General features: G+C 32.4%; 59 protein-coding genes. 37 read left to right on the top strand and 22 right to left on the bottom strand.

What is annotated here, in order from left to right; genetic code table 11:
* Positions 1-371: 371 nt before the first annotated feature.
* From IW20_RS13110 to dnaK, 9 genes are all read right to left on the bottom strand, one after another.
* Positions 372-785 (bottom strand): response regulator, encoded by a 414-nt coding sequence (locus tag IW20_RS13110; RefSeq protein ID WP_035623014.1) that lies wholly within the window; start codon positions 783-785, stop codon positions 372-374.
* A 138-nt stretch (positions 786-923) separates the two neighbouring features.
* On the bottom strand, positions 924-3956 hold the full coding sequence (locus IW20_RS13105) for a PAS domain S-box protein (protein WP_051885749.1): 3033 nt from the start codon (positions 3954-3956) through the stop codon (positions 924-926).
* Between the two features lie 2 nt (positions 3957-3958).
* Positions 3959-5101 (bottom strand): FIST signal transduction protein, encoded by a 1143-nt coding sequence (locus IW20_RS13100; RefSeq protein WP_035623011.1) that lies wholly within the window; start codon positions 5099-5101, stop codon positions 3959-3961.
* A complete protein-coding gene (locus tag IW20_RS13095) occupies positions 5076-6458 on the bottom strand; it encodes a sigma-54-dependent transcriptional regulator (RefSeq protein WP_035623008.1) in 1383 nt (460 codons plus the stop codon). The genes IW20_RS13100 and IW20_RS13095 overlap by 26 nt, the downstream gene beginning before the upstream one ends.
* Positions 6459-7463: 1005 nt before the next feature.
* Positions 7464-7805 carry a helix-turn-helix domain-containing protein gene (locus IW20_RS13090; RefSeq protein WP_035623006.1) on the bottom strand — a complete coding sequence of 114 codons (342 nt, stop codon included), beginning with the start codon at positions 7803-7805 and terminating at the stop codon, positions 7464-7466.
* 106 nt (positions 7806-7911) lie between these two features.
* Positions 7912-8661 carry a hypothetical protein gene (locus IW20_RS13085; RefSeq protein WP_035623002.1) on the bottom strand — a complete coding sequence of 250 codons (750 nt, stop codon included), beginning with the start codon at positions 8659-8661 and terminating at the stop codon, positions 7912-7914.
* A complete protein-coding gene (locus IW20_RS13080; RefSeq protein ID WP_035623000.1) occupies positions 8661-9917 on the bottom strand; it encodes a site-specific integrase in 1257 nt (418 codons plus the stop codon). The genes IW20_RS13085 and IW20_RS13080 overlap by 1 nt, the downstream gene beginning before the upstream one ends.
* Positions 9914-10624 carry a DNA-binding protein gene (locus IW20_RS13075; protein ID WP_240478487.1) on the bottom strand — a complete coding sequence of 237 codons (711 nt, stop codon included), beginning with the start codon at positions 10622-10624 and terminating at the stop codon, positions 9914-9916. The genes IW20_RS13080 and IW20_RS13075 overlap by 4 nt, the downstream gene beginning before the upstream one ends.
* 49 nt (positions 10625-10673) lie before the next feature.
* Positions 10674-12557 (bottom strand): molecular chaperone DnaK, encoded by a 1884-nt coding sequence (dnaK, locus tag IW20_RS13070; protein ID WP_035622997.1) that lies wholly within the window; start codon positions 12555-12557, stop codon positions 10674-10676.
* 593 nt (positions 12558-13150) lie between these two features.
* On the opposite strand from dnaK, the gene IW20_RS13065 reads away from it, so the two are divergent.
* The 12 genes from IW20_RS13065 (at position 13151) to IW20_RS13010 (ending at position 22448) form a co-directional block, all read left to right on the top strand.
* The gene (locus IW20_RS13065; RefSeq protein ID WP_035622994.1) at positions 13151-13888 is read left to right on the top strand and encodes an ATP-grasp domain-containing protein; all 738 of its coding nucleotides are present in this window, start codon (positions 13151-13153) and stop codon (positions 13886-13888) included.
* 113 nt (positions 13889-14001) lie between these two features.
* A complete protein-coding gene (locus IW20_RS13060; protein ID WP_035622992.1) occupies positions 14002-14565 on the top strand; it encodes a hypothetical protein in 564 nt (187 codons plus the stop codon).
* A 37-nt stretch (positions 14566-14602) separates the two neighbouring features.
* Entirely contained in the window at positions 14603-15862 is a 1260-nt protein-coding gene (locus tag IW20_RS13055; protein ID WP_035622989.1) for a Na+/H+ antiporter, read from the top strand.
* A gap of 128 nt (positions 15863-15990) precedes the next feature.
* Entirely contained in the window at positions 15991-16632 is a 642-nt protein-coding gene (locus tag IW20_RS13050) for a hypothetical protein (RefSeq protein ID WP_035622987.1), read from the top strand.
* Positions 16633-16655: 23 nt separating this feature from the next.
* The gene (locus IW20_RS13045; RefSeq protein WP_123869552.1) at positions 16656-17066 is read left to right on the top strand and encodes a DUF5958 family protein; all 411 of its coding nucleotides are present in this window, start codon (positions 16656-16658) and stop codon (positions 17064-17066) included.
* A gap of 23 nt (positions 17067-17089) precedes the next feature.
* Positions 17090-17797, top strand: coding sequence for a hypothetical protein (locus tag IW20_RS13040; protein WP_035622983.1), 708 nt, complete (start codon positions 17090-17092; stop codon positions 17795-17797).
* A 62-nt stretch (positions 17798-17859) separates the two neighbouring features.
* Complete coding sequence (locus IW20_RS25360; protein WP_051885748.1) at positions 17860-18654, top strand: hypothetical protein; 795 nt, start codon at positions 17860-17862, stop codon at positions 18652-18654.
* A 240-nt stretch (positions 18655-18894) separates the two neighbouring features.
* Complete coding sequence (locus tag IW20_RS13030) at positions 18895-19497, top strand: hypothetical protein (protein WP_123869554.1); 603 nt, start codon at positions 18895-18897, stop codon at positions 19495-19497.
* 257 nt (positions 19498-19754) lie between these two features.
* Entirely contained in the window at positions 19755-20192 is a 438-nt protein-coding gene (locus IW20_RS13025) for an acyl-CoA thioesterase (protein ID WP_035623073.1), read from the top strand.
* 102 nt (positions 20193-20294) lie between these two features.
* On the top strand, positions 20295-20744 hold the full coding sequence (locus tag IW20_RS13020) for a nuclear transport factor 2 family protein (protein ID WP_035622981.1): 450 nt from the start codon (positions 20295-20297) through the stop codon (positions 20742-20744).
* Between the two features lie 165 nt (positions 20745-20909).
* Positions 20910-21503 carry a GNAT family N-acetyltransferase gene (locus tag IW20_RS13015; RefSeq protein ID WP_035622980.1) on the top strand — a complete coding sequence of 198 codons (594 nt, stop codon included), beginning with the start codon at positions 20910-20912 and terminating at the stop codon, positions 21501-21503.
* A 102-nt stretch (positions 21504-21605) separates the two neighbouring features.
* A complete protein-coding gene (locus IW20_RS13010) occupies positions 21606-22448 on the top strand; it encodes a mechanosensitive ion channel family protein (protein WP_035622978.1) in 843 nt (280 codons plus the stop codon).
* A 3-nt stretch (positions 22449-22451) separates the two neighbouring features.
* On the opposite strand, the gene IW20_RS13005 is transcribed toward IW20_RS13010, so the two are convergent.
* On the bottom strand, positions 22452-23144 hold the full coding sequence (locus IW20_RS13005) for a hypothetical protein (RefSeq protein ID WP_035622976.1): 693 nt from the start codon (positions 23142-23144) through the stop codon (positions 22452-22454).
* Between the two features lie 322 nt (positions 23145-23466).
* Between IW20_RS13005 and IW20_RS13000 the strand changes: the two genes are divergently transcribed.
* From IW20_RS13000 to IW20_RS12990, 3 genes are read left to right on the top strand one after another with little or no spacing between them, the layout of a single operon-like run.
* Positions 23467-23856, top strand: a complete 390-nt coding sequence (locus IW20_RS13000; protein WP_035622973.1) for a DUF1398 domain-containing protein — start codon at positions 23467-23469, stop codon at positions 23854-23856.
* Positions 23857-23889: 33 nt separating this feature from the next.
* Entirely contained in the window at positions 23890-24750 is an 861-nt protein-coding gene (locus IW20_RS12995) for a ThuA domain-containing protein (protein ID WP_081912484.1), read from the top strand.
* 32 nt (positions 24751-24782) lie between these two features.
* Positions 24783-25634, top strand: coding sequence for a sulfurtransferase (locus IW20_RS12990; RefSeq protein ID WP_035622970.1), 852 nt, complete (start codon positions 24783-24785; stop codon positions 25632-25634).
* Between the two features lie 86 nt (positions 25635-25720).
* Here IW20_RS12990 and IW20_RS12985 read toward each other — a convergent pair whose 3' ends face one another.
* Entirely contained in the window at positions 25721-27265 is a 1545-nt protein-coding gene (locus IW20_RS12985; protein ID WP_081912483.1) for an arylsulfatase, read from the bottom strand.
* 308 nt (positions 27266-27573) lie between these two features.
* Here IW20_RS12985 and IW20_RS12980 point away from each other — a divergent pair, with 308 nt between their 5' ends.
* Positions 27574-28815, top strand: a complete 1242-nt coding sequence (locus IW20_RS12980) for an ATP-binding cassette domain-containing protein (RefSeq protein WP_035622967.1) — start codon at positions 27574-27576, stop codon at positions 28813-28815.
* Between the two features lie 42 nt (positions 28816-28857).
* Here IW20_RS12980 and IW20_RS12975 read toward each other — a convergent pair whose 3' ends face one another.
* The gene (locus tag IW20_RS12975) at positions 28858-30384 is read right to left on the bottom strand and encodes a SulP family inorganic anion transporter (RefSeq protein ID WP_035622965.1); all 1527 of its coding nucleotides are present in this window, start codon (positions 30382-30384) and stop codon (positions 28858-28860) included.
* A gap of 231 nt (positions 30385-30615) precedes the next feature.
* Between IW20_RS12975 and IW20_RS12970 the strand changes: the two genes are divergently transcribed.
* Positions 30616-31230, top strand: coding sequence for a LamG domain-containing protein (locus IW20_RS12970; protein WP_035622962.1), 615 nt, complete (start codon positions 30616-30618; stop codon positions 31228-31230).
* A 133-nt stretch (positions 31231-31363) separates the two neighbouring features.
* On the opposite strand, the gene IW20_RS12965 is transcribed toward IW20_RS12970, so the two are convergent.
* Both IW20_RS12965 and IW20_RS12960 read right to left on the bottom strand, forming a co-directional pair.
* A complete protein-coding gene (locus tag IW20_RS12965) occupies positions 31364-32410 on the bottom strand; it encodes an RluA family pseudouridine synthase (RefSeq protein ID WP_035622960.1) in 1047 nt (348 codons plus the stop codon).
* Positions 32400-33023 (bottom strand): PASTA domain-containing protein, encoded by a 624-nt coding sequence (locus IW20_RS12960; protein WP_035622958.1) that lies wholly within the window; start codon positions 33021-33023, stop codon positions 32400-32402. Before IW20_RS12960 ends, IW20_RS12965 begins: the two co-directional genes overlap by 11 nt.
* 318 nt (positions 33024-33341) lie before the next feature.
* Between IW20_RS12960 and IW20_RS12955 the strand changes: the two genes are divergently transcribed.
* The 4 genes from IW20_RS12955 (at position 33342) to IW20_RS12940 (ending at position 36351) form a co-directional block, all read left to right on the top strand.
* Complete coding sequence (locus tag IW20_RS12955; protein WP_035622955.1) at positions 33342-34313, top strand: D-alanine--D-alanine ligase; 972 nt, start codon at positions 33342-33344, stop codon at positions 34311-34313.
* 114 nt (positions 34314-34427) lie between these two features.
* Positions 34428-34886, top strand: a complete 459-nt coding sequence (gene coaD, locus IW20_RS12950; protein WP_035622952.1) for a pantetheine-phosphate adenylyltransferase — start codon at positions 34428-34430, stop codon at positions 34884-34886.
* A 49-nt stretch (positions 34887-34935) separates the two neighbouring features.
* A complete protein-coding gene (locus IW20_RS12945) occupies positions 34936-35586 on the top strand; it encodes a hypothetical protein (protein WP_035622949.1) in 651 nt (216 codons plus the stop codon).
* A 186-nt stretch (positions 35587-35772) separates the two neighbouring features.
* Positions 35773-36351 (top strand): PhnA domain-containing protein, encoded by a 579-nt coding sequence (locus IW20_RS12940; RefSeq protein WP_035622946.1) that lies wholly within the window; start codon positions 35773-35775, stop codon positions 36349-36351.
* Positions 36352-36480: 129 nt separating this feature from the next.
* Here IW20_RS12940 and IW20_RS12935 read toward each other — a convergent pair whose 3' ends face one another.
* The 4 genes from IW20_RS12935 to IW20_RS12920 all read right to left on the bottom strand — a co-directional run bounded on the left by IW20_RS12935 (position 36481) and on the right by IW20_RS12920 (position 40057).
* Positions 36481-36915 carry a hypothetical protein gene (locus tag IW20_RS12935; protein WP_035622943.1) on the bottom strand — a complete coding sequence of 145 codons (435 nt, stop codon included), beginning with the start codon at positions 36913-36915 and terminating at the stop codon, positions 36481-36483.
* Between the two features lie 161 nt (positions 36916-37076).
* Complete coding sequence (locus tag IW20_RS12930) at positions 37077-38423, bottom strand: DEAD/DEAH box helicase (RefSeq protein ID WP_035622940.1); 1347 nt, start codon at positions 38421-38423, stop codon at positions 37077-37079.
* 275 nt (positions 38424-38698) lie between these two features.
* Complete coding sequence (locus IW20_RS12925; RefSeq protein WP_035622938.1) at positions 38699-39580, bottom strand: dihydrodipicolinate synthase family protein; 882 nt, start codon at positions 39578-39580, stop codon at positions 38699-38701.
* Between the two features lie 18 nt (positions 39581-39598).
* Positions 39599-40057, bottom strand: coding sequence for a cupin domain-containing protein (locus IW20_RS12920; protein WP_240478486.1), 459 nt, complete (start codon positions 40055-40057; stop codon positions 39599-39601).
* A 99-nt stretch (positions 40058-40156) separates the two neighbouring features.
* Here IW20_RS12920 and pdxR point away from each other — a divergent pair, with 99 nt between their 5' ends.
* Complete coding sequence (pdxR, locus tag IW20_RS12915; protein WP_035622935.1) at positions 40157-41569, top strand: MocR-like pyridoxine biosynthesis transcription factor PdxR; 1413 nt, start codon at positions 40157-40159, stop codon at positions 41567-41569.
* 203 nt (positions 41570-41772) lie between these two features.
* On the opposite strand, the gene IW20_RS12910 is transcribed toward pdxR, so the two are convergent.
* Complete coding sequence (locus IW20_RS12910) at positions 41773-42999, bottom strand: PQQ-dependent sugar dehydrogenase (RefSeq protein ID WP_035622932.1); 1227 nt, start codon at positions 42997-42999, stop codon at positions 41773-41775.
* 538 nt (positions 43000-43537) lie between these two features.
* On the opposite strand from IW20_RS12910, the gene IW20_RS12905 reads away from it, so the two are divergent.
* The 6 genes from IW20_RS12905 (at position 43538) to IW20_RS12885 (ending at position 47883) form a co-directional block, all read left to right on the top strand.
* Positions 43538-45265 carry a M14 family metallopeptidase gene (locus IW20_RS12905; RefSeq protein WP_035623066.1) on the top strand — a complete coding sequence of 576 codons (1728 nt, stop codon included), beginning with the start codon at positions 43538-43540 and terminating at the stop codon, positions 45263-45265.
* Between the two features lie 144 nt (positions 45266-45409).
* On the top strand, positions 45410-45748 hold the full coding sequence (locus IW20_RS12900) for a cyclic-phosphate processing receiver domain-containing protein (protein ID WP_035622930.1): 339 nt from the start codon (positions 45410-45412) through the stop codon (positions 45746-45748).
* 23 nt (positions 45749-45771) lie between these two features.
* Complete coding sequence (locus IW20_RS12895) at positions 45772-46185, top strand: hypothetical protein (protein ID WP_035622928.1); 414 nt, start codon at positions 45772-45774, stop codon at positions 46183-46185.
* Positions 46186-46268: 83 nt separating this feature from the next.
* On the top strand, positions 46269-46439 hold the full coding sequence (locus tag IW20_RS26325) for a hypothetical protein (RefSeq protein ID WP_165571443.1): 171 nt from the start codon (positions 46269-46271) through the stop codon (positions 46437-46439).
* Positions 46440-46452: 13 nt separating this feature from the next.
* A complete protein-coding gene (locus IW20_RS25355; protein WP_051885745.1) occupies positions 46453-47130 on the top strand; it encodes a toxin-antitoxin system YwqK family antitoxin in 678 nt (225 codons plus the stop codon).
* A 159-nt stretch (positions 47131-47289) separates the two neighbouring features.
* A complete protein-coding gene (locus tag IW20_RS12885; RefSeq protein WP_035622926.1) occupies positions 47290-47883 on the top strand; it encodes a hypothetical protein in 594 nt (197 codons plus the stop codon).
* A 216-nt stretch (positions 47884-48099) separates the two neighbouring features.
* On the opposite strand, the gene IW20_RS12880 is transcribed toward IW20_RS12885, so the two are convergent.
* Entirely contained in the window at positions 48100-48504 is a 405-nt protein-coding gene (locus IW20_RS12880; protein WP_035622923.1) for a helix-turn-helix domain-containing protein, read from the bottom strand.
* A gap of 421 nt (positions 48505-48925) precedes the next feature.
* Complete coding sequence (locus IW20_RS12875) at positions 48926-49537, bottom strand: NUDIX hydrolase (RefSeq protein WP_035622920.1); 612 nt, start codon at positions 49535-49537, stop codon at positions 48926-48928.
* Positions 49538-49544: 7 nt separating this feature from the next.
* Between IW20_RS12875 and pyrE the strand changes: the two genes are divergently transcribed.
* Positions 49545-50192 (top strand): orotate phosphoribosyltransferase, encoded by a 648-nt coding sequence (gene pyrE / locus IW20_RS12870; RefSeq protein WP_035622917.1) that lies wholly within the window; start codon positions 49545-49547, stop codon positions 50190-50192.
* Positions 50193-50263: 71 nt separating this feature from the next.
* Positions 50264-50656, top strand: coding sequence for an SRPBCC family protein (locus IW20_RS12865; protein ID WP_035622914.1), 393 nt, complete (start codon positions 50264-50266; stop codon positions 50654-50656).
* Between the two features lie 196 nt (positions 50657-50852).
* Here IW20_RS12865 and IW20_RS12860 read toward each other — a convergent pair whose 3' ends face one another.
* On the bottom strand, positions 50853-51581 hold the full coding sequence (locus tag IW20_RS12860; RefSeq protein ID WP_035622911.1) for a biotin--[acetyl-CoA-carboxylase] ligase: 729 nt from the start codon (positions 51579-51581) through the stop codon (positions 50853-50855).
* A gap of 93 nt (positions 51582-51674) precedes the next feature.
* Between IW20_RS12860 and rsfS the strand changes: the two genes are divergently transcribed.
* The 7 genes from rsfS (at position 51675) to IW20_RS12825 (ending at position 57303) form a co-directional block, all read left to right on the top strand.
* Entirely contained in the window at positions 51675-52046 is a 372-nt protein-coding gene (gene rsfS / locus IW20_RS12855) for a ribosome silencing factor (RefSeq protein ID WP_035622908.1), read from the top strand.
* Positions 52047-52061: 15 nt separating this feature from the next.
* Complete coding sequence (gene ftsH / locus IW20_RS12850; protein WP_035622906.1) at positions 52062-53987, top strand: ATP-dependent zinc metalloprotease FtsH; 1926 nt, start codon at positions 52062-52064, stop codon at positions 53985-53987.
* 113 nt (positions 53988-54100) lie between these two features.
* Entirely contained in the window at positions 54101-54703 is a 603-nt protein-coding gene (locus tag IW20_RS12845) for a lactate utilization protein B/C (RefSeq protein ID WP_035622903.1), read from the top strand.
* A gap of 1 nt (position 54704) precedes the next feature.
* Positions 54705-55592 carry a phosphatidate cytidylyltransferase gene (locus IW20_RS12840; RefSeq protein ID WP_035622901.1) on the top strand — a complete coding sequence of 296 codons (888 nt, stop codon included), beginning with the start codon at positions 54705-54707 and terminating at the stop codon, positions 55590-55592.
* On the top strand, positions 55582-56235 hold the full coding sequence (locus tag IW20_RS12835) for a phosphatidylserine decarboxylase family protein (protein ID WP_035622898.1): 654 nt from the start codon (positions 55582-55584) through the stop codon (positions 56233-56235). Before IW20_RS12840 ends, IW20_RS12835 begins: the two co-directional genes overlap by 11 nt.
* A complete protein-coding gene (locus tag IW20_RS12830) occupies positions 56235-56504 on the top strand; it encodes an acyl-CoA-binding protein (protein ID WP_035622896.1) in 270 nt (89 codons plus the stop codon). The genes IW20_RS12835 and IW20_RS12830 overlap by 1 nt, the downstream gene beginning before the upstream one ends.
* A 7-nt stretch (positions 56505-56511) precedes the next feature.
* Positions 56512-57303, top strand: a complete 792-nt coding sequence (locus IW20_RS12825; protein WP_035622894.1) for a superoxide dismutase — start codon at positions 56512-56514, stop codon at positions 57301-57303.
* Positions 57304-57671: the final 368 nt, after the last annotated feature.

The following is a 57671-nucleotide window of genomic DNA, read 5'->3' as shown; positions in this document are numbered from 1 at the left end:
TATTATTTAAAATCAAGATTAAACATGAAAAATAAATTGTACTGGTGACAGCTCACTTTTTAATTCATTTAAAAATACTATACAGTACTTTTAAACCAAAAATAATTATATTATTTATTTTTTAAATAGGTAGAAATACCTGTTTTCAAGTCTATTTTTTCAATACTAGCTTCTATTTAAGATTTTAAAATGCAGAAACAAATCATTTTACTGACTTGGATTCTGCATATTGCTCAGTTACTTTCATTTATAATTATAATAGTAATTAGCAAATACCTAACTTAAAAAACATTACAAACTATTTCTTTGTCATTTTCAAGTCAAAACTTTTCATCGTAAGCATGTTTGATTAAAAAAAGCATAGTAAACGTTTAATTGAACCCGAACATATTTTTTTTTAATTGCTCTCTAATAGTAATTATTTTAGTAATAATCATAGTCATTTTTTCATTAACATCATTTCCTTTTATTAGATAATCAAAAGCACCAAACTTTAAAGCATCAACTACTGTTTTGATGCTTTCTTGTCTCAAAACCATAATCACATATATATTAGGATTGTAACTTTTAATTTTTTTCAATACCTCAAGTCCTACAATATCTTCCATATTGTGATCTAAAAAAATAATATCTGGATTTTGATCCAGGTTATCAATACAGTCTCTACTATTAGCAAAGAGCGTTATGTCATTATAATTCATATTGGTGAGATATTGCTTGTGCAAATTGGCGCAAAAGAAATTATCATCTATTATAAAGAATTTAAACTGAACTTTAGTTTCCATGTTATCCTAACTTTTATATTGATAACAAATAAGCGATAGTCAAGCCAAAGTTATAATACATTAATAATAAGCTACTTATTTTTAAACTTTCTTAAAACAATTTCCATTTTTTGGAAAACATTCCAAGGAACAGAAAAACTAATTTTCAATTTCTTCTTGCAACTGTTCTATAGCAGTAAGTAATATATTTTTTATTTGAAAGAATAGGTTGCTAATTTTTTCTTTGTTTTTCCCCTCTTTAGTTATTTTTTCTAAAGTTTTGATTCTATCTCCAATGCTAGTAATTCCCATCCCTTCAATACTTGGTCTAATTTTATGTATGAGTCTGCTCATTGTGAAAAAATCCCCCGAAACCAAAGCCTCTTCTGTAATTGGAATAACTTCATTTATTTGCTCTATAAAAATTACAATCATTTTTGTAATAAACTCCGAATTGCCTCTACTAATACTATCTAATGATTTCAAATTGTAGAGTTTTTCATTTTTTTCTTTGTAAGAACTATTTGTCCCATCAGATTTTTTATTTGTAAATCGTGAAATTATTTCTATTAAATCAAACTCTTCAAAAGGCTTAGTGATATAATCATCCATGCCTGCATTTTTACATTTGTCAACCTCACTTTTAAAAGCATTAGCACTGAAAGCAATAATTGGTGTTTGCAATTGTAATTCTTCTCTAATCTTTACAGTTGTTTCAATACCATCCATTTCAGGCATTTGTACATCCATCAATATAATATCAAAGCTTTGATTTTTTAAAATTTCAATCGCTTCAACACCGTTGGTTGCCTCAGTAACAACACAATCAAAATAATTCAAAGAATTAATAGCAACCATTCTATTGATAATATTATCTTCAACTAATAAAACATTTATGCCTGAAATGTCTATATTAATCTCATTTTGAATCTTTTTAATATCATCAATACTTCCTTTTTCCAAATCAATTATAAAACTAACTGTAGTACCTAAGTCTTTTTCGCTTTTCACATTAATTTCACCATTCATCAGCAGGATTAACTCTTTAGTAATGGTCATACCTAATCCCGTACCACCAAATTGGCGGGTAATTGCTTTATCTTCTTGCGAAAATTTATTAAAAATATTTTCTGCGTAGCTCTGTTCCATTCCAATACCAGTATCTATTACTGAAATCTGTAATCTTTGTAAAACTTTAGTTTCTTTTAATACTTCACATTTTAAAACTATTTTCCCCTTTCTGGTAAACTTCAAGGAATTTCCAATTAAATTAAATAATACCTGCTCTAGTCTTAAAATATCTCCTTTTAAGACACCATAAATATCTTTAGATATCAGCGAAATCAGTTTTAATCCTTTTTTCTTTGCTAATGGTTCAAGTACATTAACAACGTTAGCAATTATATTATCAAAAATAAAATCTTCCACTTCAAGGGACATCTCTCCTGCTTCTATTTTAGAAATATCCAATATGTTATTTATAATAGATAACAAATGTTTTGAAGCTACGGTACTATTCTCCACGTATTTCCTTTGTAAATCAGTTAATTGCTGTCGTTCTAATTCTCTTAAAAAGCCAATTATACCATTTAGTGGTGTCCTTATTTCATGACTCATATTGGCTAAAAAAACTTCTTTTGCTTTAGAAGCTTGTTCTGCCTTGATTTTTTGCTTTTCAAGTTCAATTTCCATTTGTTTTTGCTCAGTAATATCTAAGTGGATTCCTATAGACCCTACTAATTCGCCCTTATCATCATAATTGGGAGCTCCCCCAATGGCCCACCATCTTAATTCACCTCTTTTATTCTTTATTGGCATTTGATAAACATCTGATAAACCCTTTTCCCGTAATCTATTTTTACTAGCCATCATTTCGAGATTTTTCCCTAGAACAAATGTTTTTGAAGGATTCAAACCAATAAGTTCTTCAACTTCAAATCCTGAGATAGTAGCAAAACTTTGATTGGCATATTGAATTATTTCATTGGTATCAACTTCAATCAGACCTAAGTTCATATTAGCAATAATGTTTCGATACTTCTCTTCTTGAACTTTTAGCCTAGTTTCTGTTTTTTTTCGCTCTGAAATATCTTGCATAAAAGAACAGAAAAATACTTCTCCATTTTGCTCTAGAGGTATAATAGAAATTTCTACAGGGAATTCATGCCCACCATTATTTATTGCTGGTAACTCTATTTGCTTATTCAAAATAGGTCCCATGCCTGTTGCTTCATAATGTTTAAGCCCTAGTGAATGACTATCTTTATGACGTTTCGGAATTATGGTTTCGTTTAATGTTTTTCCTAAGACTTCTTCTTTTTTCCATCCAAAAATAATTTCGGCTTGATTATTCCAAAAAGTTATTTTCCCATTACTATCTATTGTTACTATTGCATTAAGTGACGAGTTCATTATAATACGATTACGTTCTTCACTTTGCTTTAGTAAATTTTTACTTTTAATTCTTTGGGTTACATCTATTGATTTCCAAAGGTGTCCAATACATTCATTGTCAACGATAATTGGTATATAGTCTCTTTCAAAAAAACGATTATCTAATGTTTCAAGTATTTCACCTGTTACAATTTCTTTATTAGATAAAATTTCATTGATCCTGTTTCTATAAGCTTCACTATCTTTAAATAATGATTGGGCATCATTTAAATATTTCGTTGTTTTTTTTCCTATCATTTCCTCAGGTGAAGCTTTGATATTACGTATTTCACATAAATACTGATTAACAAATAATATAGTTTCATTATTATCTACAACTAAGATACCTGATTGTAAACTCTCCAGTAATATTTTAAAAAATTGTACCGTTTCAAATAATTTTTTTTCAGTTTCTTTTCTTTTAATTATCTGTTCACTTAAATATTTTGAAATAAAAAGTAGATTATTTTTTTCATTTTCATTTATTAATCGATACCCTTCATCCAATTCTGTAAGGCTCTCATGCAACTTTAAAATAGACTCTTGTTTTAATTCGTATTCTTTTTTTAAATTCTGATTCACTTCATTGTATTCCTTTTCACTCACTTTAAAAGAGTGATCCATTAAATCTTTATCTCTCTCAAATGATAAATACGAATCATTAACTACTTTTATAAAAGACTGAAAATCTGGATGATATTTCAAATCATCATTTATATTTTTATTAATTTGTCTTTGTAAGAGCTTATGAATATCCATAACTAGTCCATTTCATTAATACAAGTAATAGTCATTGTTTGGTTATGAAGTATACATTCTCCAAATGGTTTTAATGGAGAAATCTCTCCATAGGAATAAAAACCTGCAAGAATAGTATCACTTCCGAAAATATCAGAAACAGCCTCAACTTCTTCATCAATGCGGGTTCCTAGAATTAATTTTCTTCCTACACAACTTATCAAGAGAGCTAATTTGGGGGTGAAACTACTTACTTCTAAGCAAGATGACGCTGCATCACTTGCTGCATCAATTAATCTGTCAAAGTTTGCTTTCATAAAACGTACTTTACTTCCCTCAGGAACATCCCCTGCAAAAGTCATAGTCTGATTGGTTTCATCTATAGATAAAATAGTTCTGACAATGGGTTCATCTACTTCTTCAATCTTAATTGATAGTGGAAAAAGCAGTGCAGAGCCAGGTAATTCATCAGCATATTTCCCTAAGTAACTTTTATACAGATCTAATACATTTTTACCATCAATTTCATAAAGAACATTACTCTCCGATTTTGTAACTATCCTTTCTAATCCAAAACTTTCCCAACCTCCTAAAGAACCATGAGATACCAATAACTTCTGTCCATAAAAACCAATAGCAATAATTTTACCTTGAGTTGGACAGGCATTCAATCCTACAACAGTTTTTTTAAAATTTGCTGCATCACCAGCAAGGCCACCTATTATTAATACTTTCTCTTTTTTTATAGCATTCATGCCATTTACCAACTCACTCCCATTTACTTTTCCTCCATCAGAAAGTACAATAACTAAATTTAAGTTCTCCTGAACAAATTTCTCAATTAGGGAAGAACCAGCCTCAAAACTATTTTTAAAATCTGTTATATTTACTTCATAAGCCTTAATCACTGTCGAAGAAAATTTAATTGCAGTAAGGGATATTGTATCATCAAGAACCTCATTATCGTAAATTTCCCCAGCGGAAGAACATAATATTAATTGTGAAGATGGAAATTTATTTCTCAATTGATGAAAAATTGAATCATCAGAGACTAAATCTCTTGCCCCAAAACCTAAAACTAAGTCAGAGTCAGTAAGATCCAAATTATCATTATTTAACTCTTTTACAAAAGAATTGTTTTTAAATAATACTGTGGCTACTTTCATTTAAATCATTTTTTTTAGTTTGACCTGCTTGAATTAAATTATAAATCGTAGATTTTCCTATATCTAATTGTTTCGCTGTTTTTAATACATGATCATTATTCTTCTTTAAGTAATGCAAAATAATTTCAGAAGTAAACTCTTTTAATGTCTTATCTTCAGACAAGAAAAAATTGGTATCATTTATTGTGTCAAAAGTTAAATCTTCTACACAAATCTCATTGCTCTCACACATAACACAAGCAAGATCAATTATAGATTTGAGTTGTCTTATATTTCCTGGAAATTTATGTTTGAGAAGTTTTTCTTTAGCTTCTTTAGTAATAGTAATTGTTTCCAATTTATTCTCTTTAACAAACAAATCGATAAAATGTTTTGATAAAAGTAAAATATCGTTACCTCTCTCTCTTAAAGGAGGCAATTCTATTGGTAAGCCAATAATTCTATAATAAAGATCTTCTCTAAATGCTCCTTTTTTAACCTCTTCTTTTAAATCTTTATGAGTAGCAATAATTAACCTAGCGTTAAACTTAATAACTGTCTTTCCGCCTAGTCTTGTCACTTCACGTTCTTGAAGTACCCGCAATAATTTACTTTGAAGATTTAAATCTAGCTCAGCTATTTCATCAAGAAAAATGGTTCCACCATCAGCTTGTTCAAATTTCCCAATCGATTTTTGATCCGCTCCTGTAAAAGTTCCTTTTTCATGTCCAAAGAACACACTTTCAACCAATTCCTTTGGAATAGCTGCCATATTTAGTGCTATAAACGGCTTATTTTTTCTCTCTGAATTGTAATGAATTGCTTTCGCAACAATCTCTTTACCTGTTCCAGTCTCTCCTGTTATAGAAACATTTATATTAGTACTTAAAGATTTATTTATTTTATTAAAAACTGCTTTTATTCCTTGACTTTGTCCTATTATAGTATTTTCTAAATTAAACTTTTGTTCAAGTTTTACCTTTAGGTCTTGCACTTCATTTATGAGATTCAAGTTTTCTCTGATTTTAATAATTGAATTCCAGAGCAACTCTTTTGTGTAATTGCTTTTTACAATATAATCCTTTGCACCTGATTTTAAAAAATCAACTGCTACTTCGATTTCTTCTTGACCACTTATAATGATAATAGGAATTTTATCATTTATTTGTTGAATTTTTTTAAGAAGTAAATCACCTGTTATATCTGGTAATCCAAAATCCAAACAAATTATATTAGGGCTCTGAAATAAATTATCCAAACATTCTTTTCCCGTTTTAAATAAAAAAACTTCAAAATCAGGATTTAACATAAGGTGATACCTTAGGGTTTCTCCAAAAAAAAGATCATCTTCGACTAAAAAAATTTTGAATAATTTCATAAGTATCTTTCTATTAAAATTAAATCTATTTCATACCAAATTACAAAAAAACTCTTTATCTTTAATCTACAACCATGTGATTATTTCTGTTTTTTGTAAGAAATAAGCTTTTAAGACTAAAAAAATGTTTGATTAACAATGCATTTGTAAAATTCATTTATTAAGTTTCACAGTCTACCCCATCTGTTTCATTAAAACATTATAGACATAATAATACTCAATTATCTTACATAAAGAACCGTAGGGTCTACATAATTATTCCAAGTATACTCATTAAACATTCAAATTTATATTGTATTTATTCCTCAAAACTCACCTTTCAAGATTAATTATTAAGCCAACTTTTTTTTGCAAATTCTACAGAGAATGATATGAAAAAGGTATCTTAACTGGTATCTAAAATGAAAATACGTAACCTTTGTGTCAAATAAATTTTATACACTTTACCTAATCTCTAGACTAATGAACTATTATAAAACACATTAGCACAAATCATCAAATACCTTTCCAACTATATCAAAGAATTTCATTCAGGCTATGACTACAATCTTGAAAAAGCTGTGCAACAATTATCATTAAAAGAATTATCAAATAAAAAGATGCCTTGCAATAAAGAAATGGACAATCCGTAACTCTAATTAAAAACAGAAATGAACATAGATTTTATATTAATGTCAATCCTCAGTTTAAATAGGTAAGTATCTATATTGAACATTCCAGAAAAATGACGATCGCTACAGCATTGGGAGATAAAACAATGGAAACTGCAAAACAGATATAAAAAATAATGAGAATCAACAGGTATACCATTGCATTCCAAACAAAATAACAACTTAAAATTAGATACCTAATTTGAGACCTCTTTGTTTAAAAAAAACATAAATACCTGACTCAAAACAAATTAACATCATTAAATTTTTATCCGTAGATAACATATCGCTTTGTATTAAATGCTTTTGATGATCTAATGGAGTAATATAAGTATTCCTGCTGACTATTAACCATCTATTTATTTCGATTATGATTATATTTGGATACTTCTGATTCGATTTCCTGTATTGTTCTCTTTTTACCTTTAGAAATCCATTCTAAAAGTTCTTCTTCAAAAAAATACAGCTTTTTACCATATTTATAGCACGGAATTTTTCTCTGCCTTACAAGAGCGTAAATTGTAGGCTTTGCTTTTCCTATGAGCCGGCTTGCTTGTTCGACACCAATAGGAATACTTTTGTCTTTAGATTCATATACCTGCACATTCTGAATCATAAGTTTAATCTCGGCAATTTCTTTCACTAAGTGTGCTACTGCTTTGGGCAGGTTCTCAAAAGAGATTTCATTTACATCCATACCAATTGTTTTTAATAGTTATGGTGCAAATGAAAAAAGTGTTTTTGCTGTGTCTTTCTTCACAGCAAAAACACTTGACAAACACAGTGCTTTATACCATTGGCATTTAAAAATCTGTAAAATCTTCCATAATCCTTATAAGACCTTTCTGTTCATCATCTTTAAGATGCGTTTTAATACTGTTCTCTTCAACATCTTTTAAAGCGTCAGCAAAAGTTAGCTTTAAAAATTGTGCAGTTCTGTCCTGCCTGCTGACTTTAAAGCAATTCCAGATATTCCAACCAAAATGATACAAATCGAGATTAGACAAATCCTTTACTTTTACCGGTTTAATCTTTTCGAAATTTATGCCTTCAACATATATGATTATATTCTTACCCAATTGTTTTAAATCATCGTCCGACGTATACATCACAAACTCTTGCTGTGCATAACGGATGGCTATATCAATTCTGGCTTGTTTTTGATTTTTGATTGCATTTTGCTGCTGCTCCCTTATCTGTTGAATATCTCTGGCTGAATTTTTATTTTCAGACAATTCGGGCTTAATTAAAACATCCTGCTGCTCCTCTTCTATTTTTTCAAGGTCTTCACTTGGAATCCGGTTTTCAGGCGACTCATTTTTTTTTGCCTTCAAAAAACGATTCAGTAATCTCTCAGCCAAATCGTTAAGAAATAAACTTAGAATTGCAAACATTAAAATTCCAAATCCCGTGCTGATCCAGAAAAAAACGCCGGCCGTATATTCATCAGCACCCATTTCTATCAGCACAAATCTTGCGATTGCACCTATAAAAATACAGACTAAAAAAACAGACAGGTACACTGCGATATATTCAAAGTATTTTGTTTTCATTACGGCTTGTTTTTTAAAGATTCCAATTGTATTACCTGCGAAGCTCTGTTTTTTTTCTCATCTACTACTTTGGCGTAGATTTCAGTAGTTTTTACGTTGGTATGCCCCAGCATTTTGCTGACCGTATAAATGTCTGTACCGCTCGATAGTTGCAGTGTTGCAAATGTATGGCGGAAGCAGTGGAAGGTAATGTTTTTTTTAATGCCTGCCGATTCGACCCATTTTTTCAGAGGGCGTGAAATCCACGACGAATCCGGCAGACCCTCAAATACAAGCTGCTCGGGAAGCCTCTGTTCTCCACAGAGCTGTAAAGCCTGCTGGGAAATAGGCATGTATTCAACACCCTTTGTCTTTTTCTGCGTGAAATGCAGTTTGGCCCTGCCGTCTTCCAGACTTATTTCTTTCCATCGGAGCTTCTGAATGTCGGAATGCCTAAGACCTGTAAGCGCTGAGAAAAGCGCAGCTCTTTTAAGGACGTCTTTTTCGCAGGACGTTTCAGCCAGTGCATTTAATTCTTCAATGGTAAGATATTCCCGTCTTGACTCCTGCTCAGGTATGCCTTTTATTTTCGAAGATAAATCAACGGTTAAATATCCATCGACAAAGGCCTGTTTCAGAGCCGCTTTAAATATGGAAAAATACGTTCCCGCAGTGTTGCGGGAAATGATTCCTTTTTTGCCTCCTCCGAGCGGCGCAGCCAGCAGAAACAGTTTAAAATCTTCCGCCATTCTGGTGTCAATCTGAGAAAACATCAGGCTGCCTTTGGAATAGCTTTTTAAAAACTCTTTGGTCCTCTCCCAATTGATCTGAATGGATTTTGAACCTCGGGCGTGTCTTTTAGCCGCCACAGCAGCAATGTATTTAATAAAATCCTCTTTTGCTTTTTCTTTCTGTTCAGCCAATAGGTTATCAGCATCACTGTACAGATCTATATTATCATATTCTTTCTGCCGGATTTTACGCACTCCGTCAGCATAAAGCATTATCTCACGGTCACTTTCGCTTCTGCAGATTATTATTCCGTTATCGCTGCGTCTGGGTTTGTAGGATTTTATACCTTCTGTATCTGTACGGGCAGTTCTTTTCTTGTCCCATTCCACTGTTGTTATGGATCTGTTTAAATATTCACGGATTCTCTGAGGCGTTTTCTTTCCGGAAACCTCTACAGGATAGCTTTCTAGGTAAACATACCATTCTTTTCGGTCTTCTGCCTTACGAAGACGTACAGTCACCTTGGTTTTTGCTAATTGTTTCATATAAAATCATTTCCGTTATACAAATTATCAATTTCCATTTTTGGCGCATATACGTACTTTCCAATCTGTCTGGTCGGGATGGAATATTTCCTGATATGGCTGTAGACAGAACCTTCAGATATTTGAAATCTCTGAGCTATTTCGCCAATGGAATAGCAGTCTTCTTTTTCAAGGCTGTATAATTTTTTCTTGGGTGCGCTTTCTGGCTGCGGCAGGCTGCGGGCAGGGCCAAACATCTCTTCCATGACGCTGCGGTCTATCCTTACAAGGCGGGTTCCAAGATTAACCGATTGAATTTTCCCCTGGCCGACAAGCCGGTAAAGAGTCTTTTTGGCAATGCCAAAAAGCATGCCAGCTTCAGGAACAGAAATAAATGCCCTGTTTTCCGGTATTTTATCTATAAGAGCTTTGACCTCGCCTTCAATTTTAAGCTGTTTTATCTTCTCTTTGTATGCTTTTTTACTGCATATATGTGAGCAGTAAACAGAAGCTACGGTTTTAGGCAGAAATTCTTCCCCACAGTTAAGACATTGTTTATTTATTCTTTTCATCACCTTTGTCGCCTCTTTAAGGTACCATAAGTAGACATAAGGGACACTTTGTCGCCTTTTAAGTGCCGGTACAAATACGGTACAAATATATGATAAAAAACGATTAAAAAACAGCAGAAACAAAAATGCATAAAAAAGAAAAACCGCCGTAAACATCTCGTTTACAACGGTTTAACACTTATTATTAACCGATATTAATCAGCCCTTATTTGACTTCTTCGAATTCAACATCTTCAACATTGTCTCCTTGAGCTTGCTCTTGTTGTGGAGCAGCTTGTTGACCTTGTTCTCCTTGAGCATACATTGCTTCTGTAGCTGTTTTCCAAGCTGCATTAATGTTGTCAAGAGCAGTTTGAATAGCTGGAATGTCTTGAGATTGGTGAGCCATTCTCAATTCAGTTAAAGCGTACTCAACAGCAACTTTATGATCGTCAGCTAATTTGCTTCCTAACTCTTTTAATTGAGTTTCAGTTTGGAAAATCATGCTGTCAGCTTCGTTTAATTTCTCAGCTCTTTCTTTTGCTATTTTATCAGCATCAGCGTTAGCTTCAGCATCTTTTTTCATTTTTTCGATTTCTTCAGCTGTTAAACCAGAAGAAGCTTCGATACGGATATCGTGAGATTTTCCAGTTCCTTTATCAGTTGCAGAAACTTTGATGATACCATTAGCATCGATATCAAAAGTAACCTCGATTTGAGGAACTCCTCTTGGTGCTGGTGGAATACCATCTAAGTGGAAACGACCGATAGTTTTGTTATCAGCAGCCATCGCTCTTTCTCCTTGCAATACGTGAATTTCAACAGATGGTTGAGAATCAGCAGCAGTAGAGAATACTTGAGATTTTTTAGTTGGAATAGTAGTATTAGACTCAATTAATTTAGTCAATACACCACCCATAGTTTCGATACCTAAAGATAAAGGTGTAACGTCTAGTAACAATACATCTTTTACATCTCCAGATAAAACTCCACCTTGAATAGCTGCTCCAATAGCAACAACCTCATCAGGGTTAACACCTTTAGATGCTTTTTTACCAAAGAATTTTTCAACTTCGTCAGCGATTCTTGGCATACGAGTAGAACCTCCTACAAGAATAACTTCGTCGATATCAGATGTAGTTAAACCTGCATCTTTTAATGCTTTAGCAACTGGCTCCATAGAACGTTTTACTAAAGAATCAGTTAATTTTTCGAACTGAGCTCTAGATAATTTTTTCACTAAGTGTTTTGGTCCAGAAGCCGTAGCAGTTACGTATGGCAAGTTGATTTCAGTTTCTGAAGAAGAAGACAATTCAATTTTTGCTTTCTCAGCAGCTTCTTTCAAACGCTGTAATGACATTGGGTCAAGACGTAAGTCAATACCTTCTTCAGCTTTAAATTCGTCAGCTAACCAGTCAATAATTTCGTGGTCAAAATCATCTCCACCTAAGTGAGTATCACCGTTTGTAGATAATACTTCAAATACACCGTCTCCTAATTCAAGAACAGAGATATCAAAAGTACCTCCACCTAAATCGTAAACAGCAATTTTTTGATCAGTTCCTTTTTTGTCTAATCCGTAAGCAAGTGCAGCAGCAGTTGGCTCATTGATTATACGCATAACTTTAAGACCAGCAATTTCTCCAGCTTCTTTTGTAGCTTGACGTTGCGCATCATTAAAGTAAGCAGGAACAGTAATAACTGCTTCAGTTACAGTTTGACCTAAATAGTCTTCAGCAGTTTTTTTCATTTTTTGAAGAGTCATTGCAGACAATTCTTGAGCAGTATATAAACGACCATCAATATCCACACGTGGAGTATTGTTGTCACCTTTTACTACTTTGTAAGATACTCTTTTTGCTTCGTTTGTAGTCTCAGCAAAAGTGTGTCCCATAAAACGTTTAATAGAAGCAATCGTTTTTGTAGGATTCGTTACCGCTTGTCTTTTTGCAGGATCACCCACTTTAATTTCTCCACCTTCAACAAAAGCGATGATAGATGGCGTTGTTCTTTTTCCTTCTGCGTTAGGAATAACAACTGCTTCGTTACCTTCCATTACAGAAACACAAGAGTTCGTAGTCCCTAAATCAATTCCGATTATTTTACCCATTTTTTTATATATTTAATTTTGATGTATACTTATTTTAACAACTCATGGTGCATAAGTCAATCTTTGTGCCAATACAAAAAAACCATATAAATTGTCAGTTTTCCATACTGGCATACCAAATATTATATGACAACATGACATTTTTTCCTACTGACATTTACGTCATAACCCAATATACAATGTCATCATAAGGAGCTATTCCTGCTGTACACTATATCTTTTTCTGTCTAAAGAAGCCAGAAAAAGGATGCCGTTCCCATCAGGGCTACAGCAACCATTACGTTACTTTATTTTTATACCTTCTGAAAACATAAAATTACAAATCTTATATAAGATACTATATTTCAAAAAGTTATTAAAAACATAAATTTAAACATAAATATCCAAAATACAGCAACCTCAAGGTCACAATAAAAAAAACATAACCGATCCGAAACTTAATCTTAACTTTAATTCTCAAAAAAAATAGCATCAACTAATGATATAAAACTCCACAGGATTCCAAATAATTTTAAGGAAATAACTAGATTAGCACCATTATTAAATTCTAGATTAAAAATATTTTCCAAGATATTAACCCATAAGAACATTCAATGAAAGCTTACATCCAAACAGACAAATCCGGAAACTATTACAACGTAAACGCCTATGTTGCAAACGAAGGCTTTCAAACTTTAGGTTGGGAAACAGAAAAATACTTTACAATAGACGACATCACAGACAACAATCCAGAAAACTTAGTTGTAGGTGGTATTGGAAACGTGAGAAAACAATTGGAAAAATTTGGAATACAGCGACCTTCAAATGAAATAGACTATCCTAAAGAATTAGAAAAATATTTAGGCCGAAAGGTTTGGGTTTCTACAATTGAAGAAATATTTAAAGATGAACAAAATTGGAATATTTTTATAAAACCTAAAAACGACACAAAAAAATTCGCAGGAAAAGTCGTTAAGGATTATAAAGACTTCATCGGAATTGTTGACCATGACGATCCAACGCAAATTTGGTGTTCAGAAATAGTGAATTTTAAAACCGAATGGAGATGTTTTATAAGATATGGCGAAATTTTAGACATCAGGCAGTACAAAGGTGCTTGGGATTCTAAACTTGACTTATCTATAATTAAAAATGCAGTAAAAGATTTTAAAAGTTCTCCAGCCTCATACGCCTTAGACTTTGGTATAGATGAAAATGACACTATGAAATTAGTAGAAATAAACGATGGGCATTCGTTAGGTACTTACGGAATAAGTGCAACAAATTATGCTAAGTTTTTGTCTGCAAGATGGTCAGAATTGACAAAAACAAAAGATTATGCTCGCTTTTAGAAATACGAATACCTACAAATAGATTAGAAATATTAACCCATAAAAAAATGAAACTAAAATTTAACATAAAATAAAAACACCAAATCTTAAATTGACGTTTCACAATTAAACAAATGATAGAAAAACTAAAAAACGATATTGGAGATTATCAAATGAGAAGGATCACAAGGGAAGAACTAATTAAAAAACTTCCTTTTCCTAAAGAATCTCAATATCATGAGGGACGAAAAATAGTAGAAAATATAATAGCTTCAAAAAATAGCAAAGATGTTAATTTTTGTATTTGGTTGCTTTGGATTTTGGAAGAAAATGATGAACACATCGACTTATTTCACAAATTACTATTAGAGCCTTGGCATTCAGAATACAATGATATTATTCACGATCTGCAAAGAAGAGAACATCCATCCAGCGTCCCTGTAATTAAAATTGCAATGCAACAAAAGTATGATTCCCTGGAAGCTTATTGCACTGGAACAGGGCAATTTATTAATCAGTGCGGACACGCTCTAAGATGCATAGGAACTAAAGAAGCTATTGATGTAATAAAAGATTTAGCCGAAAATTCAGAAGATCCTATTATCAAAGTAGAAATGATTTATCGCCTTAGTAAAATATTCCCAACAAATGACCTTTCAGAAAATGAAGATCTCCCAAGATGGTATGACTTCGACTAATAAAAATTAACTATAATATCATTTAGTAAAAACAAAAATGGAAAACTACAGCATCATCATAATTATACTAGCAATAGTAATAGGGCTTTCTGTTCTTGCCGAGCAAATAAAACTCCCCTATCCTATTTTATTAGTTATTGTGGGCATAGCCATAGGATTCATTCCCGGAATTCCTGAGATAGAAATTAATCCCGAGATCATTTTCCTACTCTTCCTGCCACCATTATTATACGATGCCTCATTTAATATATCACCAAAAGATTTTAAGACCAATCTTCATACAATAGGTACGCTCGCAATACCCTTAGTATTTCTTACCACGTTTTGGATAGCCGTAGTAGCCCGTTATATGATACCAGGAATGACATGGCCACTAGCATTTGTACTAGGCTCTATACTCTCTGCAACCGATGCAGTTGCTGCCATGAGTATTACCAAAGGGTTAGGACTATCACACAAAACCATAACAATTCTTGAGGGCGAAAGCCTTATCAACGATGCTTCGGCTTTAGTAGCTTATCGCTTTGCGGTTGCAGCAGCATTAGGATATTCATTTATAATATGGGAAGCAACATTACAATTTATACTATTATTAGGTGGCGGATTTCTAGTAGGTTTTACGATGGGAAAAATACTGGCATTTGTACTCAAGCGAGTACATAAAAACCCAATAGTCACTATAAGCTTCATGCTATTAATGCCCTTTGTTACCTATCTGATTGCCGAGCACCTGCATGTTTCAGGAGTTATCGCCGTAGTAATATTAGGACTTGCAATAGCACGTTTTAGCAACAAAATCTTCCCCGAAAGTCTAAAAAACCAATCCAAAGGATTATGGGATATTATAATTTTCCTCCTAAACGGATTAATCTTTATCCTAATCGGACTCAACTTTCCGTATATTCTAAAAAACATCGATAATGGACTTATATTACCCTACATAGGTTATGCCGTAATCATAACAATCGTAGCATTATTGATACGAATGACAAGGATATTTCTGCAAAAAATAAACCTGCAGAAAGCATTTCAGAACAACGGCAAAAAAAGAAGAAAAGTTAGCGAACAAGCCCTACTCGATTCTAAGAATAGCTTTATTATAAGTTGGTCAGGAATGCGCGGCATCGTTTCGCTAGCCATCGCAATGGGATTACCCAAAACCCTCGAAGACGGAAGTCCGTTTCCTGAGCGAAGCGCCATAATATTTATATCAGTAGCCGTAGTATTATTAACCCTTATTGGGCAAGGACTTACATTACCGTGGATAGTTAAAAAAGTAAACTTAAAAGGAGAATAATCATTTCTAAGAGATAATCTTACTATTTTATATGAATCGATAGATTTTTTATTACAGCCCATATATTTTAATTCATTTATATTAAGCATTTAAAACAGTAATAAACTACCTTAGCAATAAAATAATAAATGGTAAAACTTAACTATAATAATTATCAAATTGAAGTCATAAACGACATCAATTACACGATAAACTCGGCTGATAATTTAAAAGTTTACGATAAAGTTTTCTTTCAGGGAAAAAGTAGCGAAGATAAATTTTACCCAACCAGCAAATGCGGAATTATTATCAAAGAATCAGGTAATACAATTGCAAGTGCCATAATTTGCGAAAGCGGCGGTACAACTGCAATAACCGAAAAATCATTTATAATCGAAGATGATAAAATCTGGATTTGCGTTACCAATAAAGTATATTGCCTAGAAATACCAAGCCTAAATTTAATATGGCGAAAAGAAATAGATTTTATAACCAATTTTTCCATTCATAAAGTCGAAGAAGATTTTATTATCCACGGAGAACTCGATATTAAAAGAATAACCAAAAGTGGAGAGACAATATGGAGTTTTGGAGGAAGAAATATTTGGGTAAACCCAGAAGGAAAAACAGAATTTAAGATAGAAAATAATCAAATTCATTTATTCGACTTTGAATCTAATGAATACATTTTGAACTTTAACGGAGAAACGATTTTAGACAATCCAAAACCAAGTTCCGAGAAAAAATGGTGGGATATCCTTAAAATAGCCCAAGAAATCAAGAAAAAATAGAACATATTCTTAAAAAAATAAGTTTGCTTACAGTAAAAGACATAATGATTAATAAGTTTGCTCAAGAAAGAATCAATCTTGAGCAAATTTTGGATTGGTTTAATGATTTTGATACTCAAATTCAAAGAAAAATTATTAGATGGACAAGCCAGTGTCTAATACAATCTCATCCTAACGAAGAAACATTCAATAAGGCAATTCAATTAATACCTTTAAAACCAACGGCAACAGCTATTGTTCTTTTAAAAACACATAAGAACCTAAAAGTTGCTTTGGATAAGATTGAGTTACTCCCTGATTATGAAATAAAAAAGACCTTTATTACATTAATTTCGATATTTAAAATCTCGGACACCGAAAGAAGAAATACATATTGTCAAGGTAACTGTTATCATGACTGGCATAATTTAGACAGTCTCTTAAACTTTTCTTAGAATTAAAAACATTGATAAAACCAATGAAAAATACTGCATTCCTCCTACTAGCATCATTAATACTTTTTTCTTGCAATCATACTACAAAAGAAAAAGCAATCGATAAATTAGAGTCTAAAACCGACTCTATTCAAAAAGAAGAAATTAAAACCGATTCGATAGAGAAACATCAAACCTTTAATGACTCCATTGATAGTTTAGACCAAGACTTAAAAGCGTTTGTTCCAAAAGGATATAGCGTTATAAGCATCGAGTCAGGAAACCTTAATCTTGATGAATATACTGATGCTATTTTGGTTCTTCGCAAAAGCAGCGAAGCATCAACATCTAACTTTGCCGAAAACAAACCTGATAAAAGACCACTACTTATCCTGTTAGGACAAAAAGACGGCACTTACAAACTGGCGTATCAAAATAATGATGCTGTATATTGTATAGATTGCGGCGGACTTTTTGGAGATCCGTTTACAGGAATAACAATAAAAAATGGTTATTTCTCTATAGAACACGGCGTTTCAGGAGGACATCATTGGGAACATATTACTACATTTAAATATAACAAAGCCAAAAATAATTGGTTCCTATACAAAGACCATCTCGTAAACTACAAACTTAATGACGGCAATGATAAAAATGCCGAAGCCTTAGTTGTTGATTATGAGAAACTAAAAACAGTAAAGGACTTTGGAGAAATTTCGTTTGAAAAATTCAACATCTATAATAACAAATGATATTAAAAATAGTATTAAATTCGAATTATTAAAAGCTAAGTTTTATATTTAATTATTACCCAATGAAACAAACCCTATTAGTATTCTTAAGTACAATACTCTTATTATCTTGCTCAGATAAACAAAAAAAACAAACAGACGAAAAAGAAGAAACCACAACCTCTACTACAGAAAACAGTACCACAAGCGGTAAAACTGCCATTTTTAAATGGGACACTGAGCTATGTGCAAATACAGGAACATATGACTCCGAAAAATACACCGAAGAAGAATTAAAAAATACCTACGCTTTATGGTTTACTCACTCAGGCGGTAATTTAAGCACCAATTCAAGCCCGAGTTCTCAAGACGAAATCGATAAACTAAGTCTTTCTGATTTAACAGCAGAATACAACGAAATAAAAGCTTCTTATGACAAAAAAATAGTTTCATCACCGTATTGGGAAAAACTAAAAGCAGAGAAGTTACATGAATTGAAGGATACCTACGAACTAAAAAAAATAGCTATCGAGGCCTATTCCAATCCTTCAGTTTTACTTAACAACCGATTCTCTAAAAATTGTACAGAATATACAAAAGCATTAACATCTAATGATTCCATTTTAATGCTGAAAACCTGGAATAATTTGGCTGAAAAGCAAAAAAAGAATAATGGTAGTCCGCAAGAATTCATGAAAAGGCATCTGGAAAAATATAATTCTAAAGACAGAGTCCTAAATGCTAAACTAGAATTAATGACGTATGGTTGGTGGAATTGTGCTAATGCGGCAGCATTCAAGATAAATGATGATGGTACTATGGCAAAAGAATTTGCCAAACTGTTTATAAAAGTAACTTCAGAGTGCGACGAACCATAATAACATAGAACATTTTACAGTAATCCGTTGATTATAATTCGTAAAAACCTATCTAACACATAGAAACATAGTTATTAGGCATAAAAGAATTCATAAAGAAATACATTCTTTTACATAGTTAGTTTTGTGTATTTTAATAAGTGAAACGTCTTTTTTAGAGAATAAAAACCTATGTCTCTATGTGTTTAAATTAATTATATCCCACATATAATTACGATGAAATCTTTCTACAAAAACACCATGAACAAAATAATAATACTTCTTTTTATTCTTATTTCATCAACATTGGTGGCTCAAAAAAGCATCTCAAAAGATAAATTTATAGTTCAGATCAAAAAAGTAAAAGGAGATTTAAACAAAGATAATTTAGCCGATTTAGTTGTAGTAACTCAAGATACTATAAACTCAAAAGCACCTTATAAACTAGACGTATTCTTTGCGCAACCAAACGGAACTTTTAAGTTAATCGTTTCAACAACAAAAGCCATTGATCCACAATATCCCGACGGAAGAAACGGTTATTACAACGGAAATTCCTTTTATGATATCACCATCGAAAAAGGAATCCTTACTATTAAAAACGAACTAACAAGAGGTAATTTCGAACATAAATTTCGCTATCAGAATAATAACTTTGAATTAATCGGTTTTTCACAAACATATTCAGATGGACAGGGAACAATGGGAATGGTCGATTTTAATTTATCAACCGGAATACGAGTAACTACCACCGAACGTTACGATGATAGCGACGAAAAACCTACCAAAAAACAAAAGAAAGTTCTAATACGACCATTACCAAAACTACAGGATTTTACCCCATTTACAACTGAGTTTTACTAATATCAGAATTCCCTCCAATTTAAATTAATTCACGGAAATTCGTGTAGTTTGTGACAAAAAACTATTCAACATTAGTTGCAATAATCTCTTCAAAATAATATCACAAAATCATTTTCTACTAATTATACTTTAACTACTGCAACTAACACTTTTAAAATTTTATTCGTATTTTCGATGCTCACAAAAAATGTATTTCTTCAAATAATCGATTGATTATTGGCAATACATCGAAAATAACTATAAAAAATAGAATTAAAATGGTTTCATTTAGTAAAGAATTGTCTTTCCGTTGGTCTGATCTAGACCCTAATTTTCACTTACGTCATAGTGCTTATTATGATTTTGGCGCACAACATCGTATCGAAATCTTAGAACAACTAGGCTTGACTTTAAAAGTAATGCAAGAACAAAGCTTTGGACCAGTACTTTTTAGAGAAGAATGTGTTTTTAGAAAAGAAATAAAACTTTCTGATAAAATTTCAATCCATACCAAAACATCAAAGATGAAACCGGATGCATCACGTTGGTCTATAGTGCATGAATTTATTAATGAAGAAGGTAAACTTTGTGCAACCATTACTGTTGATGGTGCATGGATGGATACAAAACTAAGAAAACTGGCTTCTCCTACTCCATCAATAGCTATAGAAGCATTGAGTATATTCCCAAAAAGTGAAGACTTCGTAGGGCTTTAAAACTCTGTTAATACCTCATCAATACGCATAGGTAACTCCATATTTTGTGTGGATTTATTATAAGGTTCTTTGTAAAATAGTATCAATTTAAAAAACATAATTATGAAAAAAGTAATAGTAGTGCTTATAACAATTGTATCATTAATATCATGTAATAACCCAAACCCACAAAATATGGATTCTAAAAACACCGAATTAGTCAAACAGTATTTTACTCATTTCAACAATCACGATTGGAAAAAAATGTCCGAAATGTATACTCCAACAGCCGATTTTAAAGACCCTTCTTTAGGAATCGGAATTGTAAAACAAACTCGTGCCGAAATAGAAAAAAAATACAGTGAGTTAAACCAAATCTTCCCCGATTTAAAGGACAAAGTAGTTCAAGTATATCCATCAGGAGAAAAACATGTAATTGTAGAGTTTGTCTCTAGCGGAACTGCCGAAGATGGTTCGACTTTCGAATTACCTATTTGTACCATCTTTACAATCGAAAACGGATTGATAACAAAAGATTTTACGTACTACGACAACTTCGAAGATCAAGAATAAAATTATTCCAAATTATTGTATAAGAAAAAAGCAATTTTCAGCTTTGTTTCTAAATTTTCTCGCAAAGACGCAAAGACGCAGTTTTTCTTAAAAATCATTTTCTTCGTGTCTCTGCGCCTTTGCGAGAATAGCAATAACTTAACCAGACAAACCATTAAACCAAAAATGAATACCTCAATTTTAAAAACCAATATTACACTCGAGAACGAAAGAGTCCTTCTTATTCCCTTTGAAAACATTCGAAACACAGAACTTAAAGAAATCATTTATAATGACGAAGTTTGGAAATACATGGGAATGTATATAAAAGACGAAACTGATTTTGAGAATTATATCACAAATACCATCAAACAAAAAGAAGCAGGAATTTGTTATCCCTTTCTTATTATTGATAAACTTACCAATAAAATTGCAGGAAGTACGCGTTATGGATATCTTAATACTGCAAGTCAGAAATGTGAAATTGGATGGACGTGGTATGGAACAGAATTTCAGGGAACTGGATTAAATAAAGCTTGTAAACACGAACTTTTGAATTTTGGTTTTGAAAATATTGGCTTTCGCCGAATCCAGTTTAGTGCCGATTTAGAGAATTTAAAATCCCAAAGAGCAATCGAAAAACTCGGAGCAAAAAAAGAAGGCATTTTTAGAAATAATTATATCGATGCCGACGGAAAAAGTAAAGACGATGTTTATTATAGCATTATAAAAGAAGATTGGAACGAATTAAAAGCCTCTAATTTCTCTGAATTTAATTAAATTTGTGTTTCCATTAAAAAAATTTAACTATTAAGACATTAAGAAAATTAAGCTTTTGTTGCTTAATGTAACTTAATATCTAAATGGTAAAAAAATCAACCAATGATAAACCTCTTAAAAGACTTTAGATTAATTGTTGCTATAGTAATAATACTGATTATAACAATCATATTAGCCACTATAATCGATAAGCTTTTTATGCGCTTTATTCGTCACCGATTAGGTGTAAATGATTTTGATAGCACAGGATATAAATTCTTAAAACATTTAATAATTACTGTAGTTTATATTCTAGGAATTGCATTCGCGTTAATACAAATTCCGGAATTTAAACTCATAGGACATTCATTGCTTGCAGGTGCGGGAGTAATTTCGGTCATTGCAGGACTTGCTTCGCAACAAGCTTTAAGCAATATTATGAGCGGGATATTTTTGGTTATTTTTAAACCCTTTAAAATAAACGATAAAATTACAATCAACACTTTTAGCGGTGTAGTCGAAGATATTAATTTAAGACAAGTTGTTTTAAAAGACATGGAGAACAACCGTATTATAATTCCAAACTCTGTAATAAGCAATCAGATTATTCTAAACACAAATATGAATGATTCTAAATGCTGTAAAATAATCGAAATTGGGATTGGTTATGATTCTGATATAGATAAAGCATTGGCGATAATGAAAGATGAAGTTGCCAAACATCCTCTTTTTATAGATACACGAACTGCTGCAAACAAAAAAAATAACGCGCCACTTGTTGTTGCCAGAGTTGTAGCGCTTAAAGATTCGAGCGTAAACTTAAAAGTTTGGGCTTGGGCCAAAGATGCAACGGATGGATTTATTCTTTATTGTGATTTATTACACAGTATAAAAAATCGTTTTGATGCCGAGAAAATAGAAATTCCGTTCCCCCAACAAGTCGTTACGGTAAAGAAAGAACTCTAGTTATTACTGAAACTTCAGACCGAAATTTACTTTTTCAAATGTAGTACTGCAAGAAAAAGCAAATCTACCAATATTGAGAGTTCCAAAAATACCCTCAACTCCATGTCCTGAGTAAAACCCTCCAACTGAAAAACGGTCAATCTGGTATTTTAAAGCAATATCATTCACCCTACTGCTCAATTGCCCAAAAACTATTATACGAGGAACAATTTCGTAGCTGGCAAATACTTTTGGAGCCATTTTTTGATAGTAATCAAAACTTTCATCTGTTTCATAATCCATACTTGTAGAATGCAAATTCTCTAAACTTCCACCAATAAAAGTATTGTTTTTAGGATGCCAGGAAATGCTAAGACCAGTAAATGTTCCATCATAGCCACTCCGTGATTCTACGTAACCAACACCAATTGTTGCTCTGAAATTCTCAAATATTTTACCTACATACCCAATATAAGTGCGGTCGATTTCAGATTTATTAATGCCAGCACCAAGAATAATATCATCCGAACGCATTCCAAAAGCATACTGAAAATAGGTCGAATATTCATCATTATTCCCCGCAACAACACTTCGTCCTTTATCAAGATCGATGTTTGGTGATATTAAAGTTGAGTTTATAACAGCAAAATCAAATGTATTGACTTCTTGAGCAAATGTGGGGATAACAAATAAGAGTAAAAGTATATTTATTTTCATAATACCTGTTTTAGCTTATAGCATTCTGTATCTAATTTACATATATTTTTCTTGTTAATAAAAGAACTCCCCTTAAGTGCATCAATATTCGTCTAAATGCAATATTTTTTAAAATATATCTTACAAAACAGTAATAATCAAACACATAAACATATACTTACTTTTTTTATAAGTCATTACAAAAGTAGATTTTACGTAAAATTTCATAAGACATTAATTTTCTTTTTCTCAATTACACATTTTGTTTTCGCAAAAAGAAAACATATTGTCATTAATCGTATTTTTGAGACAATAAATAATTTTAACATCAATACAAATTAATATGTTTACAATAAAGCAAATTAAAGAAGCACACTCGAAAGTGAAAACTGGAGCCGATTTCCCAAACTATATCCAAGACTTAATTATTTTGGGTGTAAAAGGTTATGACACCAATGTAAATGATGGTACTGTAGAATATTATGGTGTAAACAATTATAGAGTTGCCACTGATGATAAATACGATGAAATTAAAGTAACTTCAAATGTAAATAAAGAACGTTTCCTAGAGTTTTTATTACAACACCAAGACGGGCAAACTGATTATATGACATTTTGTAAGCAAGCTGGAGAATGTGGTATTGCTAAATGGAGAGTAGACATTATCGAAATGACGTGTACATACTATGATAAATCTGGAAACGAAATATTGATAGAAAAGATTTCTGATTAATTAAACAAAATCATCAATTCATAAAGCTATCCAATGCAATTTTCTGGTAAAAAGATCAATTCGATTGCTCAAAAAAGTATCCTGTTATTACTATTCATAACAACATTCTCAGGATTCTCTCAGCATAACAAAAGCAATTCTAAATTTAAAGTAATTGCATTTTATACCGCCAAAAATGACCAAGCACATATAAGCTTTGTACATGAAGCCAATAAATGGTTTCCTAAAATGGCAGAGAAATATAATTTTGAATACGATTCGACCAATAATTGGGATAATCTTAATGCTAAATTTTTGGCAAAATATCAGGTCGTTATCTTCTTAGATACACGCCCCGAAAAAACCAATCAGCGAGAAGCTTTTAAGAAATATATGGAAAATGGAGGCGCTTGGATTGGGTTTCACTTTGCTGCATTTTCTTTAAACGATTCTCAATATCCACAAAACTGGGATTGGTATCACAATCAATTCTTAGGATCTGGAGAATATGGTAGTAATACATGGAAACCAACATCGGCAACACTACGAGTGGAAAGCAAATTTATTATAACCAAAGATGTGCCTCAAACATTTAAATCATCACCAAATGAATGGTACAGATGGCAAAATGACCTTAGAGATAATCCGGATATCAATATTCTTTTGGCAATAGATGATACAAGTTTTCCTCTTGGAACTGGACCAAAACCAAGCGAGATATGGCATAGCGATTATTATCCCGTGGTTTGGACAAATAAAAAATATAAGATGGTCTATTTTAATATGGGACATAATGATATTGATTATGAAAATAAGACCAATAAAACACTTTCGTATACGTTCGAAAACGAACCACAAAGTCAATTGGTCATAAACACGCTAATGTGGTTAAAAAGTAATACAGGAAAACTTTAATTTTTTTTTAATTTTTAATTCATAAATAAAAAATGTCAAAGCAAATATCACCTATCATAAATCCGGAAGAATTAATAACATTACAAAAATCGGATATTATAATTATCGATGCGAGAGCAGGAATCAATGCCAAGGAAAATTATACAGCAAACCATTTACAAGGCGCACGTTATGTTGACTTAAATCTTGATTTAGCGACTGTTCCCGATGATGCCGCAAATGGAGGAAGACATCCCTTACCATCATTATCAAAACTTTCGGAAGTAGTATCAAAACTCGGAATAGCACCATCAAGCCATGTGATTATCTATGATGATAAAAATGGTTCAAATGCTGCTGCACGTTTCTGGTGGATGTTAAGAGCAGTTGGACATGAAAAAGTTCAGGTAGTAAATGGTGGTTTACAAGCGGCTATAAAGACAGGTTATCCTGTAAGTACTGGCATTGAAACTTTTGCGGAAGCAGGATTATACCCAATCGCTAAATGGAAATTATCTCAGGCAGATATTACCGAAGTTGATAATGCAAGTAATAATCCTGATATTATTATCATCGATGTAAGAGATAAAGACCGTTTTGATGGTTTGACCGAACCTATTGATTTAATTGCAGGACATATTCCTGGTGCTACAAATATTCCTTTTACGAGCAATTTAAATCAAGATGGTACATATTTATCCTCTGCCCTTTTAAAAACCAAATATCTAGATATATTAGCCAATACAAAACCCGAAAACGTGATTGTACATTGCGGCTCTGGTGTAACTGCTTGTCATACTTTACTCGCTATGGATTATGCAGGATTACCAATCCCAAAACTTTATGTAGGTTCCTGGAGCGAATGGTCTAGAAATAACCGACCAATGATTACAAACAACATCTAACAAATTGTTAGATTTTCATTAATTAAAAATCAAAAAGCCTTGAAAATAATTAATTTTCAAGGCTTTTTAAATATAATAGAAAATTTTTAACGTTCCATTTGTGGTTTAGGTAATTTGGCAATTACGTCATCAATAGAAAAAGTTGCTGGTGCCTGACGTGGTGGAAAAGCACGATAGGTTTCTAAATATTTCGAAACTTTCTCTACAGCTGGCAAAATAAGAAATGCTCTGTCAATCATCCATTTTTCATACCCAATAGAACCATCTACAGAATATTCGAATGGATCTGATAATAAATCAATAATAAACGGCCCTCTTAATTTCATCATAGGATTACGCCATATCTCCATTCCTTTTGCATATTGCGCCTGAAAAGTATATTTAAAACGCTCATCACGATATGCTACTAAATTACCATCATCATCAAAGTAAATAAACTCATGACGAGCTGTTCCGCTCTGACCTTTTAGATATGGCAATTGGTTATAACCATCTAAATGAACTTTAAAGTTTTTGCTTCCTTCCTGAGCTCCTTTTTGTACACTTGCAGTTAAATTAGCATCACCTCCAGCAGCTGCAACTAATGTAGGCAACCAATCCTCTGCCGAAAACAATCCTGTTAAATTACTACCAGGTTTAATAACTCCAGGCCAACGAACAACTGCTGGAGCACGATAAGCACCCTCCCAGTTTGTATCTTTTTCTGAACGGAAAGGAGACGAACCTCCATCTGGCCATTGATTTTTCATAGCTCCATTATCCGTAGTCCAGATAACTATTGTATTATCAGCAATTTTTAATTCATCTAAAAGTTTTAAAAGCTCGCCAACCATTGCATCATGTTCTACCATTCCGTCAGCTTGTGTACCAAGACCTGTTTTACCTAAAGAAGACGGTTTTAAATGAGTAAAAACGTGCATACGAGTACTATTAAACCAAGTAAAGAAAGGCTTTCCTGATTTTACAGATGTTGTCATAAAATCTTTGGCTGCAGCCAAAAATTCTTCATCAATAGTTTCCATTCTTTTCTTTGTTAATGGGCCAGTATCTTCAATTTTTCCGCCTGCTGTAGCTTTTAAAACTCCACGAGGTCCAAATGCTTTCTTAAACTCAGCTCCTTTTGGGTAATCTGGATTTTCTGGCTCTTCCTCGGCATTTAAGTGATACAAGTTCCCAAAAAACTCATCAAAACCATGAGCTGTTGGCAAATATTTATCCTGATCTCCAAGGTGGTTTTTACCAAACTGACCACATACATAACCCAATGGTTTTAAGAACTCGGCTATTGTAGGATCTTCCTTTTGCAAACCTATTGGTGATCCTGGTAAACCTACTTTAGTTAAACCAGTACGGTACGGCGATTGTCCTGTAATAAATGCTGCACGACCCGCAGTACAACTTTGCTGCGCATAATACTGTATAAAAACCGCACCATCATTACCAATCTTGTCAATATTAGGTGTCTCAAAACCCATTAATCCACGGCTGTAAGCACTCACATTGGTTACTCCCACATCATCCCCAAAAATAACAAGGATGTTAGGTTTTTTCTGAGCATTTACATGAAAGCACGTTATTAAAAACAATAAAATAGTTGAAGTTGGTTTTAACAAACTAAACTTAATTTTCATATTAAATAATTTAAATTATCAAGGATACTACTCTAATATCCATTGCAGATAGTTGTATTTTAAGTCTCAAAATTTATGGATACTTAAAACGTTGATAAAATTAGGTGCAACTAATGTTAAATTTGAAAAATAACAATTCGACTATGTTTCATTTTGCAATATGAAACATAAATAAGATGTTTTCGACATTTAAAAAACCATTCAGGAGCTAGCTAGAATTCCGTTAATTATAAAAATCAGGTTTTTGTATTTAAAAAGTTAATCCTTATTTTTACAAGATTCCTTTTTATAAATTCATTCTGCGTAAAATGTACAAAACAGAACATTGGGACATTCTTTTATCCAATACAGTTAATAAAAAAGCTTTTATCGAAACGGTACTCGACGGAAACGCCGAAGGAGAATTAGCAGCTTTTAATTCCCTAAACGGAATTCTATTCTCGGACATTGCTATTGATAAGTTTATTGAAAAAGAACATCAATATGATTTAATTGAAGCCGCAGCAGAATCAAATCGGAAACTACGAACATTTTCATCGGGCGAACGCAAAAAAGAGTTTTTGAATTATTGTGTAAAACAAAATCCAGATTATATTATTTTTGATAATCCGCTAGATCATTTGGATCATGCTTCACGTATTACATTGGCAAACTCATTAGAACAATTGGCACAATCTGTTCGAATTATTCAATTGGTAAATCGTGCTGCCGATTTGTTTCCTTTTATACAGAACAAAGCTCAGATTACAGATAATTCTTTTGTTTTAAACGAAATAAAAACTACCGAAAACAATCCTAATTCAGTAAAAGTCTCTATTCCTAAACCGGCAGAACCTACAGATTATAACGAAGATGTGTTAATACACATGAACGAAGTTTCTGTAAGTTACGACGAAAGAAAAATTGTTGATGCAATTACATGGACAATTAAAAAGAATGAATTCTGGCAACTTATCGGACCTAATGGTTCCGGAAAAAGTACTATCCTATCGTTAATATCCGGAGATAACCCAAAAGGTTATGGACAAGATTTATTCCTTTTCGGAAAGAAAAAAGGAAGCGGAGAAAGCATTTGGGATATTAAGAAAAGAATTGGTTATTTCTCGACTTCCATGACCGATTTGTTTCAGAAAAAACATAGTTTAGAGTATATGATTCTTTCAGGTTTTTTTGATTCAATTGGCTTATATACTGAACCAACTTCGTTACAAAAACAAATTGTATCGCAATGGCTTGATGTGATTAAAATGAGCCATTTAAAGAATAAAACTTTTACACAACTCTCTATCGGACAACAACGAGTAGCATTAATAGTTAGAGCCGTTTTAAAACATCCACCTTTGGTAATTTTAGACGAACCTGTAGAAGGTCTTGATGATGAAAATGTAGCTTTGGTTATCGAACTTGTGAATCTTTTAGTCAAAGAAACAAGTATGACAATCTTATATGTTTCTCATCGTATAGAATCAAACCTTACTCCTACCTCAATATTCGAATTAATCCCATCAGAAACAGGATCAATCGGAAATATAAAATCAAAATCCTTATAATTAAAAAGAGCTTGAAAATAATTTCAAGCTCTTTTTATATTCTTAATCCGCAGTAACTTTATAAGTAGGATCTTCGAGAATATCTACAATAATATTTGCATTTTTAAGCAACAATCGGCAATCATCACTTAAATGATATAACCGAACTGTTTTATTGATTTTAGCATACCGTTCCGTAATCTTATTTACAGCATCAATAGCACTCATATCTACAATTTTACTTTCTTTAAAATCGATTATTATTTCTTTCGGATCATCCAGAACATCAAATTTCTCCATAAAACCCATTGTAGAACCAAAAAAGAGCGGTCCAAATATCTCGTAATGTTTTACTCCGTTATCATCAATATATTTTCGGGCACGAATGCGTTTAGCACTTTCCCAAGCAAAAACTAATGCCGAAATAATAACACCTATTAAAACTGCCAAAGCCAGATTATGCATAAAAATAGTAATCACAGCAACGGTAATTCCAACAAAAATATCATGTTTGGGCATTTTATTAATAATCCTGAAACTAGCCCATTCAAACGTTCCTATTGCAACCATAAACATAACGCCAACCAAAGCTGCCATTGGTAATTTTTCTATCACAGGTGCTCCAAACAAGATAATAACAAGAATAGTTAATGATGCAATAATACCCGATAAACGCGCTCTAGAACCTGCCGAGATATTTACCAGCGTTTGCGCAATCATTGGGCAACCACCCATCCCGAAGAAAAATCCATTTACAATATTGGCACTTCCCTGAGCAATACATTCACGATTTCCGTTTCCTTTAGTTCCTGTAAGCTCATCGACTAGGTTTAATGTTAGCAATCCCTCCGTTAAACCAACAGAAGCCATGATTAAAGAATACGGAAAAATTAATTGCAACGTTTCCAGATTCCAATTAATATTAGGTAAATGAAAAGAAGGAAAACCACCGCTTATCGAAGCAATATCAGCAACAGTTTTTGTCTGAATCCCTAAACCCAGAACTAAACCAAAAACAACAATAATCGCAACTAACGAAGCAGGAATAGCTTTAGTTATTCTAGGAAACAAGATTACGATTGCAATTGTTAAAGCAACCAATCCTAACATAATAAACATAGGGCTTCCTGATAACCAAACCGTTTCGCCATTAACAACAGTTTTAAATTGTTTTAGCTGCGACATAAAAATCACAACTGCCAAACCGTTTACAAAACCAAACATTACAGGCTGAGGAACCAATCTAATAAATTTACCCCATTTAAACACACCAACCATAATTTGCAAAACCCCAGCCAGAGCCACAGCTGCAAAAACATATTCTAAACCATTCGATTTCATTAAAGCAATCAATACAATTACTGTTGCTCCTGCTCCACCCGAAACCATCCCGGGACGACCGCCAAAAACAGCCGTAATTAATCCCATAATAAATGCAGCATATAAACCAACCAAAGGAGGAAAACCAGCAAGAATGGCAAACGAAAGCGATTCGGGAATCATAGTCATAGCCACCGTAAAACCTGCCAGAATTTCGGTTTTATAATCTACTTTTTGAGTAAAATCAAATAAGTTAAAATATTGCTTCATTATTTAAATATAAATCTGAAAGATGGAATCGAAAAAAAATCTTTTTATTAACGCAACAAAAGTAACTATTTTGCAGCGTATATTATTGCTAATCCAACATTACAAGTCATATAAAAACTATCCATTTATTATATAAAAACTATAATTTATCAACGATATTTGGTAAATTACATCACTCCCTTCTGCTATTCCCATAACAACAAAAACAAAAGATAATTTTAAAATAACAAAATGAAAATTAAGTACCTCATCATATTCACATTATCCCTTTTAATCGTTTCCTGCTCAAGTACAATAACAACCATAAAGAAAGAATATAAAATAACACCTATTTCTAAACTAAAACCACATTGGAATTTTGATTCAAAAGAATGGTTTCTAGAGAAAGATACCTTAATAGGAATTGGAGGCTATATGCATTGGGGCGCAATAGAATCTAAAAAGAAGCTCCCAAAAAATTACGAAATCACTTTTAAAACAAATATGACTAAGGGATCTCTGTTTGAGATTATGTTAAACATAGACAAAGAAAAATACATCAGAACATATCTCTATCAAATTGATCAAAACATTGTCATCGGAAGAGGTGTTTATCATAAAAACAGTGACGAATATGACAAACGCGGCGGCAAAAGTTTATTTACCAAACCAATTGAATTGATAAACAATAAATGGTATGATGTAAAAATTAAAGTTCAAAACAATCAATTAACATTTACAATAGATAACAAAACAACACTAGAATGCGCTCTTGAAAAAAACAATCTGAGCCAACAAGGAAAACTAGGATTCATAACAAACGGAGAAGTCAAAATAATCGACTTAACGATTAAAACCATCCAGTAGCCTTTTATATTTTGTCTTTAAGATTTTAAGACCAACACTTAATAAACTTAAAATCTTAAAGACAAAAAAAAGAAAAACTAAGTACTAAACTTAATTTTTCTTTATCTCTTAATGGTAAATAAACATTACCTATTTAATTCTCTTCGTCGTCCGTATTATGCGATTTTGAGTAATTGCGCCATCTTTCGATGCAATCCTTAAAATCATCAGGCAATTCAGTATCAAAACGCATCATTTCTCCAGTTGTAGGATGAATGAAACCTAATGTTTTAGCGTGCAAAGCTTGTCTTGGCAAAGCTTTAAAACAATTATCTATAAACTGCTTATATTTTGTAAACGTAGTTCCCTTCAAAATCAAATGACCACCATAACGCTCATCATTAAAAAGCGGATGACCAATATGCTTCATGTGAGCACGAATCTGGTGTGTTCTACCCGTTTCAAGCTGACAAGAAATTAAAGTAACGTAACCAAAACGCTCCAGAACTTTATAATGCGTCACGGCAGGTTTTCCTATTTCCGGATCAGCAAAAACAGCCATTTGCATTCTATCTTTTAGGTGTCTTGCAAGATTTCCTTCAATCGTTCCTTGCTCCTCAACAACATTTCCCCAAACAAGAGCAATATATTCCCTTTCAGAAGTTTTAGCTTCAAATTGTTTGGCAAGATGCGTCATAGCAGCTTCCGTTTTGGCAATAACCAAAAGTCCCGAAGTATCCTTATCAATTCTATGAACCAATCCCGGACGTTCGCTACTATTCATTGGCAAATTATCAAAATGATGTGCCAAAGCATGAACCAGCGTTCCTGTATAATTACCGTGTCCCGGATGCACAACCATTCCTGGCTCTTTATTAATTAACAATAAAGCATCATCTTCGTAAACAATGTTCAACGGAATATCTTCTGGAATAATATGATTTTCATACGGAGGATGCGATAACATCACCGTAACAACATCAAACGCTTTTACTTTGTAATTCGACTTTACAATAACGTCATTTACAAAGATATTACCCTCTGTTGCAGCATTCTGAATCTTATTTCTTGTAGCATTCTGTATTAAGCCCATTAAGTATTTGTCGATTCTTAAAGGCGCTTGACCCTTAGGAACTTCAAATCTAAAATGCTCATATAACTCTTCTTCTAAATCTAAACTATCGGTATTATTATTGCTCATTTGCTGTTTTTTCGTCTCCTGGCACTGCTAGAGAATCTGCCGGTTGACTTTCATCTAAATAACTTGCTTTTCCATCGCCTAACACCAAATCAATTTTTGATGATTTCAGTACACGATCTCCCACTTTTAAGTTTCTTCCTTTATAACGCATCTCCAAAACCATATCTTTTCCAAGATTCGGAATATACGTAATTGTACCTTCCTCAAGACCTAAAGCCTTAAGTGTTGGTATAGCTTCACGGTATGTTTTCTCAATCAAATCCGGAATACGAACCGATGAAAAACCAGATGCATTAATCTTAATATAAATCTTTCTACCCACTTTTACCTTCGTTCCTGGCGAAGGATCTTGCTCAACAACGCTAAACTTTGGGAATCCACTTCTATAATCCACACTATCCAAAAGCACGTAATCCAGATCCAGTCCGTCCAATTTTGCCTCCACCTGCTCTTCGGTCAATTTTCTTAAATCAGGTACTTCGATTTCATGTCCGTGATCGGTCGTAAAAGTCAACCAATGCATAAACAAATAACCTAAAACTGCAATAATTGCAACAGCAATTAGTATTTGTGTAAAAAATACTCGGCTAGTTAGATACTTACGTAAACTCATAAATTTATTTTTATTTGTGGCAAAGATAAAGATTTCGTTCCAAAAAAAATGATAATTTTGTTTAATACAAGAAAGCAGCTTTATAGTCGCCCTGAACCAAGATTTAGAGTATTATTAGATCAGTAAATCCTATATTTTGTCACTCAGAGCCAAGCCAAAGAGTTAGGAGCTATTTCCCGCTATACGCTATATCTTTTTCCATGCAAAAAAGCATGAAAAAAGGATACCGCTGCTATCGGGGCTAGAAACACAAAACGTTTTCATAATAACACTCACGATTAAACAAATAAACGATTAAACATAAAAACATATAGATCAATGAAAAACATTGCCATCATCATGGGAGGATATTCTAGCGAATATCAAATATCACTAATCAGCGGAAATGTAGTATACCAATACCTTGATAAAACCAAATACAATGGACTCCGAATCCATATTTTTAAAGAAAAATGGGTTTATGTAGATGAAAATGATGCCGAATTCCCGATAGATAAAAATGACTTTTCAGTAACCGTAAATGGAACAAAAATCATTTTTGATTGTGTTTTCAATGCCATACACGGAACTCCGGGCGAAGACGGACTAATGCAAGCCTATTTTGAGTTATTGCACATACCGCAAACCTCATGCGATTATTACCAAGCAGCCCTAACGTTTAACAAACGTGATTTACTTTCCGTTTTAAAACCATACGGAATAAAAACTGCCATTTCTTATTACCTAAACAAAGGAGATATTATTAATACCGACGAAATTGTAAAAAAAGTAGGATTGCCATGTTTCGTAAAACCAAATAAAGCAGGTTCAAGCTTCGGAATTTCGAAAGTAAAAACTGCAGCCGAACTACCAATTGCAATAGAAGTTGCGTACAAAGAAGATAACGAAATCATCATCGAAAGCTTCCTGGACGGAACTGAAGTTTCAGTTGGAGTAATTAACTACCAAGGAAAAATTGTCGTATTACCAATCACTGAAATTGTTTCCGACAATGATTTCTTCGATTACGAAGCCAAATACGAAGGAAAATCACAAGAAATTACACCAGCAAGAATCTCAGACGAAATGACGCAAAAAGTAAGTGAAGTTGCAAAACGTGCTTACGAAGTCTTAAAAATGAAAGGATTCTCAAGAAGCGAATTCATCATCGTAGACAACGAACCATATATGCTCGAAATGAACACAATTCCGGGTTTAACAACCGAAAGTTTAATTCCGCAACAAGCCAAAGCAGCTGGAATTACACTAGAAGATTTGTTCACAAATTCAATTGAGTTAGCTCTTTCATAAAGAGGCTAAGACACTAAGGTGCTAAGATTCTAAGATTTTAGCACCTTAATTTTTAAACTCAAAAAAAAACCTTAGAAACTTAGTCCCTCAGAACCTTAGAACCTTAAAAAAGAAATGAGAAAAGCCATATTCCCGGGATCATTTGATCCAATTACACTTGGACACGAAGACATCATAAAACGAGGGATTTCTCTATTTGATGAAATCGTAATTGCCATTGGTGTAAATGCCGAAAAGAAATACATGTTCTCACTCGAAGAAAGAAAGCGATTTATCGAAGAAACCTTCAAAGACGAACCCAAAGTAACCGTAATAACCTACGAAGGACTTACGATAGATTTATGTCATAAACTTAAAGCACATTTTATATTAAGAGGATTGCGTAATCCAGCCGATTTCGAATTCGAAAAAGCAATCGCGCATACCAACAGACGCTTATCCAAAATTGAAACCGTATTTTTATTAACAGCAGCAAGAACATCATACATAAGTTCAAGCATCGTTCGTGATGTATTACGAAATGGCGGAGAATACGAAATGTTGGTTCCGGATGCAGTTAGGGTTAAGAAATAAAACCTTGTTATTATTACAGCATAGCTAGTCTGTTGAAAATAAAAAACTAATGAAAGAAGAATTTATAACTTTTGAAAAATTCCCAAACCAAAATTCAGCAGAAAAATTAGGAGAATTCCTCAACGAAAAAAAAATAGAATATATTTTAGAAAATAATTCTTTAAGTTTTGACCCAACTTTTGCAAATAATGGATTTGGAGTTGAATTTTGTATAAAAATCAAAAAAGAAGATTTCGAAAAAGTTAATGAATTACTAATTGAAAATTCTGAAGATGAAATAAATAAAATTGACAAAGACTATTATTTACTAACCTTTTCTAACGATGAATTAATTGAAGTAATAACTAAAAGTGATGAATGGAATAAATTTGATGTCTCTCTAGCAAAAAAACTCCTTAAAGAAAGAGGAATTGATGTTAGTCATGAAAGAATAGAAGCAATTAAAGAACAAAGAATATTAGAATTATCTAAACCTGAAAAAAGCCAAATTGGTTATATAATATTAGGCTATATCCTAGCCTTTTTAGGTGGTTTTTGGTCCATTTTCTTAGGTTGGCATCTACTTACTTATAAAAAGACATTACCTAACGGAAATAGAATTTATGCCTATTCAGAAAATGACAGAAAACAAGGAAATAGAATTTTAATAACAGGTGTTGTATTTTCTATTTTGTGGTTATTATATTTTATTTTAAAGTAAAGAATGCTAAACAAACATTTCAGAATTTATAATATCCTAAATGAGATTGCTTCGTTCCTCGCAAAGACAAAACGAAAAAATCCTTTTAATCCTTTTAATCCGTGGCAAAAAAAAACAACAAAAATATAAATTTGCCACCCTCCTAAATTATAAGTAAATTCGCATTTTCAAATAAACTATTAAAAAATGAGCATAGAAAGAGAATTAAACAAACGTAGCGGATCTAAATGTGAACTTTGTGGAGCAACCGAAAACCTAAAAGTATATCAAGTTTTGCCTACCAAAAAAGGCGGAATTGATGAAAGCGTAATGGCTTGTAGCACATGTGTAGATCAAATAGAAAATCCAGATAACGTAGATTTAAATCATTGGAGATGTTTAAACGATAGTATGTGGAACGAGAATGTTGCCGTACAAGTCGTAGCCTGGAGAATGTTGAGCAGAATGCGTACTGCAGGATGGCCACAAGAATTGCTAGATATGATGTATCTAGACGAAGATACTCTAGCATGGGCACAAGCAACTGGAGAAGGAGAAGATGATGAAAACAAAATTATTCACCGTGATAGTAATGGAGTAATTTTAGAACACGGAGATTCTGTAGTTTTAATAAAAGACTTAAAAGTAAAAGGATCTAGTATGGTTGCCAAGCAAGGAACTGCCGTGCGTAACATCCGTTTAGATCATGAAAACGCCGAATACATTGAAGGAAAAGTAGATGGTCAGCAAATTGTAATTATCACACAGTACGTGAAAAAGATATAAACTTCTAGTTTCAGTTTACAGTTAATACTGTATCTAATAACTGATACTGTAAACTGATACTGAATACTAAAAACCAAAAAAGGCTATTCATAACGAATAGCCTTTTTTTATATCAGATATAAATCTAAATTATTTTTGGAACAATTTACTTACTTGGTCTTTTGTTAAAGCCTCAGAAACATTGTTTGCGTTCCCTTCTTTATTCGAAACCATAAATTGAACTGTAGGTTTATCAATACTTGCTGTGTAATGTAACCAAACATAATTGTTAGGTAATTCTAATTTAATATCATACAAAGGAGTTGCTGTAAAACCGTTTACGATAATATTGTAAAGATTGTGGTAATCATTATCAATATTTTTAAAAGTAAACTTTCTTAATGTATTGTTTTCATCATCACTTTGGATACAGTTGTAAAATACAGTGTATTCGTCTCCAATTTTTTGGATATAATTATTATTCACTTTACCTAATTTTTCAACTGGCACAGTTTCAATAACTTTAATTTGAGCAAAAGATGCAAAACTTAAAAACAAAACAGCAATAGTAATAATTTTTCTCATAATATTCTTTGGGGTTTATTTATTTTATGCGGCAAACATAATAATAAAAAAAACTAACTCCTTTCTTACACAGTTAATTTATTGACATTAAATCTAAATTATTGTTTATAATTACTTGCTCTCACAAACAATAACACAATAACTATTTGTGTATAAACAAATTACTCTTCTTCTTTCTTAATTACTTTTCTAGCTACTTCTATTTTAAATTTTTTGCCTTTCATCTTCTCTTCTTTGATGTTTTTAAGCAAATCTTTTACTTTATTGAATTTTACAGCAGCAAACGAAATAAAATCTTTTACCTCTATTAATCCCAAGTCACCTTTTTCAAGTTTTCCCTTTTGAGAAAAGAATCCAACAATGTCTATTTTATTGAGCTTGTTCTTCTTTCCGCCACTAATATATATTGTCTGGAATTCTGGAGGTTTAGGCAAAGTCGTAGCATTATCGACTTTTAAAACATCCATATCATAGTTAATATAATCCAGTTTCTTTTCGCTTTCATGTACCAGAATATAAGCCGTTCCCGATGCAAGCATACGAGCAGTACGCCCATTACGGTGCGTAAACTCATCTTCTTTAGACGGTAAATGATAATGGATAACGTGTTTCATCTCAGGAATATCAAGACCACGAGCAGCAAGATCTGTTGTAACTAAATAGCTCACACTACCGTTTCTAAACTGAATCAAAGCACGCTCACGCTCATCCTGATCCATTCCGCCATGATAATAAGTTGCATAAATACCTTTTTCATTTAGCGTATCACTAATACGCTCAGCAGCATCACGATGGTTACAAAAAATAATAGCCGATTGCGATTTTAAAGAGCAAATCAAGTTAAACAGACTTCCTATTTTGTCTTTAGATGGAGAAACAACCATTTTCATCGAAAGATTCGATTTATCCTCCTCTTCAGGAATAAAATCTAAAATCGTTGGATTAATTACTCTTGTATATTTTGGAATTTCAATATCCGATGTAGCCGAAACTAACACGCGTTTATTTAATTTAGGTAGTTTACCAATGATAAAAGACATTTGCTCATGAAAACCCAATTGCAATGATTTATCAAATTCATCTAAGATTAAAGTCTGGATTTTATCTAAACGAAAAGTACCTCTCTCGATATGATCAGCAATTCTTCCCGGAGTTCCTATTAAAACTGCAGGGGGATTACTTAAATTCTTAATCTCAGTATCTATAGAGTGACCTCCATAACAGATATTAACTTTGTAATCCGTTCCCATTTTCTTCCAAACCTGTTCAATTTGCAATCCTAATTCTCTTGAAGGAACAAGGATTAAACATTGTACAGAAAGAATTTCGGGTTGTAATAATTCTAAAACTGGGAGTAAAAAAGCTAGCGTTTTTCCTGATCCAGTTGGAGAAAGTAGTAAAACATTATTATCATTCAGGATAGCATCCTGAGCAACTTCTTGCATTTCGTTTAGGCTTTCGATACCTAAATTCAAAAGTATATTATTCGAATGGTGTTTCTTATTCATTTTGCAAAAGTAACTAAAAAGTTGCAGTGTACAATTTTTAGTATTCAGTTGCAGTTTCTCATTGCAATAAAGCTTTACAGACTTTATAGTAAAAAATAACTTAGCATAAAATTTAACCGCAAAATTTCAAGCTAAATGGTCGTTTATTTTACCGCAAAGGACACAAAGTTTTACGCAAAGAGCGCAAAGTTGATAAAACACAAAGCTTTGCGAACTTTGCGATTTTACAGCATCTTACTTATAAAAAAACTTTGCGCCCTTTGCGGTTAAGATTTTTATTCTAATTCCTTAAAAATCAACTCTAATTCAGCTACTTCACTTTCAGTTAATGGTTTCAACGGACTTCTTAAAAAACCTCCATCAATACCTTTAATTTTCAAACCAGCTTTAATCGTTCTTGGCAAACCTTTGTTTACAATGAATTTTAAAAGATTTAATTGCTTATAAAATATCTTTTGAGCTTCCTTTAAATCATTTTTCTGGATAGCATTGTATAGATCAACATTCAGTTCCGGAATTAAATTAGGTGCTGCAGTACACCAGCCAGTCGCACCAGCAGAAAATGCTGCCAATGCTAACGGATTTGATCCATTAAAAAATGCCACATCATCGCCAAGTTCTCTTTTTAAATAATGCATTCTTTGCACGTCTCCACTACTTTCCTTAATCAAAGTAACATTCGGGATTTCCAAAAGTCTTTTTAATAATGCTGGCGACATATCTACTCCACCCGTTGCAGGATTATTATACGCCATTATAGGAATAGAAATTTGCTTAGCAACAGCATCATAATGTTGTACAATTTCATCATCAGTAAGCTTCCAATAGCTCATCGGGATAATCATAACTGCATCTGCGCCTGCTTTTTCAGCAAACTTGGCATGGTAAATTGTTTTTTCGGTAGTTAAGTTTGATACACCTACCAAAACAGGAACTCTACCATTAACTTGTTCTATAGTTGCTTCAGTAATTGCCTCTTTTTCTTCATCTGTTAAATACGGCATAACACCTGTGCTTCCTAACGGAGCAACACCATGAGAACCAGAAACAATCAATCTTTCTAATAGTTTTTTATACAAGACAATATCTACTTTTTCATCCTTATCAAACGGAGTAATCGGATAGGCAATAATACCTTTAAACAATGTGTTTTTCATTTACTTTTCTTTTTTAAATTAAAGATCTCTTCCTTCTTCTTCACGTAATGCAACACCTAAATTTTGAAGCTGAGGTGCGTTTTCACAAGCAATATATTTAGCCGATACCACGTTGCTTAAATTCTTGTGTCTGTGCCAAGCCCAACTCGGGATATAAACCGCATCGCCAGCCTTCCACTCTACTTTTACATCTTCTACTTCGGTATAACCGTGCCCTTCTATTACATACAAAACAGTTTCATACGTATGTCTGTGTCTGTTTGTCATTTGGTCTGGCAATAAACCACCAATAGTCATACTCACATTTTTACTCGGAAGATCAATAAAGAAAACAGGATGCTTTCTTTCGGTAGAAAATTGATTGTGTACCCCAGCCTGCTCTACATCTTTGTGTATTAATTTTTCTGGCATCACAAAAGTTGGTCGTGCAAATGTTTCGTGAAAGTCTTTTGATGAAAATTGTTTTTTAGTTTCCATAATTATATAATTTATTTGTTTTTGCATTATTGCGTTACAAAATTACCGTAACTTTGGACTACCTATATAACACAGTTTAAACACAAATACCTAGTCCAGATGTTAAGACCTTGGCAATTAGAAATTCAGATAAATAATAATTCCGATAAAGCGATTTATCTCCAAATCGCCGATGCTATTATCGATGCCATAAAAACAGGAATCCTCAATAGCGGAAATGCTTTACCAGGAAGCAGGCAACTTGCTGAACTACTTAAAGTGAACAGAAACACCGTTATTGAAGCTCTAGATGTGCTCATCGCCGAAGGTTGGCTTATTACAATGGAAAGAAAAGGAACTTTTGTTGCCGATGTTTTGCCTCTTATTACCGAAACTACAAATCATAAAAGGAAGATTGAATCTACAACTAATGAAGTAAAACCACTTTTAGTTTTTGACGATGGTATTCCCGATAGCCGAATTGCGCCCATGAACGAACTTGCAAGGGCTTACAGACAGATTTTTAATCGTAAATCGCGCTGGCAAATAATGGGTTATAGCAACGAACTTGGAAATTTAGAATTTAGAAAAGCCATTGTTCAAATGCTAAATTTTAAAAGAGGAATGAATATAACTCCAGATGAAATATGTATTACCCGAGGAAGCCAAATGGCAATGTACCTCGCCTCTCATTGTTTATTTACCAAAGGAGATTATATAATGGTCGAAAATCCGGGATACAAACCCGCTTGGGAAACATTTGAAAATGCCGGAGCTCAATTACTCCCAATAAATGTTGATAAAGATGGATTAGTAATTGATGAGGTCGAAGAATACTTAACGAAATACACAAATATTAAAGCAATTTACGTTACACCACATCATCAATTCCCAACCACAGTTACATTGAGCTTAAAAAGAAGGTTAAAACTCGTAGAATTATCCAATACATACGGTTTTACTATTATAGAAGATGATTATGACAACGAATTCCATTTCGGACAAAGACCAATATTACCCATTTCAAGTTACAGCAATGCTAAAAACACAATTTACATAGGAACATTAAGCAAAATTGTTGCGCCTGCTTTAAGGATTGGTTATTTGGTAAGTAACACTGAAACTGTAGAAAAAGTAGCCAAACACCGAAAAATAATCGATGTGCAAGGCGATAATATAATGGAAGAAGCTGTTTTGCAACTGATAAATGAAGGCGAAATAAAAAGACATCTCAAACGGACAACTATCATTTACAAAGCCAAAAGAGATTATTTTGAAATCATTTGTAATAAACATTTAAAAAATAAAACAGCATTCGTAAAACCCGAAGGTGGTTTAGCATTTTGGATTGTACCAAATTCACCTGTAGATATCTTTGAAATTGCAGATAAACTTCTTTTAAAAGGAATAAAAATTATGACTCCGGAGAAGTTTAGTTTTAATAAACCAATATCAGGTTTTAGACTTGGTTATGCATCTTTAACCGAACAACAAATCGAAGAAGGAATTATAGAATTAGCTAAATATTTATGATATGTTTCTAGTTGAAATTTCAGCTTTTAGTGACAGTCATAATAAAACTTTGTGTACTTTGCGTAAAACTTTGCGTCCTTTGCAGTTAATTTAAACCAAATCATAGTTTTTTTTACCACAAAGGATGCAAAGCTTTTTATCAAATCTAAAGTAAAGGTGAAGTCTCCCGACTTCGGAAGTAAGATATGTACCGAAATTGATTGTTATTTTTTGTCAATCTTATAAAGTCTTCCACCATCAGTAATCGCGTATAATGCTCCGTCTTTCCCTTGAGTAACATCTCTAAAACGTTGGTTTTCTGAAGCCAAAAGTCTTTCTTCGCCAACAACTTTATTGTCTTTTATAGCAAGACGTACGATATGCATTCCGCTTAAAGCCCCTATAAAAAGATTATTTTGCCATTCGGGAACACGATTTCCTGTATAGAAAGTCATTCCGCTTGGTGAAACAACTGGATCCCAATAGTAAACTGGTTGCTCTAAACCATCTTGTTGCTGAATTCCCGCTCCAATTTTTTCTCCGCTGTATTCTATTCCGTATGTAATGGTTGGCCATCCATAATTTGCACCTGCTTTTATACGATTGATTTCATCACCTCCACGTGGCCCATGCTCAGCAAGCCAAATTTCATTAGTAACTGGATTAAGTGCTAAACCCTGTGGATTTCTATGACCGATACTATATAATTCTGGTAAAGCTCCGGTTTGTGTAAAAATAGGGTTTCCAGTTGCAGGTTGTCCTTCTTTTGTTATTCTGACTACTTTACCCAAACCTGTTGCAACCGATTGTGCTAATGGTCTGGTTTCAAGCACAGATCTTTCTCCAGTACTTACAACAAGAAAACCTGTTTTATCAAAAAGAATACGTCCGCCATAATGAAGTGTACTTGCATTGGCTGGTTTGGCTCTATAAATAACAGTTGCACCTTCGATTGTTTTTTCATCAACCGATAATTTTCCTTTAGCTACCGCTGTATTGTTTCCACCAGTTGTAGCTTCTGCAAAAACCCAGTAAATCATACTATTAGTTGCAAATTCAGGATCAATACATACTCCTAATAAACCACCTTGTCCAGCAGAATTAACGGCAGGAATACCAGTTATTGGAGTACTTAAAACTCCAGCAGTTGTAGCGATACGGATTGTTCCTGTTTTTTCGGTGATTAATAATCTACCATCAGGAAGACTTGTAATTCCCCATGGGCTTGTTAAAGTTGTAGCAATAACAACTCCCTCATAAGGCGTATTAGTTTGTATACCACTAATTCGGGTTTGTCCTTCAAATGCCGGTTTGTAAGTTGTATTGGCTGCATTTCCTTCTACAGGATTTGTTATTGTACCTGGATTTACATCGACATCTTTATCACTGGAGCAGCTTAATAAACTTATTAGCATACTCGAAACAATAGCAATTTGGTTAATATTTCTCATAGTTTTTTGGGGTTTTAAAATTAGAACATAACAAAAATCTTAATTATAAAATATAAAAAGTTATATAATTTATGAGAAAAGTTATACGATTATAAGTTTCAAGGTGCTGATTTTATCAACTTTGCGCTCTTTGCGTAAACCCTTTGTACTCTCTTTGCGGTTAATTTTAAACTAAATCATAGTTCTTTTTACCGCAGAGCACGCAAAGGTTTTATAAAGTAAGATTCTATAAAAACGCAAAGAACACAAAGCTTTGCGCTCTTTGCGTAAATCCTTTGCACTCTCTTTGCGGTTAATTTTAAACTAAATCATAGTTCTTTTTACCGCAGAGGACGCAAAGCATTTATAAGGTGAAACTCCATAAAATCGCAAAAGAACGCAAAGCTTTGTGTTTTCATCAACTTTGTGCTCTTTGCGTAAAACCTATGTACTCTCTTTGCTGTTAATCTTTGCAGAATATTAGGCAATCAAACAACCTTTGAACCTTAGTGCCTTAAAAGAAAATAATTATATTTGGTTCCTATTAAAAAACCAAACTATGAGAATTTTTACTTTATGTTTTTTATTGTTAAGCTGTGCTGCATTTGCTCAGAAAGGCAATAAATACGATACCTATTTCGAAAAAGGAAACGGAAACCAATCCGCTAATTATCAAGAAACCATAAAATACTACACACTTCTTGCACATGATTTTCCGACTATCAAAATGCAGGAAATGGGACTAACAGATAGTGGATATCCATTACACATGATAACTTTTAATCCTGACAAACAATTTGATTTTGAGGTAATCAAAAAAAACAAAGCAGTAATTCTTCTTAATAATGGTATTCACGCTGGTGAACCTGACGGGATTGACGCAACTATGCAACTATTTAGAGATTTAGCTTTAGGAAAGATAAAAGCACCAAAAAACACCGTAATAGTAACAATTCCTGTTTATAATATTGGTGGTGCTTTAAACAGAAACTCGACTACAAGAGCCAATCAGGATGGGCCAGAAGAATATGGTTTTCGAGGAAATGCCAGAAACTATGACTTAAACCGTGATTTAATTAAATCGGATACGCGTAATACAAAAAGTTTTGTAGAAATTTTTCATAAAACAAACCCTGATGTTTTTATAGATAACCATGTAAGTAATGGTTCTGATTACCAATACAAACTGACTTATATTATGACGCAACATAATAAGTTAGGTACTGTTTTAGGCGATTATCTAAATCTGGAAATGATGCCAGCTTTGGTGAAAGATTTGCAGAAAAAAAATCTAGAAACAACTCCTTATGTTAATGCATTTGAAGAAACTCCTGATAATGGTTTTATACAGTTTTCGGATAGCCCTCGTTATACAACAGGCTATACTTCTCTTTTTAATACCATCGGGTTTGTGGTCGAAACACATATGCTTAAAAATTATGCCGACCGTGTAAAAGCAACTTACGAATACATGACATCTACAATTGATTTTACGGATGCAAATTATAAGAAAATAAAAGAAGTGCGTTTGAAAAACGAAGCGCAATACGCACCTAAAAAACCTTATACCATAAAATGGGAAATTGATAGCACAAAAATGACAACCTTTTCATTCTTAGGATATGAAGCTAGTCATAAAAAGAGTGAAGCTACAACTGGAGATAGATTATTCTATGACAGAACAAAACCATACAAAAAAGACATTTCGTATATAAAAGAGTTCAAATCGGTTAAAGATATTACCGTTCCTACAGCCTATATTATTCCTAAAGGATTCTGGAATGTTATCGATTTACTCAAAAGTAATGGCGTTACCTACACACAATTAAAAAAAGATACTTTAATAGAAGTTGAAAGCTATAGAATTGCCGATTTTAAAACGACAAATTCAGCCTACGAAGGACATTATTTACACCGAAACACTAAAGTTACTTCACAAATAACAAAAGTTCCTTTTTACAAAGGCGATTACGTATTCTCGACCCAACAAAAAGCAATTAAATACCTGTTAGAAACATTAGAACCCGAAGGCGTGGACTCTTTCTTTAATTGGAATTTCTTTGATACAATGCTACAACAAAAAGAAGGTTATTCGGAATATGTTTTTGAAGATACCGCAGCAAAACTTCTAAAAGACAGCCCAAAATTAAAAGCCGATTTGGAACAAGCTAAACTCAATGATCCAAAATTTGCCAAAAACCCCGAAGCGCAATTAGATTGGATTTACAAACATTCTGCTTATTATGAAAAGGCACATTTGCAATATCCAGTTTATCGTGTTTTATGAGTTTAACCGCAAAGAACGCTAAGTTTTTTTTATTTCCTTGAAATACGCAAAGGTCGCAAAGCTGTTTCGGAAAACCTTTGTCAAAGTTTTTCAACTTTGACAAAGGTAAATAGCATATTAATTCACAAAAAAAATGCTAAATAAATGTCATACAAACTTTTTCTTGACGATATTAGAGATGTAAAAATGGTTTACAAGAACTTAACTGATGCCGATTTTGTAATAGTTAGAAATTTTCATGATTTCAAAAATGCAATACTTGAAAATGGACTTCCTGAATTAATTAGTTTTGATAATGACTTAGGATTAGACGAAAACAATACTATTGCGGAAGATGGATATGCTGCTGCAAAATGGTTAGTTTATGAATCTGAACTTGATCTAAGGAATTTAAAATTTAATGTGCATTCTGCTAATCCAGTTGCATCACAACAAATTCAAAGTTTGCTTGACAACTACATTAAACATCTAAAAAATCACTAAGTCTGAATATTACAATGATAGAAATGTCTAAAAACAAAAAACTAAACTCAGTACTTTTAATCACAATTGTTTTATTGATATTTTTTTGTATTTATTACTTACTTTTTTCGAAAGACTTGCAAATAGAAGTTTACAACAAAACGAATCATAATATAGACTCTCTTGAAATTGATAATAAATATTATAATATTGAAAAAGGAAAGTCTCTGGTAATTAAGGATTGCAAAAAAATTTTCATTCAAGATGGATTACCCTTTGGAGTCCCCAACGGAATCATAAGAAATAAACAAATTGATACTACTCAATTTGTTCTTTTCGGAACTGGAATTGAAGCTGTTACGGAGGGGAAATATAAGTTTGATATTAAAGTGTTAGAAGACCAAAAATTTTATATACTATCTTGGGAAGAACATAAACCCGAAAGCATGGATTTGTAACCCGTTCTACGTAGTGTTCGCAATTGCTGTGCGAAGTCTCCTGACTTCGTACCCATTACTATATTCCGTTCCAATTTTATTTTTTGATTCTCTTTGCAGATTATTGGAGTGGCTCAAAACTTGCTAAATTTACAGATGAACCTTACCTTACAGATAATGCGCCAGATTATTTTCACAAAATCAACATTAATCGTGTATCATTATGGGATTGGCAAGGAAAAATAGCAAGACAAGCTTCACAAATAGAACTTTAAAAAATCACATTTCATGAAATATTTAATACATATAGCGCTAGTAGTATTATTAATTATCCAAGGATGCACCACAAATAAAAATAAAAAAATAAAAAAACCAGCAATAAATAATTCTATCGAAAAATTAGAAATATCAAATCTTCCTAATGAAATTGGAACAAGTAAAACAAATAAAAATGAAAATGTTTATATAACTAAAACAGATAATTCATACAATATTAGAGATAAGGATGGGAAAACTATCGTATATTATTCCAAAGGATATGAAACTGGTAGTGCATTTTCAGGATATGATTATTCAGAAAATCCAATAATAGGGATATATAAAGAATTTTATACTAATAATAATATAAAAATAAAAGGAATTTATTGTTGGTTTGGATTTAAAATAGGTAAATGGTATAGCTATTCAGAGAATGGAGATCTAGTCTCTACTGAAGATTTTGACAATGGTTTTATATACACTAATGATCAAGTGTTTTCATATTGTCAAGAAAATGAAATCTCATTAGAAAAAAAAGAGAGTGGTTATACGACTACTATATCTAAATATAAGTCCATTCCAGATAATAAAAATTATTGGGTTATTCGATATCCTAATTATGAAAAACAAGCTTATATAAATATTCAAATAGATGGTTTAAATGGAAGTGTTGTCAAAACAGTAGAGTCTCCATTTCCTGCGGATTAAAAAACCCATTGCTACATTTCGTTCCAATTTTTTTCATTCTCTTTGCCGATTATTAGGAATGGGGACGAAGCCGGGAGACTTCACACAGCATATAGCCCTAATGCCATAACACTGTGGCATTGACAGCAAAAAATTAACAACCTTAAATAGTAAATCAGTATGAAAAAAATTGTTACTATATTAATTGTATTCGTATTAATTCAATCCTGTAAATCTCAGGTTGGCAAAAATTTAAATAATCATAAAATCGAAAAATTTAACCTAAATGAATTTAATAATAAAAAAGTAGGAAATGATTTTTTTGAAACAACAAAAGACTCTACTTCAAGAATGATGGAAACTGATGATGGTTTTTATAAATATTCGAATGCTTTAAATAGTCCTTACGAAATTAGAAAGGTTTATTATAAAAAAACTTTTAATCTTAAAATAGAAACAACCTATTTTTATAGTATTCCGATAGGAACTTATAAAGTTTATGATGAAGATGGAAATGTTACAATAGAAAAAAATTTAGATGTATACAATTTTTCAATACCAGAATTAATAAACAAAATGAAAAACGATTTTAATATCGACTTATTGAATACATATGGCAAAGGGGTGCTTATTGGTGGGGAAAATAATAAATCAGTATATCTAATCATTATATTAATAGATGCTAAAGCTCCAAAAAGAGGTTCCCGAGAAATTAAAATTGATGCAATGAATGGCGAATTAATCTCAGATAAAATATTAAAATATGAAGAATAAGCTAATATTTGATTTTCTTTAACAAGTTCCGCTCTACGAAGTGTTCGCAATTGCTGTGCGAAGTCTCCCGACTTCGTACCCACTCCAATATGCCGTTCCTGATTTTTTTTTGATTCTCTTTGCCGATTATTAGAAATGGGTACGAAGTCGGGAGACTTCGCACAGCAATCAGTAAACTGAATATTTCGTTGAGTTAAATTTTAGTACTATAAAAGATTATTTATCTTTTAATATGTTTTGCAAAAATTCAACTTTGTCTTTTTCAGCCTGAACTAAACGTTCGTATAGTTTTTTATTTTCCTCGTAAACCTCGATTAACTTATCTAATGGATTGAAAGTACAATGATTGTTAAACGTTCCTGCACTATTATCTGTGAAACTATTAAAATAATTAATTGCAGCTTCCTCTGAAAAATTTTTAAGGGCTTCAACACTTACGCCCAGAGCTTTTGCTATTTCAATAAGTTTTTCATCGCTTATAGTTTCACTGTTTTCAAGAGCCGATATTGCTTGTTGGTTTGTTCCTAAAGCTTGTGCCAATGCTTCTTGTTTCATGTCACGAAGTTCACGAATTCGGCTAATTTTTCGCCCTATATGGTTTGGTTTTGTAAGTGTGCTCATAATTCAAAGATAATATTAAGGGTAACAACAATCAATATATAAAAAACATATTTTGTCATGTACGATACATTCTAAATGATTTGTACAGTAATAACTGCTTATTGTATATTAAACAAAAGTACGATTTTTGAGACATGAAATAATTAAAAATAAAAAACTACAACATCACGCTATCGAAAGAACAGGACACTCGCAACTGAAAACTGAGACTGAATACTGGTTAACCATAAACAAAATCCCGCGTGAGGGATAGCAGCAAGCTACCAAAGTAGCGCGTATAGCCCGACAACATATAAAAAAAAGACCCGATGAACGTAATGCTTATTGGGTCTTTTTTTATATGGTGGCACGCCATTATTAGGCTCTAAGATGCTAAGATTTATTCTTTAATTTCTTAAAATTTATCTCGCGTCTCACATCTTTACTCTTTTACAATAATCTTATTTTCTTCTTCGAATAATAACTTGATGTTTTCGTAGGAGTTTTTTAGTGCTTCTTTTATTTGTACGGGATTCAACCAGGCAACTTTTTCGATTCCTTCTTCTAATTGTCCTTGTGGTGTTCCTTTAAAATCAGAATGCATTTCGAACCAATGCGTGATTTTTAATTTGTATTTTCCGTTACGTTTAAAAACGTGATATGTCTTTTGTAATTTATTGGTAATACGTAATTTTCCAACACCAGTTTCTTCTTCTACCTCACGCATGGCGGTGTCTTCTATCTCCTCACCTTTTTCTATTCCGCCTTTTGGTAAGTCCCATTTTCCATTTCTGAAGATGAATAATACTTCTCCTTTTTTATTATAAACTAATCCTCCTCCTGCTTTATTTACAGGAATTTTTGACTTTAACGTTTTCATAATTTCCTTTTCGTCAGGATGATATAAATACGCTGCTTGAATTTTATTTTGGAACATTTTGACAATAATTTGCTCTATGTCAATACTTTCCAACAAGAACAATTGAAAATTAGTCTCTTTGGAGATTTCATTTGTCAAAAAAAGTGGTTTGTCGTTCACAAAAACTTTATACATTTGTACTATGATTTTTAATAAAGATACTGCCGAAAAAACAGCCGAATTGCTTTTGCAAATAAATGCAATTAAATTGAATCCAGGAAATCCTTTTACATGGGCTTCGGGATGGAAATCACCTATTTATTGTGATAACAGGCTAATCCTCTCATTTCCAAGCATCAGAAATTATGTTAGAGATGAGTTTGCTAAGAACATTGAAAAACAATTTGGTAAGCCAGATGTAATCGCTGGAGTTGCTACAGGTGCCATAGGTATTGGTATTCTTGTTGCAGAGAGCTTAGGATTACCGTTTGTATATGTTAGACCAGAACCTAAAAAACACGGAAGACAAAATCAAGTAGAAGGTTTTTTACAAAAGGGACAAAATGTTGTTGTTGTTGAAGATTTAATAAGCACAGGAAATAGTAGTTTACTTGCTGTTGAGGCTTTGCGTAATGCTGGAGCTAATATAAAAGGTATGGCTGCGATATTTACTTATGGCTTTGATGTTGCTGAGAAAAACTTTCAGGATGCAAAAATCGACTTGTACACATTGAGTAACTATTCGAACTTACTGAATCTTGCTGTTGCTAAAAAATATATTCCAGAAGAAGATTTGGTTACCTTGCAGGAATGGAGCGTAAATCCTTCGATTTGGAAACAAGAAGCGTAATTTTAGAATTCAGATTGTTGATTTTAGATTAACGATTTATGATTTGATTTTAATAAAAAAGAAAATAAAATATGAACTTAGAAAGTCCAAAAGTTACTGTTCAGAAATCGGCTCAAGAATTATTTGATTTATTGAGTGATGTGAAAAATTTTGAAAAATTAATGCCAGATAACATTGCCAAATTTGAAGTGATTGCCGAAGATGCTTTTATTTTTGGATTGAAAGGTATGCCAGAAATAAAATTAAAGATGAAAGAAAAAACAGCTCCAAGCAAGATTGTTTTGGGTGCTGCAAGCGATAAACTACCATTTACATTGGTATCTAACATCGAAACTGTTTCGGACTCTTCTAGCGCTGTAAAACTTGATTTTGAAGGTGAATTTAACCCTATGATGGCAATGATGATAAAAGGTCCTATTGGAAAATTTATCGAAACGCTTGCCAATAATATGACGAAGCTTTAATTAAATTAATTATCGATTGTTAATTATTAATTATAAAATTTAAAAAGTCCGATTTAGCAAAGCTAAATCGGACTTTTGTTTTTCTGCCACAGATTAAAAAATCTTTTTTTTAAGCAAAATTTTACACAATCCAGAAAACCTCTGAACCTTTGCCTCTCAGAACCTTAGTACCTTTAAAGAAACCTTAGCACCTTAACTAGTAAAGCATCTTAATTTCTTTAATTTCAAATTCTGAAACTGAATCATCTTCTAGTAAAACCTGAAGTTTTCCTATTGGAGAAACGCCCTGAATAATTCCCATGAAATTTTGATTCTGAAGATTTTTGAAAGGCATTGGAATTCCTTTTCTAAATAATTTATTAAAATACTCATCCCAGAAAACGGTAGATTGTTCGTTCCAAAGCAGAATATTCTCTTTCATTTTATCTACAATCAAAACAACTAGATTTTCTTTATTAAATTCGGCATTACAAATCACCGCTAATGATGATGCCTTAGGTAGATTTTCGAAATTTGTCTGATTTACATTTAATCCCAAACCAACTACTGACACAATAGTGCCATCACTTTTGAGCGTATTTTCTATCAAAATGCCACCTATTTTTTTATTGTATGACATTATGTCGTTTGGCCATTTTATACTTAATTCAGGAATATTTAATTCTTCTAAAGCTTTTATTACTGATAATGAAAAGATAATATTTAAATTAAAAAACTCCTCATTATCAACCAAGAAATCCTTTACCAACACACTCATTATTAAATTCTTACCAATGTCAGAGCGCCAAACTTCTCCCATTTGCCCCTTCCCTTTTGTCTGATTTTCAGCAGTAACAACAGTAAAATTCTCTGACTCCTGATGGCTACTTAATAATTTTAAGAACTCATTTGTTGAATCTATGGCATCGAGTTTGATTAGTTTCATCTAAATAATTTATATAACTTAATTTAATATTTTGTTAAGGTTCAAAAATAATCACAAAAATTGGTAACTTTACAAACTCATATAAAATAATTCATGGCGAAAAAGACTGTTAATAATGATGTTCTGTTAGCGAACATAATCAAAGGAATCGAAGAAGTAAAAGGAAATGATATTAGTATCCTAGACTTAAGGGAAATAGACGCAGCAGTTTGCGATTATTTTATCGTTTGCAACGGAAATTCGAATACCCAAGTTAACGCCATCGTAGGCTCAATACAAAAAACTGTATCAAAAGAATTAAAAGACAAACCATGGCATGTAGAAGGAACCGATAACGCTGAGTGGGTTCTTATGGATTATGTGCACATTGTTGTTCACGTATTTCAAAAACACATTCGAGAATATTACAATATCGAGAGTCTTTGGGGAGATGCCAAAATCACTACAATCGAAAACAAATACTAAAGAAACTTTCTTCAAATGGCTAAAGATAATAATCCAACCCCGAGTAAATTTAAAATAAGTCCTTGGTTAATTTATACCGCAATACTTTTAATATTTTTATTTATCAGTTTTGCAACCGGAGGATCAAGTTTACAAGAGCCTGCCCAATTAACTTCTTCTAAATTTAACGACTTTTTAGAAAAAGGACAAATTGACAAAGTAATTGTATACAATAAAGCTGAAGCTGAAGTGTATCTAAATGCTGCTGCACTTAAGGATCCAGCGCAAAAAAAAGTATCTAAAGATATTTTTGACAGACCAAACAAAGGTCCTCACTATACTTTAGAAATTGGTAACGATCAAATTTTTCAAACTAAATTAGAAAAAGCAGTAAGCGAAGGCAAACTGAAAGATTTTAATTTTCTTCAAAAAAATAATTGGAGTGACATATTAATTAGCTTACTTCCTATTATCATTATTATTGGAGTTTGGATTTTCATTATGAGAAAAATGTCAGGCGGCGCTGGTGGCGGTGGCGGACAAATTTTCAATATTGGAAAATCAAAAGCTAAACTTTTTGACGAGAAAACTGATATCAAAACTACATTTAAAGATGTAGCTGGTTTAGAAGGTGCAAAAGAAGAAATACAAGAGATTGTAGAATTCTTGAAAAACCCTGAAAAATATACCAACTTAGGAGGTAAAATACCGAAAGGTGCTTTACTAGTAGGACCTCCTGGAACTGGTAAAACATTATTAGCAAAAGCTGTAGCTGGCGAAGCACAAGTACCATTCTTCTCATTATCAGGTTCTGATTTTGTTGAAATGTTTGTAGGTGTTGGAGCTTCACGTGTACGTGATTTGTTTAAACAAGCTAAAGAAAAATCTCCTGCAATCATTTTTATTGATGAAATTGATGCTGTAGGTAGAGCTCGTGGAAAAAGCAATATGTCTGGCGGTAATGACGAAAGAGAGAATACATTGAACCAATTACTAACAGAAATGGACGGTTTTGGAACAAACTCTAACGTAATTGTACTAGCTGCAACAAATAGAGCCGATGTTTTAGACAAAGCTTTAATGCGTGCTGGTCGTTTTGACAGACAAATTTTTGTAGACTTACCAGACATTCGTGAAAGAGCAGAAATTTTTCAAGTACACTTAGCTCCTTTGAAAAAAGTAGAAGGTCTTGATTTAGATTTCCTTGCAAAACAAACTCCAGGTTTCTCTGGAGCAGATATTGCTAACGTATGTAATGAAGCTGCCTTAATTGCTGCTAGAAACAACAAAACTGCTGTAGATAGACAAGATTTTCTTGACGCTGTAGACAGAATTGTTGGTGGTCTAGAAAAGAAAAACAAAATTATAACTCCAGAAGAGAAGAAAGCAATTGCAATACACGAAGCTGGACACGCAACTGTAAGCTGGATGCTAGAACATGCTGCACCACTTATTAAGGTAACTATTGTACCTCGCGGACAAAGTTTAGGAGCTGCATGGTACTTACCAGAAGAAAGACAAATCGTAAGAACAGATCAAATGCTAGACGAAATGTGTGCTACTATGGGCGGAAGAGCTGCTGAAAAAGTAACTTTTGACAGAATTTCGACTGGTGCATTAAGCGATTTAGAAAAAGTTACACGTCAGGCTCGCGCTATGGTAACGATTTATGGATTGAATGACAAAATCGGAAATGTTACTTATTACGATTCTACAGGACAAAGCGAATACAACTTTTCAAAACCGTATTCTGATGAAACTGCAAAAGTTATCGACCGTGAAATTTCAGAATTAATTGAAGGTCAGTACCAAAGAGCAATACAAATATTAGAAGAAAACAAAGATAAGTTAAATCAACTTGCTGAAATCTTAATTGAAAAAGAGGTTATTTTTAAAGATGACCTAGAAGCAATTTTCGGAAAACGTACTTTTGACAAAAACCTAGAAGAAGTAGTTTCTTAATACTACTCGAATAATATAATTATTTTTAAAATCTTAATTCAAAAGCTACTTTTGAATTAAGATTTTTTTATCTTTGAACGTTTTCAATTAACACGTAAAGCATTTCAACAATAATGAGCTTTTTTAAAAAATTATTTGGTTCAAGCCATGACGCATCTGACGAAGAGAATCAAAGTGAATATAGCAATTCATTTTCTGAGAATCCTCTTTCTATAGATGAGCAATTCATTTTCAATTTTAAAAAAAATGGAGGTAAATTTTTATATTGCGAAAATATCCAGGAAGTAACGGAACAATTTGAAAACATCTTAGAAGAAAATGATTGGTTTGAAAGTGAAGCTACTTGTTTTGAACCAGCCTTATTTCATTTACTTGAAGAGAATAAATTAATTTACCAAAGACCAACTAATCCTAAATTCTTATTAGCTAGTTGTGAAAACCTAATTGCAGAAGAAGGTTCTATATTGTTTTCATCAAAACAAATTAAACAAAACAAGCCTAACGAGTTGCCTATAAACATTGTTATCCTTGCAACTACAAGCCAAATCCTTACTGCAAAAAGCGATGGCCTTAGTGCTATAAAACGTAAGTACGAAAGAGATTACCCTACCAATATTACCACTATAAAATATTTCGAAAAAGCAAAAGAAGAAGACTTTACGCAATACGGAAGTGTAGCGAAGAACTTATATTTATTGCTCTTAGAAGACCTGTAAGATGAATGAAACCCTCAAGAGAGCTCTATCTGGTGCCGTTTATATAGTATTATTACTAACGTCTATCCTATATTCAACGGAAAGTTTTATTATACTTTTCGGTGTTTTTTTAATTATTGCAACTTACGAGTTTTGTAATCTGGCTCATATTAATAAAATATTCTCTATTTTATTTGTCTCCATTTTTTACTCAACCATTTCTTTAATAAGTTTTTACAAAAATGAAACAGAAAATTACATCAATAAATTTTTAAAAGACGATATTAAATTCACCATTAATATAGATCAATTAAATACGGCATTACTGGTAATTACTTTACTTATTTCGGTAAAATGTATTGTATTTTTATTTGATGATACGCAGTCAATAAGCAAAGTATCAAAATATATTTACTTATTAGGATACATTACATTGCCTTTTATCTTTATTACAAAAATTTCATTTGGAGTAAAAGATTATAATCCAAAAATCATTATCGGATTATTTATTCTTATCTGGACAAATGACACCTTTGCCTACTTAGTAGGTAAATCTATGGGAAAACATAAATTATTTGAACGTATTTCGCCCAAAAAAACCATCGAAGGGTTTCTTGGCGGAGTTGTTTTTGCCTGTTTTGCAGGTTATTTAATTTCAAAATTATATATCAAGCCTAATCCAAATTTTAGTGAAATGTCTATTTTAATATGGACTATTATCGCTTTAATCGTTGGTGTTTTTGGTACTATCGGCGATTTAATTGAATCAAAATTTAAAAGAATAGCCGGAGTTAAAGATAGCGGAACAATAATGCCCGGACACGGAGGCGTTCTAGATCGATTAGATAGTGTTATATTTGTAGCACCAATTGTATTTTTATTTTACCAAATTTTAAATTATGTTTCATAAAGAAGGAACCCAATCCATTTTATTAGGCACTATATTCGTTAGTGTTGTACTTTTATTAACTGATCATTTTATTGACATCAATTGGCTTAAATTGTTGATTCAGATTAGTGCTTTATTATTGTTAATCATAATATTGCAATTTTTTAGAAATCCAAAAAGAACAGTTATCAAAGACATCAATCAGATTCTTGCTCCTGTAGATGGTAAAGTTGTTGTAATTGAAGAAGTTTACGAAGGTGAATATTTTAAAGACAAACGTTTACAAATTTCAATTTTCATGTCGCCAATCAATGTACACGTTACTCGTTATGCATTAGACGGAATTGTAAAATTTAGTAAATACCACCCTGGTAAATTTTTGGTTGCTTGGCACCCAAAAGCAAGTGAAGAAAACGAAAGAACAACTGTTGTAATCGAAAATAAAACTTTTGGAGAAGTTTTATACAGACAAATTGCAGGTGCATTAGCACGCCGAATTGTGAATTATGCACAAGAAGGAATGCAAGTTGTACAAGGAACTGATGCAGGTTTTATTAAATTTGGTTCAAGAGTAGATATTTTCTTACCTTTGGGCACACCAATTAATGTTGTATTAGACCAAAAAGCAATTGGGGGTAAAACCATTATTGCTACAAAAGGGTAATGACTGAAAAAGATTTAGATACACGATTTTTAGATGCTGTCGAAATTGCTTCCAAAATGACACAAGCCTCACTGCCACAAGATGTGCAATTGAGGCTGTATGCTTTTTATAAACAAGCAACTTTTGGTACTGCAAAATATGGCCAATCTGAAAATTTTGACTTAAGAAATGCTTTTAAAACAAATGCATGGATACAAATTAGTCATCTAAGTGTAGATGAAGCCAAAGAAAATTATATAGAAATCATTAATTCACTAATAACAAAATAGATATTTTATGAAAAAATATGGTATTCAATTTTCGTTTTTTATCTTGATTTCACTTACAATTCTCTCTTGTAATGATAATAATAAACTAACCGAAGTAGTTGAAGTTCCTCTACCATCTAAAGATGAAAAAATAGTAATAGGGAGTCCAGATGATGTTAAAGCAAATCCTGGAGCTTTTCAACTAGAAAAACTTCCGTATGCTTATAACGCATTAGCTCCAAATATTAGATCATTAACGCTAGAAACACATTATTCAAAACATTACTTAACGTATACTAATAACCTAAATAAAGCTATTGCCAATACTGATTATGTAAATATGACGATTGAGCAAATTTTAGGTAAATTAGATTTAAATGACCCTAAGCTTCGCAATAACGCTGGCGGATATTACAATCATTCCCTTTATTGGAAATGTATGACTCCAAAGCCAGAAGCTGAACAAGCTACAGATACTCTTGCTGGTGCAATGAATAAAGAATTTGGATCTTATAACAATTTTAAAAATCAGTTTAAAGCCGAAGCTTCAAAGCAGTTTGGATCTGGATGGGTTTGGTTAGTTGTAGATAAAGCTGGAAAATTACAGATTACAACAACCGAGAATCAAGATAATCCTTTAATGAAAAATGCCGTAATTTCTGGAACTCCAATCTTGGCTCTGGATTTATGGGAACATGCTTATTATCTGGATTACCAAAACAGAAAAAATAGTTATGTAGATGCTTTCTTTAATATCATTAATTGGGAAAGGATAAACGAAAATTATAAAACGGCTCTAACCAAGGTTAGAAAAGTCTAAAAAAAAGCTGATACAAAATGTATCAGCTTTTTTTTTGGTTTGGATTGATTCTCTTTTCTTATTTCACTCTACTCCTAGTATTATTTTAAATTCGTTTATAGAAACGTGATTTTTCATTATCTTCAAGAAAATTTATTTACTTAATCATCATATTAATAAACCCAAAGAAAAGGATAAGTCAAACCTTTATTGTAATACCAAAATGCATGATAAAAATCATGCATTACCAGCACACTCATTCATACCTTACACCCTGTATAATAGCACTTTAATTATTTCATATTACAAAGATTAAAATCTATTTTAATCCAAAAATAATTAATTCTATAGAACAGGAACGATGAACTTATTGATTTTAAATATTACTA

It is taken from the genome of Flavobacterium hydatis (assembly GCF_000737695.1).
Taxonomy (GTDB): domain Bacteria; phylum Bacteroidota; class Bacteroidia; order Flavobacteriales; family Flavobacteriaceae; genus Flavobacterium; species Flavobacterium hydatis.
This window is presented reverse-complemented; position numbering and strand designations above follow the sequence as displayed.

Bases quoted from the DNA above. Each gene is read 5' to 3' on its own strand.
- IW20_RS13110 (WP_035623014.1), bottom strand. From the start codon at position 785: ATGGAAACTAAAGTTCAGTTTAAATTCTTTATAATAGATGATAATTTC.
- IW20_RS13105 (WP_051885749.1), bottom strand. From the start codon at position 3,956: ATGGATATTCATAAGCTCTTACAAAGACAAATTAATAAAAATATAAAT.
- IW20_RS13100 (WP_035623011.1), bottom strand. From the start codon at position 5,101: ATGAAAGTAGCCACAGTATTATTTAAAAACAATTCTTTTGTAAAAGAG.
- IW20_RS13095 (WP_035623008.1), bottom strand. From the start codon at position 6,458: ATGAAATTATTCAAAATTTTTTTAGTCGAAGATGATCTTTTTTTTGGA.
- IW20_RS13090 (WP_035623006.1), bottom strand. From the start codon at position 7,805: ATGGATGTAAATGAAATCTCTTTTGAGAACCTGCCCAAAGCAGTAGCA.
- IW20_RS13085 (WP_035623002.1), bottom strand. From the start codon at position 8,661: ATGAAAACAAAATACTTTGAATATATCGCAGTGTACCTGTCTGTTTTT.
- IW20_RS13080 (WP_035623000.1), bottom strand. From the start codon at position 9,917: ATGAAACAATTAGCAAAAACCAAGGTGACTGTACGTCTTCGTAAGGCA.
- IW20_RS13075 (WP_240478487.1), bottom strand. From the start codon at position 10,624: ATGTTTACGGCGGTTTTTCTTTTTTATGCATTTTTGTTTCTGCTGTTT.
- dnaK (WP_035622997.1), bottom strand. From the start codon at position 12,557: ATGGGTAAAATAATCGGAATTGATTTAGGGACTACGAACTCTTGTGTT.
- IW20_RS13065 (WP_035622994.1), top strand. From the start codon at position 13,151: ATGAAAGCTTACATCCAAACAGACAAATCCGGAAACTATTACAACGTA.
- IW20_RS13060 (WP_035622992.1), top strand. From the start codon at position 14,002: ATGATAGAAAAACTAAAAAACGATATTGGAGATTATCAAATGAGAAGG.
- IW20_RS13055 (WP_035622989.1), top strand. From the start codon at position 14,603: ATGGAAAACTACAGCATCATCATAATTATACTAGCAATAGTAATAGGG.
- IW20_RS13050 (WP_035622987.1), top strand. From the start codon at position 15,991: ATGGTAAAACTTAACTATAATAATTATCAAATTGAAGTCATAAACGAC.
- IW20_RS13040 (WP_035622983.1), top strand. From the start codon at position 17,090: ATGAAAAATACTGCATTCCTCCTACTAGCATCATTAATACTTTTTTCT.
- IW20_RS25360 (WP_051885748.1), top strand. From the start codon at position 17,860: ATGAAACAAACCCTATTAGTATTCTTAAGTACAATACTCTTATTATCT.
- IW20_RS13030 (WP_123869554.1), top strand. From the start codon at position 18,895: ATGAACAAAATAATAATACTTCTTTTTATTCTTATTTCATCAACATTG.
- IW20_RS13025 (WP_035623073.1), top strand. From the start codon at position 19,755: ATGGTTTCATTTAGTAAAGAATTGTCTTTCCGTTGGTCTGATCTAGAC.
- IW20_RS13020 (WP_035622981.1), top strand. From the start codon at position 20,295: ATGAAAAAAGTAATAGTAGTGCTTATAACAATTGTATCATTAATATCA.
- IW20_RS13015 (WP_035622980.1), top strand. From the start codon at position 20,910: ATGAATACCTCAATTTTAAAAACCAATATTACACTCGAGAACGAAAGA.
- IW20_RS13010 (WP_035622978.1), top strand. From the start codon at position 21,606: ATGATAAACCTCTTAAAAGACTTTAGATTAATTGTTGCTATAGTAATA.
- IW20_RS13005 (WP_035622976.1), bottom strand. From the start codon at position 23,144: ATGAAAATAAATATACTTTTACTCTTATTTGTTATCCCCACATTTGCT.
- IW20_RS13000 (WP_035622973.1), top strand. From the start codon at position 23,467: ATGTTTACAATAAAGCAAATTAAAGAAGCACACTCGAAAGTGAAAACT.
- IW20_RS12995 (WP_081912484.1), top strand. From the start codon at position 23,890: ATGCAATTTTCTGGTAAAAAGATCAATTCGATTGCTCAAAAAAGTATC.
- IW20_RS12990 (WP_035622970.1), top strand. From the start codon at position 24,783: ATGTCAAAGCAAATATCACCTATCATAAATCCGGAAGAATTAATAACA.
- IW20_RS12985 (WP_081912483.1), bottom strand. From the start codon at position 27,265: ATGAAAATTAAGTTTAGTTTGTTAAAACCAACTTCAACTATTTTATTG.
- IW20_RS12980 (WP_035622967.1), top strand. From the start codon at position 27,574: ATGTACAAAACAGAACATTGGGACATTCTTTTATCCAATACAGTTAAT.
- IW20_RS12975 (WP_035622965.1), bottom strand. From the start codon at position 30,384: ATGAAGCAATATTTTAACTTATTTGATTTTACTCAAAAAGTAGATTAT.
- IW20_RS12970 (WP_035622962.1), top strand. From the start codon at position 30,616: ATGAAAATTAAGTACCTCATCATATTCACATTATCCCTTTTAATCGTT.
- IW20_RS12965 (WP_035622960.1), bottom strand. From the start codon at position 32,410: ATGAGCAATAATAATACCGATAGTTTAGATTTAGAAGAAGAGTTATAT.
- IW20_RS12960 (WP_035622958.1), bottom strand. From the start codon at position 33,023: ATGAGTTTACGTAAGTATCTAACTAGCCGAGTATTTTTTACACAAATA.
- IW20_RS12955 (WP_035622955.1), top strand. From the start codon at position 33,342: ATGAAAAACATTGCCATCATCATGGGAGGATATTCTAGCGAATATCAA.
- coaD (WP_035622952.1), top strand. From the start codon at position 34,428: ATGAGAAAAGCCATATTCCCGGGATCATTTGATCCAATTACACTTGGA.
- IW20_RS12945 (WP_035622949.1), top strand. From the start codon at position 34,936: ATGAAAGAAGAATTTATAACTTTTGAAAAATTCCCAAACCAAAATTCA.
- IW20_RS12940 (WP_035622946.1), top strand. From the start codon at position 35,773: ATGAGCATAGAAAGAGAATTAAACAAACGTAGCGGATCTAAATGTGAA.
- IW20_RS12935 (WP_035622943.1), bottom strand. From the start codon at position 36,915: ATGAGAAAAATTATTACTATTGCTGTTTTGTTTTTAAGTTTTGCATCT.
- IW20_RS12930 (WP_035622940.1), bottom strand. From the start codon at position 38,423: ATGAATAAGAAACACCATTCGAATAATATACTTTTGAATTTAGGTATC.
- IW20_RS12925 (WP_035622938.1), bottom strand. From the start codon at position 39,580: ATGAAAAACACATTGTTTAAAGGTATTATTGCCTATCCGATTACTCCG.
- IW20_RS12920 (WP_240478486.1), bottom strand. From the start codon at position 40,057: ATGGAAACTAAAAAACAATTTTCATCAAAAGACTTTCACGAAACATTT.
- pdxR (WP_035622935.1), top strand. From the start codon at position 40,157: ATGTTAAGACCTTGGCAATTAGAAATTCAGATAAATAATAATTCCGAT.
- IW20_RS12910 (WP_035622932.1), bottom strand. From the start codon at position 42,999: ATGAGAAATATTAACCAAATTGCTATTGTTTCGAGTATGCTAATAAGT.
- IW20_RS12905 (WP_035623066.1), top strand. From the start codon at position 43,538: ATGAGAATTTTTACTTTATGTTTTTTATTGTTAAGCTGTGCTGCATTT.
- IW20_RS12900 (WP_035622930.1), top strand. From the start codon at position 45,410: ATGTCATACAAACTTTTTCTTGACGATATTAGAGATGTAAAAATGGTT.
- IW20_RS12895 (WP_035622928.1), top strand. From the start codon at position 45,772: ATGTCTAAAAACAAAAAACTAAACTCAGTACTTTTAATCACAATTGTT.
- IW20_RS25355 (WP_051885745.1), top strand. From the start codon at position 46,453: ATGAAATATTTAATACATATAGCGCTAGTAGTATTATTAATTATCCAA.
- IW20_RS12885 (WP_035622926.1), top strand. From the start codon at position 47,290: ATGAAAAAAATTGTTACTATATTAATTGTATTCGTATTAATTCAATCC.
- IW20_RS12880 (WP_035622923.1), bottom strand. From the start codon at position 48,504: ATGAGCACACTTACAAAACCAAACCATATAGGGCGAAAAATTAGCCGA.
- IW20_RS12875 (WP_035622920.1), bottom strand. From the start codon at position 49,537: ATGTATAAAGTTTTTGTGAACGACAAACCACTTTTTTTGACAAATGAA.
- pyrE (WP_035622917.1), top strand. From the start codon at position 49,545: ATGATTTTTAATAAAGATACTGCCGAAAAAACAGCCGAATTGCTTTTG.
- IW20_RS12865 (WP_035622914.1), top strand. From the start codon at position 50,264: ATGAACTTAGAAAGTCCAAAAGTTACTGTTCAGAAATCGGCTCAAGAA.
- IW20_RS12860 (WP_035622911.1), bottom strand. From the start codon at position 51,581: ATGAAACTAATCAAACTCGATGCCATAGATTCAACAAATGAGTTCTTA.
- rsfS (WP_035622908.1), top strand. From the start codon at position 51,675: ATGGCGAAAAAGACTGTTAATAATGATGTTCTGTTAGCGAACATAATC.
- ftsH (WP_035622906.1), top strand. From the start codon at position 52,062: ATGGCTAAAGATAATAATCCAACCCCGAGTAAATTTAAAATAAGTCCT.
- IW20_RS12845 (WP_035622903.1), top strand. From the start codon at position 54,101: ATGAGCTTTTTTAAAAAATTATTTGGTTCAAGCCATGACGCATCTGAC.
- IW20_RS12840 (WP_035622901.1), top strand. From the start codon at position 54,705: ATGAATGAAACCCTCAAGAGAGCTCTATCTGGTGCCGTTTATATAGTA.
- IW20_RS12835 (WP_035622898.1), top strand. From the start codon at position 55,582: ATGTTTCATAAAGAAGGAACCCAATCCATTTTATTAGGCACTATATTC.
- IW20_RS12830 (WP_035622896.1), top strand. From the start codon at position 56,235: ATGACTGAAAAAGATTTAGATACACGATTTTTAGATGCTGTCGAAATT.
- IW20_RS12825 (WP_035622894.1), top strand. From the start codon at position 56,512: ATGAAAAAATATGGTATTCAATTTTCGTTTTTTATCTTGATTTCACTT.